The sequence below is a fragment of the Gemmata sp. genome (genome assembly GCF_051859125.1).
Classification (GTDB): Bacteria; Planctomycetota; Planctomycetia; order Gemmatales; family Gemmataceae; genus Gemmata.
Map to the genome: position 1 here is coordinate 1 of NZ_JBHYGG010000201.1, position 53896 is coordinate 53896.

At 71.2% G+C, this 53896-nt stretch carries 59 protein-coding genes and 10 tRNA genes (1 of these 69 cut by a window edge); 32 read left to right on the forward strand and 37 right to left on the reverse strand.

The features are described from left to right. Positions 1 to 430 precede the first annotated feature (430 nt). The 11 genes from ACTIGN_RS16975 (at position 431) to ACTIGN_RS17025 (ending at position 2493) form a co-directional block, all read left to right on the forward strand. Positions 431 to 504: transfer RNA gene (locus tag ACTIGN_RS16975), tRNA-Asn, on the forward strand. A 104-nt stretch (positions 505 to 608) separates the two neighbouring features. Then, positions 609 to 683 (forward strand) — tRNA-Gln (locus ACTIGN_RS16980). A 13-nt stretch (positions 684 to 696) separates the two neighbouring features. Continuing rightward, positions 697 to 772 (forward strand) — tRNA-Gln (locus ACTIGN_RS16985). A 108-nt stretch (positions 773 to 880) separates the two neighbouring features. Next, positions 881 to 953 (forward strand) — tRNA-Lys (locus ACTIGN_RS16990). A 58-nt stretch (positions 954 to 1011) separates the two neighbouring features. Next, positions 1012 to 1084 (forward strand) — tRNA-Phe (locus tag ACTIGN_RS16995). Between the two features lie 96 nt (positions 1085 to 1180). Further along, positions 1181 to 1252 (forward strand) — tRNA-Gly (locus ACTIGN_RS17000). Positions 1253 to 1381: 129 nt separating this feature from the next. Then, positions 1382 to 1455, forward strand: a tRNA-Pro gene (locus ACTIGN_RS17005). 12 nt (positions 1456 to 1467) lie between these two features. Continuing rightward, positions 1468 to 1539 (forward strand) — tRNA-Arg (locus tag ACTIGN_RS17010). Positions 1540 to 1545: 6 nt separating this feature from the next. Further along, a tRNA-Pro gene (locus ACTIGN_RS17015) sits at positions 1546 to 1617 on the forward strand. A 318-nt stretch (positions 1618 to 1935) separates the two neighbouring features. Further along, the gene (locus tag ACTIGN_RS17020; protein WP_439625934.1) at positions 1936 to 2097 is read left to right on the forward strand and encodes a hypothetical protein; all 162 of its coding nucleotides are present in this window, start codon (positions 1936 to 1938) and stop codon (positions 2095 to 2097) included. 123 nt (positions 2098 to 2220) lie between these two features. Beyond that, on the forward strand, positions 2221 to 2493 hold the full coding sequence (locus ACTIGN_RS17025) for a hypothetical protein (RefSeq protein ID WP_439625936.1): 273 nt from the start codon (positions 2221 to 2223) through the stop codon (positions 2491 to 2493). Between the two features lie 555 nt (positions 2494 to 3048). On the opposite strand, the gene ACTIGN_RS17030 is transcribed toward ACTIGN_RS17025, so the two are convergent. The 10 genes from ACTIGN_RS17030 to ACTIGN_RS17075 form a co-directional block, all read right to left on the reverse strand. Then, on the reverse strand, positions 3049 to 3513 hold the full coding sequence (locus tag ACTIGN_RS17030; RefSeq protein WP_439625938.1) for a hypothetical protein: 465 nt from the start codon (positions 3511 to 3513) through the stop codon (positions 3049 to 3051). Then, positions 3506 to 3805 (reverse strand): hypothetical protein, encoded by a 300-nt coding sequence (locus ACTIGN_RS17035; RefSeq protein ID WP_439625940.1) that lies wholly within the window; start codon positions 3803 to 3805, stop codon positions 3506 to 3508. The genes ACTIGN_RS17030 and ACTIGN_RS17035 overlap by 8 nt, the downstream gene beginning before the upstream one ends. 2 nt (positions 3806 to 3807) lie before the next feature. Next, positions 3808 to 4074, reverse strand: a complete 267-nt coding sequence (locus ACTIGN_RS17040) for a hypothetical protein (RefSeq protein ID WP_439625942.1) — start codon at positions 4072 to 4074, stop codon at positions 3808 to 3810. Further along, positions 4071 to 5192, reverse strand: a complete 1122-nt coding sequence (locus ACTIGN_RS17045) for a helix-turn-helix domain-containing protein (RefSeq protein ID WP_439625944.1) — start codon at positions 5190 to 5192, stop codon at positions 4071 to 4073. Before ACTIGN_RS17045 ends, ACTIGN_RS17040 begins: the two co-directional genes overlap by 4 nt. 3 nt (positions 5193 to 5195) lie before the next feature. Then, positions 5196 to 5939 carry a hypothetical protein gene (locus ACTIGN_RS17050; protein ID WP_439625946.1) on the reverse strand — a complete coding sequence of 248 codons (744 nt, stop codon included), beginning with the start codon at positions 5937 to 5939 and terminating at the stop codon, positions 5196 to 5198. 237 nt (positions 5940 to 6176) lie between these two features. Then, positions 6177 to 6398, reverse strand: a complete 222-nt coding sequence (locus tag ACTIGN_RS17055; RefSeq protein ID WP_439625948.1) for a helix-turn-helix domain-containing protein — start codon at positions 6396 to 6398, stop codon at positions 6177 to 6179. Beyond that, complete coding sequence (locus ACTIGN_RS17060; RefSeq protein ID WP_439625950.1) at positions 6388 to 6594, reverse strand: hypothetical protein; 207 nt, start codon at positions 6592 to 6594, stop codon at positions 6388 to 6390. Before ACTIGN_RS17060 ends, ACTIGN_RS17055 begins: the two co-directional genes overlap by 11 nt. Positions 6595 to 7135: 541 nt before the next feature. Beyond that, positions 7136 to 7681: a TIGR02996 domain-containing protein gene (locus tag ACTIGN_RS17065; protein ID WP_439626063.1), complete on the reverse strand. Its 546-nt coding sequence runs from the start codon at positions 7679 to 7681 to the stop codon at positions 7136 to 7138. Between the two features lie 89 nt (positions 7682 to 7770). Continuing rightward, a complete protein-coding gene (locus tag ACTIGN_RS17070) occupies positions 7771 to 9258 on the reverse strand; it encodes a hypothetical protein (protein ID WP_439625952.1) in 1488 nt (495 codons plus the stop codon). Between the two features lie 120 nt (positions 9259 to 9378). After that, the gene (locus ACTIGN_RS17075; protein ID WP_439625954.1) at positions 9379 to 9663 is read right to left on the reverse strand and encodes a hypothetical protein; all 285 of its coding nucleotides are present in this window, start codon (positions 9661 to 9663) and stop codon (positions 9379 to 9381) included. 169 nt (positions 9664 to 9832) lie between these two features. On the opposite strand from ACTIGN_RS17075, the gene ACTIGN_RS17080 reads away from it, so the two are divergent. From ACTIGN_RS17080 to ACTIGN_RS17095, 4 genes are all read left to right on the forward strand, one after another. Next, positions 9833 to 10177 carry an SWIM zinc finger family protein gene (locus tag ACTIGN_RS17080; RefSeq protein WP_439625956.1) on the forward strand — a complete coding sequence of 115 codons (345 nt, stop codon included), beginning with the start codon at positions 9833 to 9835 and terminating at the stop codon, positions 10175 to 10177. Positions 10178 to 10236: 59 nt separating this feature from the next. After that, positions 10237 to 10461 (forward strand): hypothetical protein, encoded by a 225-nt coding sequence (locus ACTIGN_RS17085; RefSeq protein ID WP_439625958.1) that lies wholly within the window; start codon positions 10237 to 10239, stop codon positions 10459 to 10461. Between the two features lie 78 nt (positions 10462 to 10539). Beyond that, positions 10540 to 10734, forward strand: a complete 195-nt coding sequence (locus ACTIGN_RS17090; RefSeq protein WP_439625960.1) for a hypothetical protein — start codon at positions 10540 to 10542, stop codon at positions 10732 to 10734. Then, entirely contained in the window at positions 10731 to 12263 is a 1533-nt protein-coding gene (locus ACTIGN_RS17095; RefSeq protein ID WP_439625962.1) for a sigma-70 family RNA polymerase sigma factor, read from the forward strand. Before ACTIGN_RS17090 ends, ACTIGN_RS17095 begins: the two co-directional genes overlap by 4 nt. A 132-nt stretch (positions 12264 to 12395) precedes the next feature. Here the strand turns inward: ACTIGN_RS17095 and ACTIGN_RS17100 are convergent, their stop codons facing one another. From ACTIGN_RS17100 to ACTIGN_RS17110, 3 genes are all read right to left on the reverse strand, one after another. Next, on the reverse strand, positions 12396 to 12740 hold the full coding sequence (locus ACTIGN_RS17100) for a hypothetical protein (RefSeq protein WP_439625964.1): 345 nt from the start codon (positions 12738 to 12740) through the stop codon (positions 12396 to 12398). A gap of 50 nt (positions 12741 to 12790) precedes the next feature. Further along, a complete protein-coding gene (locus ACTIGN_RS17105) occupies positions 12791 to 14671 on the reverse strand; it encodes a YncE family protein (RefSeq protein WP_439625966.1) in 1881 nt (626 codons plus the stop codon). A gap of 249 nt (positions 14672 to 14920) precedes the next feature. Further along, complete coding sequence (locus ACTIGN_RS17110) at positions 14921 to 16054, reverse strand: WD40 repeat domain-containing protein (protein WP_439625968.1); 1134 nt, start codon at positions 16052 to 16054, stop codon at positions 14921 to 14923. A 240-nt stretch (positions 16055 to 16294) separates the two neighbouring features. On the opposite strand from ACTIGN_RS17110, the gene ACTIGN_RS17115 reads away from it, so the two are divergent. Beyond that, positions 16295 to 16741, forward strand: a complete 447-nt coding sequence (locus ACTIGN_RS17115) for a TIGR03067 domain-containing protein (RefSeq protein ID WP_439625970.1) — start codon at positions 16295 to 16297, stop codon at positions 16739 to 16741. Between the two features lie 25 nt (positions 16742 to 16766). On the opposite strand, the gene ACTIGN_RS17120 is transcribed toward ACTIGN_RS17115, so the two are convergent. Further along, positions 16767 to 17267 (reverse strand): hypothetical protein, encoded by a 501-nt coding sequence (locus ACTIGN_RS17120; RefSeq protein ID WP_439625972.1) that lies wholly within the window; start codon positions 17265 to 17267, stop codon positions 16767 to 16769. A gap of 181 nt (positions 17268 to 17448) precedes the next feature. Between ACTIGN_RS17120 and ACTIGN_RS17125 the strand changes: the two genes are divergently transcribed. The 4 genes from ACTIGN_RS17125 to ACTIGN_RS17140 all read left to right on the forward strand — a co-directional run bounded on the left by ACTIGN_RS17125 (position 17449) and on the right by ACTIGN_RS17140 (position 22659). Beyond that, positions 17449 to 17802: an ArsR/SmtB family transcription factor gene (locus ACTIGN_RS17125; RefSeq protein WP_439625974.1), complete on the forward strand. Its 354-nt coding sequence runs from the start codon at positions 17449 to 17451 to the stop codon at positions 17800 to 17802. Next, entirely contained in the window at positions 17799 to 18425 is a 627-nt protein-coding gene (locus ACTIGN_RS17130) for a TIGR02996 domain-containing protein (protein WP_439625976.1), read from the forward strand. The genes ACTIGN_RS17125 and ACTIGN_RS17130 overlap by 4 nt, the downstream gene beginning before the upstream one ends. A 459-nt stretch (positions 18426 to 18884) precedes the next feature. Further along, positions 18885 to 19907 carry an AAA family ATPase gene (locus ACTIGN_RS17135; RefSeq protein WP_439625978.1) on the forward strand — a complete coding sequence of 341 codons (1023 nt, stop codon included), beginning with the start codon at positions 18885 to 18887 and terminating at the stop codon, positions 19905 to 19907. A gap of 1 nt (position 19908) precedes the next feature. Next, on the forward strand, positions 19909 to 22659 hold the full coding sequence (locus ACTIGN_RS17140; protein ID WP_439625980.1) for a S8 family peptidase: 2751 nt from the start codon (positions 19909 to 19911) through the stop codon (positions 22657 to 22659). Between the two features lie 203 nt (positions 22660 to 22862). Here the strand turns inward: ACTIGN_RS17140 and ACTIGN_RS17145 are convergent, their stop codons facing one another. Both ACTIGN_RS17145 and ACTIGN_RS17150 read right to left on the reverse strand, forming a co-directional pair. Beyond that, entirely contained in the window at positions 22863 to 23318 is a 456-nt protein-coding gene (locus ACTIGN_RS17145; RefSeq protein ID WP_439625982.1) for a hypothetical protein, read from the reverse strand. A gap of 40 nt (positions 23319 to 23358) precedes the next feature. Further along, on the reverse strand, positions 23359 to 24183 hold the full coding sequence (locus tag ACTIGN_RS17150) for a DUF1559 family PulG-like putative transporter (RefSeq protein ID WP_439625983.1): 825 nt from the start codon (positions 24181 to 24183) through the stop codon (positions 23359 to 23361). Between the two features lie 404 nt (positions 24184 to 24587). Between ACTIGN_RS17150 and ACTIGN_RS17155 the strand changes: the two genes are divergently transcribed. The 5 genes from ACTIGN_RS17155 to ACTIGN_RS17175 all read left to right on the forward strand — a co-directional run bounded on the left by ACTIGN_RS17155 (position 24588) and on the right by ACTIGN_RS17175 (position 29566). Then, on the forward strand, positions 24588 to 25145 hold the full coding sequence (locus ACTIGN_RS17155; protein ID WP_439625985.1) for a sigma-70 family RNA polymerase sigma factor: 558 nt from the start codon (positions 24588 to 24590) through the stop codon (positions 25143 to 25145). After that, a complete protein-coding gene (locus ACTIGN_RS17160; protein WP_439625987.1) occupies positions 25145 to 26803 on the forward strand; it encodes a LamG domain-containing protein in 1659 nt (552 codons plus the stop codon). Before ACTIGN_RS17155 ends, ACTIGN_RS17160 begins: the two co-directional genes overlap by 1 nt. A gap of 214 nt (positions 26804 to 27017) precedes the next feature. Beyond that, positions 27018 to 27233, forward strand: a complete 216-nt coding sequence (locus ACTIGN_RS17165; RefSeq protein WP_439625989.1) for a hypothetical protein — start codon at positions 27018 to 27020, stop codon at positions 27231 to 27233. A 171-nt stretch (positions 27234 to 27404) separates the two neighbouring features. Next, complete coding sequence (locus tag ACTIGN_RS17170) at positions 27405 to 27626, forward strand: hypothetical protein (protein ID WP_439625991.1); 222 nt, start codon at positions 27405 to 27407, stop codon at positions 27624 to 27626. A gap of 221 nt (positions 27627 to 27847) precedes the next feature. Further along, entirely contained in the window at positions 27848 to 29566 is a 1719-nt protein-coding gene (locus ACTIGN_RS17175) for a GAF domain-containing protein (protein WP_439625993.1), read from the forward strand. Positions 29567 to 29691: 125 nt separating this feature from the next. Here the strand turns inward: ACTIGN_RS17175 and ACTIGN_RS17180 are convergent. The 9 genes from ACTIGN_RS17180 to ACTIGN_RS17220 form a co-directional block, all read right to left on the reverse strand. Beyond that, positions 29692 to 29766: transfer RNA gene (locus ACTIGN_RS17180), tRNA-Met, on the reverse strand. A gap of 99 nt (positions 29767 to 29865) precedes the next feature. Further along, complete coding sequence (locus ACTIGN_RS17185; protein ID WP_439625995.1) at positions 29866 to 30069, reverse strand: hypothetical protein; 204 nt, start codon at positions 30067 to 30069, stop codon at positions 29866 to 29868. A 131-nt stretch (positions 30070 to 30200) separates the two neighbouring features. Further along, positions 30201 to 30458, reverse strand: coding sequence for a hypothetical protein (locus ACTIGN_RS17190; protein WP_439625997.1), 258 nt, complete (start codon positions 30456 to 30458; stop codon positions 30201 to 30203). 219 nt (positions 30459 to 30677) lie between these two features. Continuing rightward, positions 30678 to 31559 carry a sugar phosphate isomerase/epimerase family protein gene (locus ACTIGN_RS17195; RefSeq protein ID WP_439625999.1) on the reverse strand — a complete coding sequence of 294 codons (882 nt, stop codon included), beginning with the start codon at positions 31557 to 31559 and terminating at the stop codon, positions 30678 to 30680. Positions 31560 to 31822: 263 nt separating this feature from the next. After that, positions 31823 to 33676 carry a polysaccharide lyase family protein gene (locus ACTIGN_RS17200; RefSeq protein WP_439626001.1) on the reverse strand — a complete coding sequence of 618 codons (1854 nt, stop codon included), beginning with the start codon at positions 33674 to 33676 and terminating at the stop codon, positions 31823 to 31825. 96 nt (positions 33677 to 33772) lie between these two features. Next, entirely contained in the window at positions 33773 to 35416 is a 1644-nt protein-coding gene (locus ACTIGN_RS17205; protein WP_439626003.1) for a LamG-like jellyroll fold domain-containing protein, read from the reverse strand. Beyond that, on the reverse strand, positions 35413 to 35970 hold the full coding sequence (locus tag ACTIGN_RS17210) for a sigma-70 family RNA polymerase sigma factor (protein ID WP_439626005.1): 558 nt from the start codon (positions 35968 to 35970) through the stop codon (positions 35413 to 35415). Before ACTIGN_RS17210 ends, ACTIGN_RS17205 begins: the two co-directional genes overlap by 4 nt. A gap of 52 nt (positions 35971 to 36022) precedes the next feature. Then, the gene (locus tag ACTIGN_RS17215) at positions 36023 to 36985 is read right to left on the reverse strand and encodes an alpha/beta hydrolase (protein WP_439626007.1); all 963 of its coding nucleotides are present in this window, start codon (positions 36983 to 36985) and stop codon (positions 36023 to 36025) included. A gap of 133 nt (positions 36986 to 37118) precedes the next feature. Further along, complete coding sequence (locus ACTIGN_RS17220; protein WP_439626009.1) at positions 37119 to 38972, reverse strand: leucine-rich repeat domain-containing protein; 1854 nt, start codon at positions 38970 to 38972, stop codon at positions 37119 to 37121. A 269-nt stretch (positions 38973 to 39241) separates the two neighbouring features. On the opposite strand from ACTIGN_RS17220, the gene ACTIGN_RS17225 reads away from it, so the two are divergent. Together ACTIGN_RS17225 and ACTIGN_RS17230 are read left to right on the forward strand one after the other, a co-directional pair. Continuing rightward, complete coding sequence (locus ACTIGN_RS17225; protein ID WP_439626011.1) at positions 39242 to 39472, forward strand: hypothetical protein; 231 nt, start codon at positions 39242 to 39244, stop codon at positions 39470 to 39472. Between the two features lie 74 nt (positions 39473 to 39546). Beyond that, positions 39547 to 39900 carry a hypothetical protein gene (locus tag ACTIGN_RS17230; RefSeq protein WP_439626012.1) on the forward strand — a complete coding sequence of 118 codons (354 nt, stop codon included), beginning with the start codon at positions 39547 to 39549 and terminating at the stop codon, positions 39898 to 39900. Between the two features lie 81 nt (positions 39901 to 39981). Here ACTIGN_RS17230 and ACTIGN_RS17235 read toward each other — a convergent pair whose 3' ends face one another. From ACTIGN_RS17235 to ACTIGN_RS17270, 8 genes are read right to left on the reverse strand one after another with little or no spacing between them, the layout of a single operon-like run. Beyond that, on the reverse strand, positions 39982 to 40251 hold the full coding sequence (locus tag ACTIGN_RS17235; RefSeq protein WP_439626014.1) for a hypothetical protein: 270 nt from the start codon (positions 40249 to 40251) through the stop codon (positions 39982 to 39984). A gap of 50 nt (positions 40252 to 40301) precedes the next feature. Beyond that, the gene (locus tag ACTIGN_RS17240) at positions 40302 to 41336 is read right to left on the reverse strand and encodes a hypothetical protein (RefSeq protein WP_439626016.1); all 1035 of its coding nucleotides are present in this window, start codon (positions 41334 to 41336) and stop codon (positions 40302 to 40304) included. Position 41337: 1 nt separating this feature from the next. Then, entirely contained in the window at positions 41338 to 43002 is a 1665-nt protein-coding gene (locus tag ACTIGN_RS17245) for a hypothetical protein (protein ID WP_439626017.1), read from the reverse strand. Positions 43003 to 43006: 4 nt separating this feature from the next. Next, positions 43007 to 43237 carry a hypothetical protein gene (locus ACTIGN_RS17250; RefSeq protein ID WP_439626019.1) on the reverse strand — a complete coding sequence of 77 codons (231 nt, stop codon included), beginning with the start codon at positions 43235 to 43237 and terminating at the stop codon, positions 43007 to 43009. Beyond that, a complete protein-coding gene (locus ACTIGN_RS17255) occupies positions 43234 to 43731 on the reverse strand; it encodes a hypothetical protein (RefSeq protein ID WP_439626021.1) in 498 nt (165 codons plus the stop codon). The genes ACTIGN_RS17250 and ACTIGN_RS17255 overlap by 4 nt, the downstream gene beginning before the upstream one ends. Before the next feature lie 2 nt (positions 43732 to 43733). Further along, the gene (locus tag ACTIGN_RS17260) at positions 43734 to 44144 is read right to left on the reverse strand and encodes a hypothetical protein (protein ID WP_439626023.1); all 411 of its coding nucleotides are present in this window, start codon (positions 44142 to 44144) and stop codon (positions 43734 to 43736) included. Between the two features lie 4 nt (positions 44145 to 44148). Beyond that, positions 44149 to 44481, reverse strand: a complete 333-nt coding sequence (locus tag ACTIGN_RS17265; protein WP_439626025.1) for a hypothetical protein — start codon at positions 44479 to 44481, stop codon at positions 44149 to 44151. Positions 44482 to 44483: 2 nt separating this feature from the next. Beyond that, positions 44484 to 44936 carry a hypothetical protein gene (locus tag ACTIGN_RS17270; RefSeq protein ID WP_439626027.1) on the reverse strand — a complete coding sequence of 151 codons (453 nt, stop codon included), beginning with the start codon at positions 44934 to 44936 and terminating at the stop codon, positions 44484 to 44486. A 118-nt stretch (positions 44937 to 45054) separates the two neighbouring features. On the opposite strand from ACTIGN_RS17270, the gene ACTIGN_RS17275 reads away from it, so the two are divergent. Next, a complete protein-coding gene (locus tag ACTIGN_RS17275) occupies positions 45055 to 45186 on the forward strand; it encodes a hypothetical protein (RefSeq protein ID WP_439626029.1) in 132 nt (43 codons plus the stop codon). Between the two features lie 502 nt (positions 45187 to 45688). After that, on the forward strand, positions 45689 to 47104 hold the full coding sequence (locus ACTIGN_RS17280) for a DUF1501 domain-containing protein (RefSeq protein ID WP_439626031.1): 1416 nt from the start codon (positions 45689 to 45691) through the stop codon (positions 47102 to 47104). Positions 47105 to 47129: 25 nt separating this feature from the next. On the opposite strand, the gene ACTIGN_RS17285 is transcribed toward ACTIGN_RS17280, so the two are convergent. Together ACTIGN_RS17285 and ACTIGN_RS17290 are read right to left on the reverse strand one after the other, a co-directional pair. Further along, the gene (locus ACTIGN_RS17285; protein WP_439626033.1) at positions 47130 to 47564 is read right to left on the reverse strand and encodes a hypothetical protein; all 435 of its coding nucleotides are present in this window, start codon (positions 47562 to 47564) and stop codon (positions 47130 to 47132) included. A gap of 37 nt (positions 47565 to 47601) precedes the next feature. Next, the gene (locus ACTIGN_RS17290) at positions 47602 to 48606 is read right to left on the reverse strand and encodes a DUF1559 family PulG-like putative transporter (RefSeq protein WP_439626035.1); all 1005 of its coding nucleotides are present in this window, start codon (positions 48604 to 48606) and stop codon (positions 47602 to 47604) included. Positions 48607 to 48843: 237 nt separating this feature from the next. On the opposite strand from ACTIGN_RS17290, the gene ACTIGN_RS17295 reads away from it, so the two are divergent. Together ACTIGN_RS17295 and ACTIGN_RS17300 are read left to right on the forward strand one after the other, a co-directional pair. Beyond that, positions 48844 to 49752, forward strand: coding sequence for a TIGR02996 domain-containing protein (locus tag ACTIGN_RS17295; RefSeq protein ID WP_439626037.1), 909 nt, complete (start codon positions 48844 to 48846; stop codon positions 49750 to 49752). 424 nt (positions 49753 to 50176) lie between these two features. Continuing rightward, the gene (locus ACTIGN_RS17300) at positions 50177 to 51967 is read left to right on the forward strand and encodes a sulfatase-like hydrolase/transferase (protein WP_439626039.1); all 1791 of its coding nucleotides are present in this window, start codon (positions 50177 to 50179) and stop codon (positions 51965 to 51967) included. A gap of 91 nt (positions 51968 to 52058) precedes the next feature. Here ACTIGN_RS17300 and ACTIGN_RS17305 read toward each other — a convergent pair whose 3' ends face one another. Further along, the gene (locus ACTIGN_RS17305; RefSeq protein WP_439626041.1) at positions 52059 to 52499 is read right to left on the reverse strand and encodes a hypothetical protein; all 441 of its coding nucleotides are present in this window, start codon (positions 52497 to 52499) and stop codon (positions 52059 to 52061) included. A 13-nt stretch (positions 52500 to 52512) separates the two neighbouring features. Next, on the reverse strand, positions 52513 to 53457 hold the full coding sequence (locus ACTIGN_RS17310; RefSeq protein WP_439626043.1) for a DUF1559 domain-containing protein: 945 nt from the start codon (positions 53455 to 53457) through the stop codon (positions 52513 to 52515). Between the two features lie 346 nt (positions 53458 to 53803). Between ACTIGN_RS17310 and ACTIGN_RS17315 the strand changes: the two genes are divergently transcribed. Beyond that, a protein-coding gene (locus ACTIGN_RS17315; RefSeq protein WP_439626045.1) for a P-II family nitrogen regulator crosses the window boundary here: on the forward strand, positions 53804 to 53896 show its beginning. The gene runs 222 nt beyond the window's last position; 93 of the gene's 315 nt are visible here — the first part of the coding sequence; the start codon lies at positions 53804 to 53806; its stop codon lies beyond the right edge, outside the window.

Consider the following 53896-nt stretch of genomic DNA (forward strand, 5'->3'; position numbering starts at 1 on the left):
CGGTGGTCGCGAGCGTGCTGCCGCGGGCGGTTGCGACCGGCGTGCGGGTCGGGCCGTGCGGCGCGCCGGCGCCGGTCGCACGGCCGCGCCGCGGGCGGCGGGAAGAAATCGGGAGAGAAGGGATCAAGTTCCGGGGCGCACCCGGCTCACAAAATTCCCCGCTGCGGCGCGAACCACCGGGCGGGCCGTGCGTCTATCCCTGTGAACACACCCCTCACGCCGAGTGCAGCCATGACCCGGTTCCCCAAACAGCCGACGCGACCCACGACGCCGCGGCCGCAACAGCGGCGCGGGTTCGGGTTCCGGCCGTTCAATCAACGCACCCCCACCGGGTGACGCGCGGGCACCATCGGGACCACCTCCCGGGGCCGGGCGTTACCGCAAGGGGCGCCCGGCCCCGGTCCGTTTCAACCGTCACAGATTCACACCCAGCGGTGTGGAGCCGAATGGTAAGGCGGCGCTCTGTTAAAGCGCACAGTGCAGGTTCGATTCCTGCCACCGCTGCTGGCGGGGCTTCGCCCCGAAATTCGAAGCACGAAGTACGAAGCACGAAAGAAGCACAGCGATTTGCCATTTTGGTTCGTGCTTCGTGCTTGAAGCGAAGCGCTTGCCGGGGATTCAGTGCTGGTACTGAAGCCACCCTCTGAAGGTGGAGGCCGCTGGTTCGATTCCAGCCCCGGCAACTGGTCGACGCGCTCCGGGATATTCGGTGCTGGTACCCGTTCCCCGCCTTTGAAGCGGGAGGCCGCTGGTTCGATTCCAGCTCCCGGAACCTGGGTCGGAAGTGCGGAACGCGGAACGCGGAACGCGGAATTCGGAATGAAAGCCAACGCGGCGTTCGTGACTCCGCACTCCGCACTCCGCACTCCGAATTTCACAAGCCCCGCACGCTTCAATGGCGAAGCCGCCGGCTTTTAACCGGCAGACGCAGGGTTCGATCCCCTGGCGGGGCACTGCCTCCATTGCGGAACGCGGAATGCGGAATGCCGAATGCGGAATGAAGAACGAAAACCCGGTGAAGCTAACTCGGTAGAAGCGCCGTGCTGAAAACGCGGAGGAACTGGTTCGACTCCAGTTGCCGGGACTGTCGGAGAGTGCGGAGTGCGGAACGTGGAGTGAAGAGAAGAGTCTTTGGCTTTCGATTCCGCGTTCCGAACTCCGCATTCCGAAATCAGAAGAAGCGTTCGTGAGGTCAACGGTAGCCTGCCTGGTTTCCACCCAGGACGCGCGGGTTCGAATCCCGCCGGACGCTCTGCCCGCGCCCAACAACGGGGGCGTACACACGTAGCTCAATAGTAGAGCACTCGCTTTCGGAGCGGGAAGTTGCCGGTGCGAATCCGGTCGTACTTTCACCCGCCCCCGGGACTCGCGCGAGCACCTTCGGGAAGCGGACCAGGTGGAGTGGTCGCGTGCGTCGGAAGCACGAGAACGCAGGTTCGACTCCTGTCTTCCCGACTGTCGGTTGATCGGACCGTGGCCGAACGGAGAGGCACCGCTCTTCTAAAGCGACACATGCGGGTTCGAATCCTGCCGGTCCGACTGTTTCAGGACGTGGGCCATTGGCCGGCCGCGAGTCTTGGGAACTCGTTCAAGCAGGTTCGATTCCTGCCGTCCTGACCTGACTCGCTCTCCGTCCGCCGGACGCGGCGCTGGGTTTCCGAAGCCCGGTTGACAGGTTCGACTCCTGTACGGAGAACTGAACACATAGACAGTACCGGACCCGAGCGGACAGCAGCGGTCAAAACCGCTTGTTCTCTTGGGTCCGGCTCATTTTTGTCCCGTTCGGTCCGGTCGCGTCCGCTCCTGTCTGCGTCGCCTTTTGCGTCGCCCCGCGCGCCGGAATGTGCGCCGCCCCTCGCCGCCCGCGCGAAGTCCTCGTCCGTCACCTGGAGGTAGTGCTTCGCGGCCACCGGGACGCTGTTCCCGATCCACGCCGTGACGACGTGCAGCGGGTGCGTCCGGGCCAACTCGGTCTCCCGGCTCGCGCGCAGGTTCTGGAACGGCTTCTCCCACGGCAGGAGCCCGGCCCGCACCACGATCTTGTTAAACGTCGTCCGCCAGTTCGCGCTCGTGTCCCGGGTCCGGGTGACGACGTGAACCGCCCCCACTTCGGCCCGGTCGAACGCCTCGTCGAGGTGCGGCCGCAGCTCGGGGAACATCGGCACCCACCGCGGCCCCGTCTTCGGCGACCGCACCAGGAACCGCTCCCGCTCCCAGTCCATGCCGTCCCATGTCAGGGCGAGGGGCTCCGACGGGGTCCGCAGCCCGCCGAACCGGGCGAGCGCGACGATCAGCCGCCACTCGCCGTCGGGGCAGGCGTCGAGCAACTCGGCCGCCTGGTCGGCGGTTACGAAGTGCATCCGCTCGGGGTTCGACATGCTGCCGCCCTTCTCGTCCCGGAACGGGTTCCGGTCGACGAGCCCGTCCCGCTCGGCGGCTTTGAAGAACTGCTTCGCGTACACCACGGCCCGGTTGGCGGTCGCCGGGGCGTAGTCGGCCCGCATCTGGGCGGCGAACCGCGAGGCGTCGCCCGCGGTGACCGACGCGACTGTGCGGTCGCCCCCGAGGAACCCGGTCAGGTAGCCGGCGGCGGTGAGCAGGTTCCGCCGCGTGTTTCCGCTCACGTCCGGGCGGCCCGCGACGTAGCTCGTGCAGAACTCGTTCAGCCCGGTGGGGCGGCCCGCGACCCGGTCCGGCACCAGCCCGACGGCCGCCAGCCTCGCGGCGAACTCGTCGCTCACCCCTCCGACCCACGCCGCAGTCTCGTGGTCCAGGGGCGTCCTCGAGGCGATCGCGGCCTGGATCGCCTCGATCCGGAGCTTGACCGACTCCGCGACCTTGCGGCTCACCTTCCCGAGGCGGACCGCCTTCCGCTTCCGGTCGGGGCCGACGAAGAGGACGCGGACGTTGCCCCGGGGGTCCTTGCTGATCGAAGCCATGGGCCTGACCTTCTCTGGGCGGCCGGGGCGGGTGCGGTTGGGGTCCGCACGCCGCCGGCCAAGGGGTTTGGAGTGTACCATGCCGGGCGGGCCGCGCGAGCGGCACCCGTCAGGGGCGGTCGCCTTTTGCGGGGAGCATGAGCCGGCCGAACTCGGGGGCGGTGAGCTGGCCGAGGTGCGGGCGGGCCCCCTCGTACATCGTGGCCCCGCCCGCGGCCGGGAGTTCGAGGAACGCGAACAGCACCTGCTCGGGCGGCATGAACACGTTCGACAGTTCCAGGGCCGACTTCAGGAAGTGGAACACGGCCCGCTTCGCCTGCACGCGGAGTTCGTCCTCGGTCGCCGCGGCGGCCAGCGTTTCCAGGGCGATGCGGTAGCACCGGCCGCCGAGCACGAACCGGACCCCGTACCCGGGCCGCCCGCCCGGGGTGGTGAACGACACGGTCGCCACGTCCCGGACGCCGTACTTGGCGAGGAGCTTCTGAACGGCCCCGTCCGCGTCCCTCGCCTCGCTCCCGGCGTACGGCGTCTTGTTCCACTCGGCTCGGGTCAGTCTCTTGGTCGCGTCACTCACCGTCGTGGCCTCCGCTGGGGTAAGTTCGGAACCCCTCGCCCGGGACCAGTTCCCGGAGCCGAGCGACCTCCCGTCGGTACGCGGCGACGTCGGCCCGGACCTTTGCGAGGTCCGCTCGAACCACCTCCGCCGCGAGAGCCCGGTCACTGAGGCCGGCGATCTCGTCGATCAGTGTGCGGGTGCCGACGGCGATCCAGTCGCCCGGGGCGGCCGCCCAGGCCGCGCTCCGGGTGAGCGCACCGAGGTGGTCGGGCCGGGGGGCGTCGACGGCTGCGGACCTTCTGGTGCCCATGTTCACTCCCAGGGTGCGCGGGCCGCGGAGAGGTCGGCCCGGTATCCCGCGTACTCCAACTCCAGGGCGGCGAGCTGCGCGCGGAGGGCCTCCAGTTCGGCCCGGTCGGCTTCGCCGCGGCGCACCTTCCCCGTCAACTCGGCGTGCAGGTCCAACAACAGGCGGAGATCAGCAGCGGCCGGTTCGTTCCCCCGGGCCGGGTCGGTCGCCCAGAGGGCCAGTCGGTTCACCGCTCCGGGATCGCCTGGGAGCGTCGGGGTCGTGCTCACGTTTGGCCCCCGCTTTGCGCCGCTGGTGCCGACGCCTGGGCACGCCTCTGCCTCAACTCCTCGACCAGTCCCCGCAGCCAGTCGCACTCGACCGCTCCGGCCGGGAGCGCCGTCGTCGCCTTGTGGCGGGCCGCGTCCTCTGCCGCGCGGATCTTGAACGCGCGGTCGGCGGCGGTTTCGTAGCGGCCGGGGGGTTCCGGCCCGATGGCCGCAATCGCGGCCATCACCTCGCGGACAATGGGCCGGCCCTTTGCCCGCGGGTTCGGCCGGCCGATGAGCCACCGCCCATCGGGGTCGCACGCAAACGCTTCGAGGACCTGTTGGAACGCCACCGCCTGCGCCGCGAGTTCATCGAGCCGCGAGGCGGCCGGGGTCGGTCGGGCGTGTGCCGGTCGCGTGGCGGAGTACGCCTTGCGGTCAAGGCCGACGACCTTCGGCGGGGGGCTGACGGCCGCCGGTCGGTGGTCCGCGGTTTCGGGTTCAGGCACTGCGGGCGCACCGCCCGGAGGTTTGATTCCCGCGGCCCCAGGTGAACCGCGCGGTTCACCTGGGGCCGCGGACGCGACCAGTTCAGGTGCCTGGTTCTGTCCGCTCGGCGGGCGGTTTCCGGCCGGTTCAGGTGAACCGCGCGGTTCACCTGAACCGAGGTGGTTCAAGTCCCGCATGACGGTCGATTGGGCGACACCGGTTGCCTTTGCGATCGCCCGGGTGCTCTTACCCTCGGCCCGGAGCGCCTCGATCCTTGCGCGACGGAACTCGGGGGTGAGGTGCCGCCGGTGGACGTTCAGGCTCGCGACCTCGGCCGGGATCTTCTCCTCGGCGAGTCGCACCGTTTCGTAGGCCGGCCGGACGCTCGAGATCCGGCAGGCCAGCTCGCGGTTTCGACCGTCGACGATGCGGCCGTCGGCGAGGCGCTTGATCTTCTTCTTGAGCCCGTGGGCCGCGATGTCGGCGGCCAGGTCCGACAGTTCCTCGTCGCCCATCCACGGGTAGCGGTCGGCCTCCGGGTGGGCGACGCTCACCGTGTAACTCGTCCCGAGGTGTTCCTTGGTCCGGGTCGCGACCTTCTCGCCGCTCGCGGGAGCCCTTGCTGTACCCTTCTTGGCGGTTCGCTTCATCGGTCAACTCGGAAGGCCTTGGTACGTGAACTCGCTGGCGATGTTGAGCCATCGACTCCGGTCGGTCGGGTCGCGGATGCGCTTGCCGGTTCGCACCCGCACGATCACGCCCTGTTCCTCCAACGCGGCGACCGCACGGTGGGCCGCGCACTGCGGGATGCCGAGGAGCTTCCCGAGGGAGACCGAGCCGAGAAAGAACACCGTCTTGACCTGCCCGTCGCAGAGGGTGTGGACAAGTTTGGCGACGGTCCGGATGCGGTCCCGGTTCTTCCCACCGAGGTGCGTCAGCCCGATCGGGTCCGGCAGGCTCGCGGCCCGCCGGAACGCGATCAACAACCCCGCGGCCGCCACCCGTTCGGGCGACCCGGTTTCCTGCATACCAGTAAAGCAACTAAGAGAAATACACCCTTGGAAGGGCGGCGAAGGGTTCGCGTTGTCGGTGGGCCGCGGGCGTCGCCGGCCCCACCGACGCAGCACGGCCCGGAGCCCGGCGGTTCCGTTCGCGGGGCGGTGGATCTGCCGCGGCGTCCCCGGGAGCCAGTGCCCGGTCAGCGGCGTGAGCGTGCGTCGCGGGCCGAACCGGCCCTTCACGAACAACAGCAGGCCGGAGGCCCCGACCCGCTCCGTGTACGACGACGACCTGGCAATGAGAGTCGCGGCCCGATTGCTGCCGATCCCCGACATGAACGGGACCGGAACGATCCCGACCTCGGCACCGAGCGCGACGCCGACGGCCTCACCCGCCAACGCTGCTTCGAGGGCCGCGGGCCACGAGCGGTGACGAGTCGGCTCGGAGGTGGTAACCCACCTGTCGAGCCTGCGGAGTTCTTCGGGCACGCCCGCCGGGTTGAAAGGCGGCGCGTGGGATTGGTTGCGGGACGTACCCCGCCGTGGTATGATCTGCATAGCAACCCGCCTCGACCGACACTCGGGGCAACGAACGGCCAGGAGCTCGCAACTCCTGGCCTTCGTCATTTCAAAACGTCACCTCGTGGCGGCGACCCGCGACTCCGCCCACTCCCGCAGTTGCTTCACAACGAACAGCACTCGCCTGTTCACCTTGATGCGGCCGAGGGGCTCGCCGGCGTCGGCTAAACGGCTGAGCGTCTTGGCGCTCAGTCCGGTGAGCCGTGCCGCTTCTGCCTGGTCCACGCTGATGGCATCAACCGGGGTGCCGGTCGGCTGAACGGACAGCTCAGGAAGCATGGGCGACTCCTCTCGCCACCTCGAACTTCCGGTACGCTGCCACGATCCGCCGCACCTCGGCGTCGCTGTAGGCTTTCGCCGCCCCGATGCGTGTTCCGAGTGCCTTCAGGTCCGGGTCGGTGCGGGCGATCTTCCTGAGCAAATCGACGTCGAGGGGCGGGCTCTCTCCGCGGGCGATGACGGGCAGTGTTTTCATGTCGTACCGAGCCTCCAAAGCCGCCGCTCCCGGTGGGCCACAGTGGTCCCGGAGCGATCGGTTGATCTACCAGCACTGTAATTTGCTAGTGGACACGCATCCAAAAAGGACGGCGAACATCGTTACGCCGGAGAACCGATTTGATCTTTCACCACGACAACTCGTGGCCGGAAGTCACCGACCGCGCGAGCGTTGGGGCGGCACCCCGAAAGCGTTCCGCCGGGCGGGACAGCGGGAAGAAAAAATACTCGGCCCCTACCCGCGAACGTCCATCAACGGTGCGGATCGAAGCGATGAGTTGCCGAGCTGAAGGGAGTGACGTGAGCAGTGTCAGTCTGCGGCGCGCGAGTCGGCGGTGTTGACGGGAAACGACTTGTGATCGCGGGAGGAGCGGAACGGACCGAACGGCGCGCACCCTTCACCGCGAACCCTGAGGCAACGGGACGGGCAGAGCGGGAATTCCCGCCTTCGCTCGGACCCACGACAACGCTCGACGCCCCGGGGAGCGCTCCCCGGGGCGTCGAGCGTTGGTGCCGGCCCATCACTCCGACGGGTACCGGTGGGGGCGGCGAAACATCTTCTCCACCGCCTCCGCAATGAGCTGCCGCTCGCCCGGCATCGCGGTGAACCAGATCCCGACCCGGGACGCCTGCGGCGACCGGGCGGCCCGCCGGCTGTACGTCACCGGGCACCCGCCGCACCGCCGCTGAAGCACCCGGCAGAGGGCGAGGGCGTCCGGCTGCTGTGCGATCAGTTCCAGGGTGAGGACGGGGTAGCCCGCGACCTCCGTGCTCCCCGGGCGTACGGTGCGGGCGATCTTCGCCGTGGTGGCGAGTTGAACGACGGTCACGAGCGCTTCGGAGATTTCCTCGTTGCTCCACTTCCCGGCGGCCCACAGGCGACGGTACTGGAACCCCACAAGGAGTTCGGCCGGGACCGCACGCTGGTGCCAGTAGGCGTTGAACCCCTTCGGCACGCCGGCGGCGACGGGCGTGGCCGGGTGCATCTCGTCGAGCCAGTCGGCAAGCGCGAGCCGAGCCGTGTCGTCCTCGGGGGCGAGGCGGACCGCTTCGAGGAACGACGACATCTCGCTCACCGGACAACCTCGGCATGATCGCGGAGAGATGAGGCGAGCGCAACTCGGCACCGTTGCTGCCGCCCCACTATCGTCCAAAGTCACTCGGGAAAGATGCTGACCATCCCGTCTTCGGACTTCACCAGAGCTACCACGTCCTGCTCGCGACGGTTGTAGACGTACCGGACAGCGGAGTTGTATCTCGCGCCGCGATCCGGCGAGCACCGCAGCGAGGCGAGCCCGTCCAGGATGACCCCAATCGCGTGGCACACGCCCTCGGTGTCCACGAGGACGGAGCCGTCGATCGAGGTCACACGGGGCAGCAACTCGGTCGTCATCGGGACGGGAACGATCCGGGTGCACTGCGCCGCAAGGCGAGCAGCCTCCTCTGCCGCGGCCCGACAAATGACGAGCATGCAGCCGTGTCCCTGTGATGCCGCACCCGCGGCGAGAGCGGCAAGGTTGTCGGCGGCGGCGGGATCGAGGCTCGGGAACACGCGGCGGGTTGTTGCGCGAAACCGCTCGTGCGGGAACCCCGGCAGCTTCACGCTCGGCACGCCGTAGCGAACGTGCATCATCGCGTGGGAGCCGTGGAAGAGCCCCCAGGAGAACTGCCGCTCGAAGCGGACCGTGAAGGCGTCCTCGTCTGCCAGGGGGTAATCGTCCCTGATCCCCCCAAGGCCGTAGACCTGTCGCCCGTCACAAAGGGCTGAGATCTCGCGGGATGTCATCTGAAGCAGCTTGCGCACGGCTCCGGGTGAGGACAGTGGGACGGGTGCTACGAACGAAGCGTCCACCCGTATGTGGGGGTGCTCGGGGCGCGCGAAGACGATGGTGCCCCGGCCCTCCTCCCCCTCGTATTTGAGGGTCGAGAGGTTGTTGAGGTCGTCGTACAAGCCCTGCGACGCGAGGCTGTGCCCCGTTCCGATTGCCGCGGTGGCGGCCAGCGACCTGCCGGCCCGGGTGAACACGTAATCGTGGTCCGCAACCGCGGTGAGGGCCGAAATGGGAGCGTTGGACGAGAAGAGTTGCACCGCGTCGAGCAGGTACTGCCAAACCACCGCGTCAACGAGCGACCGCTCGCGGCGGTACTCCCGGCGGCCGAAAGCCCCGGTGTAGCTGTCCTTCGAGAGCGGGTGGTACTGCGAGTACACCTCCTGTTGAACCTGGACAACGAAGACCCCGTTATTGTCCTGATAATCAAAGGGCCAACTCGCGATCGTGGCGAACCCCGTGCTCTCCGCGGCGTTGTTCGCTGCCTCGGTGACGGCCCTCACGAGGGCACGCGACCTGATTCTTCGGACCTTGGTGTCGAGGAGTTGCTGGTGACTCGGAGTCCAACCCGCTTCTGGGTCGGGGGCCAGATAAGACGCGGATTCCGGGTCGTTGGCAATGAGATCCTTCACGCGATCTTGAACCCCGCGAAAGGACTCGGGGTGCAGGGCATCGTGCTCCGAGCAGACGCCGATGCGTTGTTCTGTCGCCCCGTCCCTCGGGACACAAATGGCGGAGACTCGCGGCACGAACCGGTCGTCGAGTCGCTTCAGAAGCACGTCGAGGTCTGCCCGCACGATGCTCAAGAAGGACATCTCGAACCTCCGTAATGATCGCCCAGGGAGCCAGGTGGGAGCCTGGACCCCATCACCGGCCCCACGGGCTTGCGACCGCCATGCGCCCGTGCTCGAACTCGCCTGCCCTCACTTGCCTCGTCACTTCTTTCCCCTCTTCGGGGCCGGCTTCTTCGGCTTCACGTTCGCGCGAGTGGGAGCGCTCGCGGCGGCATCGGGGAACGGTGCGGGGGGCGGCGGGGCCGGGGGCGGCAACGGGGCCGGCTTCGGCGGCGGCGGGTAGGCCATGTGCCGGCGGAGCGCGTCAATCACCACTTCCTTGAGCGACTCGCTCCGCGATTGGGCGAACCCTTTCGCTTCCTCCACAAGTTCGACGGGCAGTTCAAGAAGCACCTGCTTCGTTCCCTTCACGGGACTCTTCGGCATCAGGATCTCCAGTTCGGGCGGCCGATCCGCCACCAGTTGAGCACACATCACAATATCCACCTAGGGGACTCCCCTAGCAATTCCCAAATTGCATTTGACACCCCTAGGGGTTATCCCTATATTCATTGCAACCAGCCCGCCCGACACCACCTGACCGCGAGGGTCGCCCGTGCCCGCCACCTTCACCGAACTCCTGCCCCCGACCAAAAGTGCCCCGCGGTCGGGGCTCCGGTGGACGCCGACCGGCCCGGGGTGCGGGCTCCTCGTGATCGAGAGGCCGCGGGCGGTGGCGACCTACGCGGTCGCCGAGTTCCAGACGCCGTGGGAGGGCCGGGCCTTCCACCTCGTCTGCCTGGGCGGCCAGTCGGACGCGGGCGCCGAGAGCTACGACGTGTTCGCGGCCCGCAACGGCCAGGACCACCGGTGCGACTGCAAGGGGTTCAGCTACGGCCGGGGCAAGCCCTGCAAGCACGTCCTGGCGGCCCTCGCCCTGCTGGCGAACGAGTGGGTCTGACCCGCCGGCCGACCCGGGCCGGTTACCCCGACCGGCCCATCACCTTGGAGGACGATTCGATGTTCGACGTGTTCGGCTGGTTGCGGCGGAAGGCCCACGACGCGGTCATCGGCGGGATCGCCGACGCGGTGCAGGAGGTCGCCCCGGGGGACGCCGCGCCGGCGGACCTGGACGGCCTGCGGGCGCTCCTGGCGAGGGCCGACGTGAGGGCCCTCGCCGCCGCGGCGAGCGAACCGGCCGCGGCCCCGGAGCCCGAGCCGGCGGCGAAGCGGAAGGCGAAGTGACCCGCCCGTGAACGAGTTGGCCCGGGGCGTCTTGCACACGCCCCGGGCCGGTCGCCCCCACCCCTTGGAGATGAAGGCATGACCCAGTCTACGCCCCGCCGCCGCGGCCGGCCCCGGAAATCCCGCACCTGCCCCGACTGCGGCTCCCGGCTGATCGGCCGCCGCGACCCGGTGTGCCCGGCCTGCACGCGGTACGAACTCGGGCCGCTCGCCCGCCCGATCCCCTACGCCCTGGCCGACCGCCGGCCGGAACGGGAAGGGGGTGCCCGGTGACCGCCCACGAGGCCCTGCCCCGCGTCGAGCGGCTGATCCGGTGGCACGCCCGCCGCCGGGTCGGCCCCGGCCGGGACGCCGACGCCGACGACCTGGCCCAGGACGCCACCGTCCGCCTGCTGGAGAGCTTCCCGAAGTTCAACGGCAACCCCGGGCTCCTGCCCCAGTTCACGAGCTGGATGTGCTACCGGGCCAGCGAGGCCCGCACCACTCGGCACGCCCGGGACGCGCAGGTGGCCGCCCACCTCCGCGACCTCGCGGCCCGGGACGCCGCTCGCCCGGGCTGCGCCGCCGACGGCCCCGACTCGGAGGACGCGGCCGCGGAGGCCGCCCGGCTCCGGGCCGCGGTCGAGCGGCTCCCCGCCCAGCAGCGGGCCGCCGTGGTCCGCGTGTTCGGCCTCGACGGCCGCGGGCCCGCGACGCGGAAGGGCGTCGCCGCCGAGCTGGGGGTGACGCACCAGGCGGTCAGCGACCGGGTCAAGCGGGCCGTCGCCGCGCTCCGCGCTATGCTGACTGAGGGACGCCCGTCCACGTCGCCCGCGACGCCCCCGGCCACCGCCCGGCCGCGACCCCACCCGGAGTTCGACATGCCCAACCCGCTCTCCCGCCCCAAGGGCCGCCGCGAAATGGTCCCGCTCGACCGGCTCACCTTCGACCCGGCGTTCCAGGTCCGGGGCGAGCCGTTCAACGAGGCCCACGTGTGCCGGCTGGTCGAGGTGCTCGACGACGACGGCGAGTTCGACCCGCTCGACGTCGTCGAGGTGGCCCCGCCCGGGGGCAAGGGGCTGTCCCGGCTCTACGTGATCGACGGGTTCAACCGCGGCGAGGCGCACCGCCGCCGGGGGACGGGGTCGGTCGCGTGTCTGGTGCTCCCCGGCACCCGGGCCGACGCCGAATTGTGGGCGCTCGCCAGCAACAGCAAGCAGCCCCTGGCCCGGACCCCCGAGGACTGCCGCCGGGCGTTCGACCGGCTGGTCGGCAACCCGGCCCTTTTGGAGCGGGTGATCGAGGGGAGCCGCGGGACCGGCGGCACGGAGCGGGGGATCGCAAGGGCGTGCGGCCTGTCCCACGGCATCGTCGGCAAGTACCTGCACGAGAGCGGCCTCCGGTCGGACCGGCGGACCGGCCGCCTCGTCGCGGCCGCACCGGACGCGGCACCGACCGGCCGCCAGCCGTCGGCGAACCGAACGACCGCGGCACCGGCCCGGGAGGTGGAGGTCGAGGTGCGGGCCGCGGGCGACCCGGTGGAGGCAGCGGTCGAGGCCTCACTGGCCAACGCGAAGGCCCTGGTCCGGGCGCTGGGCCGCGAGGTCGAGGTGCTGTTGCGGTCGCGGGTCGGGGACCAGCTCCGGGCCGCGCTTCGGTCCCACGGCCTTCCGCTGGCGGTGGCGGAGCGGGAGGAGCTGGCCCCGATCGGCACCACCGCCCCGCCGAAGACGCGGCGGACCGAGACGTGGCCGGTCGTCGGGGACCTGGTCGCGGCCCTCGGCGAGGTGCAGGCGAGCGTCTACGCCCGGCAGGCCGGGTGAGGTGAAACGACAGCGGCCCCGCGGGGAGCGACCGAACCCGCGGGGCCGTCACCCGCACCGCGGCGGGTTGAACCAATCATATCTCAGACGCAGCGGGCACGAGGCACACGCCGCCCGCCAGTGCCGCAGAGGTCACCCCCGCACCAAGGCAATGATGGCCGCAACGGCGAGGAGCGGCACCCCCGCCACGAGGAGCTTCCGCTTGGTGCCGTCCCAGTGCCCCCGGTCGAACGCGACCCGGTACAGGGGCTCGCCATCGATCGCTACACCCGACAGGCGGACGGTCCGGCCGACCTCGTACCCGTCCCGGTACCCGCCCGTGATCTGGTACACGTGGGCCGGGCCGAGTTGGCCGGCGGTGTCGTTCGCCAACTCCCGGAGCCGGTGGAGGAGCGCGTCGGGGGACGCCCCGGCGGCCCACAACTTGAGCACCTCGGCGACGGCCTGGTCCGGAGAGATCGGCGGCACGTTCGACACGACCCCTCCAAACCGGGATTGGGCCGGAGCCCGGCCCCAATACCACGCCGCTACTTCTTCGGGTCCGCTTCCAGGACGCGGACGAGGTCGATGTACACCGACTCCTTGCCCTCGGGCAGGAAGTTGATCCCCTCCAGCACCTTCGGGGCGCCCCGGAACCCGAACGCGGTGTCGCCCGCCGCCCCGTCCACGCTCATGGCCCACGTCTGCTTCGCCACGTCGACGGTGAGCCGCACCGTGTGCCACGTGTCCGGCTTGCACGCGGCCACCTTGGTCCACGAGCCCCCGCCGCGGCCGTCACCGTTGAGAGCTCGGAACTCCCCGTTGGCCGCGCTCCACATCGGTCCCGTATTGTCCGGGTCGCTCTGCCACACGTAGCACCGCATCCCGCCGTCCTTCGGGAACCGGACCCGGGTCTCGACCACGAACGCCCCCTTCTGCCCCGCGGTCCAGGAGCGGCCGAAGTTGGCGGTGCCCGCAATGTGCAGCGCCCCGTCGCCCTCGGCGACCGGCTCCGTCACGTACGTCGCCTTGGAGTTCGCGGCCCAGGGCCCCTTCCAGCCCGGCTCGCCGGCCCCGCCCCGGACGTTCGACTGGCCGAGCGGGTAAGGGGACCCCGGGGCCGGGTCGCTGCCCGCGCCCCGGGCGTCGTTGAACGCGGCGACCGCGATCACCCCCGGCTCGAGCTTGGTGGTCATGGCCGGTGTGGTGGGGGCGGGCGTCGTGACGGCCGGCGTCTTGGGGACCGGTGCCGGAACCGCGGGCGTCGTGGGCGTGGCGGGTGTCGCCGGCGTCTTGGCCGCGGGGGCCTTCGGCGCGGCGGGCAGCGTGCCGTACACCTTCTCAAGTGCCGCGCGGTCGTCCGCACTCAACTCGATGGGTAGGAAGTGCAGCCCCTCCCGCGGGTTCGCCGGGTTGTCCCCGTTCCACAGAACCACCTTGGTGCCCTTCGCCCCGAAGGCGACCAGGAGCCCCCGGGCGTCGGCCCCAGGCGCGACGGTGAACTCCTTGCCGGTGACCAGTGACCGCGGGTTGAAGAACTGCACGGACCGGCCCTCCCGGTTCGCGACACCCAGGTTCAGCACCGGGTGGAACGCCAGGTTCGTCCCGGGCGGGCTGTCGCCGACCCGCGACTCCAGCTTCTCGGCGCTAAAGGCTGCGGACGCGCCGCCCCCGGCCCCGCCCTCGACCGGGGGCCGCCACCCGCCCCCGCTCGTCACCAGCACCTTCTTCCCGTCCGGCGTCACGGCGATGGAGTAGGCGTTTACGGCCGCGTTCCGCTGGGATGACACCAGTTTTAGCCCTTTCGCGTCGACCGCGTACTTGAGGACGAACGCCCGCGCGCCCCACCGGTCCGCGAACACCCGGACTCGCCCGTCGGGCAGGTCCTGGACGAAGATCTCGGCCCGGTCCAGCGGCGGCTGGACCCCGGTGAACAGGGCCGCCCCGTCCACCGGGTCGACCGCGAGGAAGTACCCGACCGCCTTCGTCTTCGTCGCCCTCCCCGAGCCCGGGTCGACGGCGAACACCTGGAGCGTGTCGGTGGAGGCGAACACCGGCCCCTTGGCCGGGTGGCAGGCCAGGCGGGCCACCGCGTCCCCGCCCAACTCGACCTCGCGCTGCTGCTTGCCCGTCTTGAAGTCGAGGGCGTACACGAGCGACCCGCCCTTGGCCGCGACGTACAGGGTGTCCCCCTGGAGGGCCATCGCCGCGGGCTTGAAGTCGACCGCGACCCGCTTGACCTCGCGCTCGGCGACCGTGTCGAAGTACACCAGTTCGCCCTTCTCGGGCTGGGACACGACGAGCGTCACCCCGTCGGGCGACAGGGCGAAACCGCCGGGGGCGGGCAGGGGCAGCATGGTCCCCGTGATCGGGTCCGCGGCGGCCGCGGGGACCGCGAGGAGGAGGGCCGCGACAAGGGAGCGGTACATCGGGGGACCTCGTGGCTGCGACCGGGGGCGCTCGGCCGGCCGCACGGGGGCGGGGTCGGCCGCACGGGGGCGGGGTGGGGCTCGCCGGGACCGGTTCTCAGTTGCCGATTGTCCGGGAAGCGACCCGGTGCGTCAATCGCCTTGCGGTCCGGATGAGACCGGGATGGGCGGCCGTCGAGCCGCCCCGGCGTCACGCCTGAACCGCCTGAAATTCGCGCCGGACGCGTTTCGTTTCAACAGCCAGGCGGGCTACGGCAGGTCCCAGATGTACGCCATGTGGCTATCGTCGCTCACCAGGACGACCCGCCGCCCATCGAGCGAGGCGGCGACGTAGATGCTGACGAAACTCTCGACGCCCGGCGGGATCGCCAGCTTGTGGACCGCCTCCCCGGTCCGGAGGTCGGCGACCACGACGACCATGGCCGACGCCACCTGGCCCCCGGTGACCTTGACCTCCGCTTCCGTGTACAGTACCCGCCCCCCGGCCAGGGGCGTCAGGCCCGTCCGCAGCTTCGCGCCGGCCCACTCCGCCTGCCTCTTCTCGCCCAGGTCCCAGAGTGCCTCCCGCCCCGACGGGCCGGTCACGATCATCGCCCTCCCGTCCTCCGCCACCTGGACCGGGTCGCGGGCCAACTTCGGCCGACCCAAGGGGACGGTCTCCAGGGGCTTGCCCGTCTTCGCGTCCCACACCCGGAGGACGGCCTCGCCGGCGTCGCCGTGGACGGCCGCCACCCGGGTGCCCTGGAGGTACACCCGCGACAGGCCCAGGACCGGGGCCGGGGTCTCGACCTCGAGAGGCCTCGACCCGTCGGCCGGCCACGGGAGGAACGCGAGCTTCGTCTTGGACGCCGTCACCAGAAGCCGGCCGTCGGGTGCGAACGAGAAGCGGCCCTCGGTGCTGCTGATCTGGGCGGCCTCGGTGGCCGCGCCGGTAGCGAGCTCGTGGACGACGACCTTGGAGCCGTCCGCGTACGCCGTCGCCTTCCCGCCACTCGCGATCGCGCCCGGCCCGTCCAGTTTGATCGGCACGCCGGTCCGCTTGCCCGTGGAGAGGTCGAAGAACACCGAAAGGTGCTCGAGCTCCGCGCCCCCCGCCGGCCTCGCCCTCCCGGCCAGCCCGAGCGTCCCCCCGTCGGGGGACAGGCTAATCGCCAGGACGTCTTGGACGTCGAGCGGGACGGTCCTGGTCGGCCTCAGCGGCCCGCCGGTGTTGGCCGGCTGAGGTGTCTTCGCGGGGGGCACGGGGGCGGGTCGATCGACCCGGGGTGCGGCGTTCTGGGCCGGCGGGGCCCCGGCGTCGGTCGCGGCGGGCGGGGCCTGGGAGCAGCCCGAGGCCACGACCAGGCTGGTCAGCCAGTTCGCCGTGCGTGTCGCGCGTCGCATCGAGAGTCCTCCCGTCGGTGGTGGGTTCGCGACGTTAAGCCGTCGCGAACCCCTGGCGGTGCGAGGGTATTCGCGATTCCCCTGACGTGCAACTACCTTTTGAGGCGGGGGCGCGGTCATCCGCGGCCCTCGCCCCGTCCGACAGCGGAACTCGGCACCCGCGATTGGGTTGTTGACGGGGCCGCGGTCGCGCGGGACCATTGCCGGCGTCCATTTCAGGCCCGACCCCGGAGAACTACCGTGCGAACACTCGCTCTCGCGAGCCTCATCCTCGTGACCTCTGGGTTCCTCGCCGCACAGAAGGAGCCGACCGACGCGGAACGGCTCCAGGGGGAGTGGGAGGTGATCACGCTCGAGCAGGAGGGGAACGACCTCGCCGACTTCGTGAAGAAGAAGACGCCGGCGTTCGCCTTCGAGGGCACCGCGTACACGTTCAAACTGGAGGGGCTGAGGGCGGAGGCCGGGGAGTTCAAGCTCGACCCGAAGGCCAAGGTGCCCGCGGTGGACTGCAAGATTACCGCCGGCGAGCACAAGGGGAAGACGCAGCTCGGGATCTACCGGCTCGACGGCGACGCGCTGACGATCTGCTTTGCCGAGGAGGGGGCGGAGAAGCGGCCCACCGCGTTCAAGACGGTGGATGACGGCCCCGAGTACGTTATGTTCACCCTGAAGCGAAAGAAGAAGTGATCCGCTCGCAACACCGGGTGGGAGCTCACCCTGGCTGCGGCGGGTGCGACAGGGATGGCGTCGCCGGGGCGAGCAACAACTCCAGCTTCCTCAGCAGGTCGGTGGGGACTTGGGCCAGCGAGGGCCCGGGGCCGGGGATCGGTTCGGGGAACGCCCCCTGCCCCGAGTACAGGCCCAGCAGCCGGCACCGGTCCTGCTCCACCTCGAACGCCAGGTCCACGTCGCCGTTCCTGAGGGCGAGACGGAACAGCTCCTCGCGGCGGACGAGCGACTCCCCCAGGGCCAGCCGCCCCGCCTCGGTCCCCCGCTGCCGCTCGGCCTCCTCCGCCCAGATCCGCCGCACCTCGGCCAGGTCGTGCCACGCCGAGCTGAGCGCGATCCCGTACCGGGCCGCGGCCGCCCGCGCGACTTCAGTGGGCCCGTGCCCGTCGGCCAGTGCCCGGGCCATCTCCCCGAGGCACCGCCGCCGGGTGTCCTTGGTGCGGGTTCGCCTCCGCCGCGTGCGGGGCGTGCGTGCAGCGGCCATCGAAATCGCTCCGGTCCAGAGTTCAGGGCGGACAGGGAGGTCTGCCACTCAAGTCTACACCTCAGTAACCGCCGATTAGGATGGCAGTTTGGCAACACCGGTCCGTTCCTGTCGCGTCTGCCGCAACGACGACGAATGAACCGCTGCGGAACCTGGAACCGAAGTTCGAAAAGAGGAAGAAGTGAGTTCCGACACCGAGCGGATGGGTCAACTCCGGGCGATCGCCGGGTGGCTGGCGGCCTTCGGCGAGCCGACGCGGTTAGCAATGGTCCTCGAGCTGGCGGGCGGCGAGCGATCCGTCGGCGAACTGGCCGCTGTGGGCGGGACCAGCATCGCGAACACCTCCCACCACCTGGCCCGGCTCCGGCGGGCCGGCGTGGTGGCCGTCACCCCCGCAGGCCGGCTCCGCCGCTACCGGCTACTCGGGGCCACCGTCACCCCGGGGGCGGTCGAACTGGCCCACGCGTCCGGAGCCCGCGTCACGCTCGACCGCGCCGCACTGTTCGCCACCACAGCGAGGGGGAAGAGGAAGTGAACCCATCAGCGGACGAAGCCGGGTTCCTGGCGGCGATCTGCGCCGCACCCGACGACGACACGCCCCGCCTCGTCTATGCCGACTGGCTCCAGGAGCGCGGCGACGAGGCCCGCGCCGAGTTCATCCGCGTGCAGTGCGAGCTGGCGCGGGCGGGCGGGTGCCACTGGCCGGGGGAACCGACGGTCGGGTCGGCCCCGTGGAACCCGGCGCGGGAGGGACTCCGGCGGCGCGAGTACACGCTGCTCGACCGCCGGCGGGAGTTGCGCGGGCCGGCGTGGGGCGAGCTCGCCACGGAGTGGCCCCGGCGCGCCAGGGCCGACGGCCCGGAGTCCGCCGAGCGGCGGCCCCGGGCGACGCTCCGCCGCGGGTTCATCGACGAGGTGTGGGTCGAGGCCCCGGACTGGGTCCGCTACGCCGGGCCGGTGGCCGCGGCGCACCCGGTCCGGGTCGTACAGCTCGTCGGGGTGCAGGCGTTCGGGCTCGAAGACGGCATGGGGTGTTACTGGCAGCGAGAGGACGCGGAGGAGAGCCCGTACGGGTTTGATACCAGCATCCTCCCCGCCCCGCTGTTCGACCTGCTCGAGGGGTGGCGACCCGGCGAGCACTCCGCCTACATCCGCTAGTTCGACACCTTGGAGTCGGCCCGCGACGCGCTCGGGCGGTCGGCCCTCGAGTACGCTCGCCGCGAGGCCGCCAGGGTCCGCGCTGCCACCTGACCGTTTCACCGGCCGTACGGCCTGACCAAACGCACGGGGTTGAGCGATGGCGGAGGCGAGCGATGAACCGCAACCGATGGCGTGCTACCGGGTGGCTCACGTGTCCAGGCACGCCGGGTATAACGTAAGATGCCCATCTGACCTGCGCGCGATTGGGGCATCGTGCGACAATGCCCGAGGCCCTAAGCCCGGACGAACGGTAGGACTGTACCGATTCGCCGATGCTCTTCTCATCCGGCCGTTGCTCCCACCCCGTAAACCGTGTGCATCGGGTCGTTCGCCCTGTTATCTTCACGAGTGAGAGGACGCCACGCCGCACCGATCCGGCATTACGGTCGGTCGTCGCGAGCGCGATCCTACCCAACCATGGCCCGCTCAGACCTCATCAAGCGATTGTTCCGCAGTTTCCGGCTGGGTGATCAGCCCGGCTTCGTCGCCGCCGCGCACGAGATGATCGATGAGGAACGGAAGAAGCACCACACGGTGCTTGCGGACGAACTGGCACACATCCTTGACGCCCGCAACGAGCGGAACGGGACGTCCCACCACCGGTTCGACGCCCTCCCCAAGGACAAGGAGCGGGGCACCGACCTCGTCGAGGTCTTCTCCCCACGGCATCGGCTCGACGACCTGGTCCTCGCCCCCCCGCAGGTCGAGGCCCTGCGCACGGTTTGCCGGGAGGTTCAAGGGTGGGATGTTTTGGAGGCCAACGGGCTCCGGCCGGCCAGCCGATTACTCTTCTGCGGCCCGCCGGGCTGCGGAAAGTCCGTCACCGCCGAGGCCGTCGCCGCCGCACTCGCCCGCCCTCTGCTCTACGTCCGCTTCGATTCTGTTGTCTCCAGTTTGCTCGGCGAGACCGCGGCCAACCTGCGCAAGGTGTTCGACTTCGCGTCGCGGGGGACGTGGGTCGTGCTGTTCGATGAGTTCGATGCGATCGGTCGCTCCCGGGACGACGCGACCGAGCACGGCGAACTGAAGCGGGTGGTAAACGCCTTCCTCCAAATGCTCGACCGCTTCGAGGGGCGATCCGTCATCATCGCGGCCACGAACTTCGAGGAGTCGCTCGACCCGGCGTTGTGGCGGCGGTTCGACGAGGTCATGCGATTCCAGCGGCCGACGGCCGACCAAGTCGAGTCGCTCGTCCGCCGGCGGTGTGCCGCGTGGCTCGGCCCGAAGGCGGGCGTCGCGGGGATCGTCCGCGAGTTGGTGGGCAGCAGTCACGCCGAGGTCGAGCGGGTGTGCTACGACGCCGCCAAGCGGGCCGCGCTCGCCGGCCGGCCGGTGCTGGCGGCCGAGGATTGGTCGTACGCCCTCGGCCGCCACGGGGTGCGGCGGCAAACTATGGACGCCCGGCCGGCCGACCGCCCGCCGGAAGTGGACCGCGAATAACATGGCCCGCGACAACCTCGACCACATCCGCCTCGCCCGACTCGAGGTCGCCCCCCAGTTCAAACCCGGCCAGCCCGGACGATCGGGGCTGCGCCTCCGCCCGGATCCGTTGGGGCACACTAATCGACTTCTCGATGAGGCGGCGGCCACCGTCAATGTGACCACCCTCAACCGCCCACCTGGCGTGTCTCCGGACCGGCTCTTCGTCCTCAGGATGCGGTTCCTTGAGGACGCGCAGCGAGACTTGTTAACCCGGTTCGGCGTTGTCGTGAACGAGCGAGAGGATCGCCGACCCATCGATCCGGCTTACTACGAGTTGCTTGTCGAGTTCGAAGAGGACTGGCATCGAGTCGCCTTCACTAACCAGTGGTGCCAGGGGAAGTGGGGTGTCCACGCAATCGACCTTGCGCGGGCTTCGGACGGAAACCCAGACGAGCGGCGTTACCTCCTGCGGTTCCTAGACCTCCCCTCCGCCAAGGCGTTTGAGGCCAAGGGGAGCGCGGGGTGCCACGTGCCGCACAAGATCATCGTGAAACACAAGAAGGTGTCGTACGCCGTCACGAGTGTCGTCAGCGTACAGTTCCTTGACACGGCCGCCCTCGACAGGTTCTTGGGTGAACTCCGCGACCGTCGAAATGGTTCCCACGATCAGGGAACTCTGACCGCGATCCAACGGGCCACATTGTTCGACGCCCTTGACCGCATCGAACGCCCCGGACCGGAGGAGCGGCAAGGGGAGCGCCTTCGAACCACCGGGGCACCGAGTGCGGCCGTGTTCCCCGTCGACGTGGACCTCTGGCACCCCGGGTCGAGTCAACTCGTTAGGGAGGCTATCGAACAGTTCCGGAACCTCGTCGCGGTTGCCGGAGGAACAATCGTTGGCCCCGTCCGCCCCGTGATGCAGACGCTCCTCATCGCTCGCGTTGTGGGTGGGGCACGTACCCTCGATGCCCTCCTCAATTACGACCGTGTGGCGCGCGTCGATCTCCCGCCCGTGTTGGCCCCGTTCCGATTCGCGTCGGCTGACACGCGGCCGGCGCGTGTCGATCCGCACGCGATCCCGACCGATGGGCCGCTCGCGTGTGTCGTCGATTCGGGGGTCGTAGCCGGCCACCCACTCCTTCGAGACCTGGTTGTAGACGAGGAGGACTTTCGATCCGGGGAGGAGGGTCCAGCGGACCAGGTCGGCCACGGGACGCACGTCGCGGGCATCGTCGTTTACGGCGACATCGCGTCCCTCCTGCAGAGCGACCGCCCGTGGGAGCCGAAGGTGCGCGTGGTGAGCGCAAAGGTCCTCCGGCGCGTCGCGGGCGGCTTCGACGGGGAAGACGTCCGGCCCGGGTTTTCTGCTGGGGAGCGCGCCGAGAGCCAGATCGAAGACGCCGTCCGGCGGTTCGCCCTGGACCCCGACCGCAAGTGCCGGGTGTTCAACCTCTCGATCGGCAATGCCGCCCTCTGCCTCGGGAGGGGGCACCAGCTCCCCTGGGCACTGCTCCTCGACGAACTCGCAAGAGAGTTGGACATCGTGGTCGTTGTCTCGGCCGGCAACGTGGGGTGCCCGAACGTCCCCACTGTGCCGGGCCGGGACGAATTCCGGGCGGCCGTCCGGGAGCAGCTCTTCTCCGACGAGCACGCCCTGATCGACCCGGCGAGTGCGATGACGGCGCTCACAGTTGGGGCGGTCAGTCGCCGTGGCTCGTTCACTACCCCGGACACCGAATGGGGCGACATGGTCGCCTCGCCGGCCGACTGCCCGGCACCCATTACGCGGACCGGCACACTGGCCCCTAACGGGGCCGGCCCCGCCCGCGCGGTGAAACCGGAGCTCGTCTGGTTCGGTGGCAACCTGTCGCTGATGTCGAACGGCGCGTGGCACGACAAGCACCCCGAGCTCGGGGAGCCGTCGCTGAACCACGATTTCACGTCCCGCTGGTTGACCACAGCGAACGGCACGAGCGTGGCCGCCCCGTTTGTCACGCACGTCTGCTCGCTGGTCGAGGAACGGATGCGACGCCTCCTCAATGCTTCTCCCTCGGCCAACCTGATCCGGGCACTCGCGGTCAACTCGGCCCGGGTGCCCAAGGCGGCCGAGGAGTGGCTCGGGGGTGATCTCACGGAGGCGCAGGCTAACCGGCGTCGGCTCAGGGCGGTGGGGTACGGCATGCCGGACCCGTACCGGGCCTGTTACTCCGACAACCACCGCGCGGTCATGTTCGCCGAGGACCGCGTCGCGGAGCGACACTTCCACCTCTACCACTTCACCATTCCGCCCGCCTTCGTGAGCGGGCGGGGGGTCCGGCTGATCCGGGCAACGGTGGCACACGACCCGCCGGTTCGTGGGACGCGTTTGGAATACCTGAGTAGGTCGCTGACGATCCAGCTGTACCGTGGTGTGAGCACCGAGCAGATCCGGCGAGCGCTGTCGGAGGCCGGCGGGGACGCGAGCGCGGTCAAGTTGCCGGAGCGGGCGTCGCGGTTCGAGTCGCAGCTGTACGAGTGGTCAACGGTCCAGTCCGTGGAGTGTTGCAGCAATGCGCGGACGAGTTTCGAGTGCTTCGACGATCACGAGGCCGCCCGCGGCACCTGGCACGTCCTCGTCGGCTGCAAACCGCGCTTCGGAACGGAATACAGCACGAGTCCGCAGCGGTACGCACTCGTGCTCTCGATCGAGCACTCCGACGAGAAGGTGGAGGTCTACCTGCCGCTCCGATTGCAGGTCGAGGAGCGGGCGCGCGTCCGCCCGCGAACGTGAGACCAATCTGGTGGGCGAGATCGTGTGCCGGCGCGTGCAGTGTCGATTCGTCGGTCGCGACCAGTCATTTGACGACGCGGTGTGCGGAGGATCCGAATCACACCCATGACCGACGCACTCGCACTCTGGGTCGCGTGCCTCGCCGACCCGGTCGACGACACGGACCGGCGGCGCCCCGCGGTGCGGGCCAGCGGGGTGCCGGCTCACTGCGACGCCACCGACGGGCTCTTGCCGAGGTCGATTGTGAGCGGGGCGGGCGCGTCGGTGACCGTTATTTCGAGCGAGGTGGCGTCCGTCCCGAGTTCGTCCGGGAGGAGCGACTTTCCCCCCGCGGTGACGTGCTTCACCCGAATCTTGTACTTCCCCGGCGGGATGCCGCTGCCGGTCGGCCCGGTCACCTCGAACGCCCCCGTCGCCGGGTCCGGGGCCTCCGCCAGGTACACCGCCCCCGGCTTGCCGCCGGGCTGGACGGCCACGAACGACAGGCCGAACTCCCCGCCCAGCTCCTTCGCCCGGTAGGGCTCCCCGTCCTTGAGTACCACGCCCCTGAGGACCGGGCCGGAGGTGCCCCGGTTGCCGCACCCCGCGACGAACGGGACCAGGAGGAGGCCGGACACGGCGGACAGGACGAGGAGGCGGCGCGGCAGGGACACGGGCATGGGATCGGCTCCGATCGGGGGAGGGGCGGCCGGGTTCGGGTCAGTCGATGGTGACGGTGCCCCCGTCGGCCGGCGCGATCATGCTGGCGGTCGTGGCGTTCGAGTACGACACCGACCGCACCGACCCGTCGGCGAACCCGATCAGCGCCCCGCCGGGGAAGGGCGAGCCGAACGTGCTCAGGTCCGGGTACCCGGTGCCGTCCTTGTCCTGGACCAGCCCCGCGTTGCGGCCCCGGGCGGTGCTCCCGTACCCGCCCATGAGGATGCTCCCGTCGTACCCGGTGTACCCGGTCGTGGCCTCGTAGTCGCCCCGCCGGAGTGCCTTCTGGCCGACCAGGATCGTGTTCGAGGTGCCGTCGGCGATCCGCTCCAGCCGTACCTTGGCGTCGGCGAGCAGGTGGCCGATGCCCGACGGGTCGTTGATGGCGACGTTCAGGGCGTAGTCGGTCCGCGGGCCGACGCTCGCGGTGCCGGCCCCGGTCGTTCCGGACCGCGAACGGGCCGGGCAGATGAACACTTGAATCGGCTGCACGAGCGGGGTGGCCTGCGTGGTCGCGGTGTAGAACGCGGTCTGCTCCAGTTGGGGCAGGACGGAGTACGCCCAGCACCCCGCGTTGTTGGTCGCGTCGGCGTAGGTCCGCAGGCCGTTGTACGGCAGCCGCCCGACCGAGTCGTGGTACGAGTGGCACCCGAGGGCGAGCTGCTTGAGGTTGTTCGTCCCCTTCATCCGGGCGGCCGCCTCCCGCACCTTCTGCACGGCCGGCAGGAGCAGGCCGATGAGGATGGCGATGATCGCGATGACGACGAGCAACTCGATCAGCGTGAACGCGGCGGCTCGGCGCGGCCGGGGGAGAGGCTGGCCCATCGTGGTCACTCCTGGGTTACCGGGCGCGAGGAGCAGGAATCGGACCGGTTCGAGCTGAGGGTGGGTTGCGTCCCGCTCCGCCGACCTGTTGTCCGGTGCCCGTCGGTTCTCACACAACTTTCTCGGCCGGCCCGCGAGATTTCGCCAACCGGGCGGTGGCCCCGGTTGCGTCTCAGCCGGGAGCCGGGTAGAACGGCGTTCTCACCGTGGAGCTGTGTGGGGCCGCTTGTGGCACCACCCGCCGGGTGCGGCCCGCCGCACTGTTTCGGGCCGCGACCGACCACACGGTGGTCCGCCCGGGTTGTGACCGCGGCGCCCCGTGGCGGCGAATCCGCCGGACCGGCTGTGAGATTCCCCCTCGGCCGGTCAATAGGTCAGTACGCCGGGGGCTGGAGCGGTTCTCGATGTTGGACCCCGTGGTACTCGCGACCGTGCTGGACGAGGTCGCGGGCGGCAACCGGGACGCCTTCTGGCACGTCGTCCGGGCGTACAGCCTTCCGGTGCGGAGCTACCTCGCCAGCCAGACCCACAACATGCACGACGTGGACGACCTGGCCCAGGAGGTGTTCCTCGGTGCCTTCCGCGGCCTCCCGACGTTCCGCCGCGGGGACGACTTTGGGGCCTGGCTCCGCGGGATCGCGCGGAACACGCTGTCGGTCCACTGGCGGCGGACGGCCCGCCGGAACCGGGCGCTGTCCGCGTTCCAGGAGGAGGTCGCCCGGGTCGTCGGGGAGGACCTCGACCGCTCCGCGGCGGCCGACCGGGCGGACGCAATCGAGTCCCTGCTGCGGTGCATCAACCGCCTGCCGGACAAGTTGAAGCAGGTGGTGCGCGCCGGCCTCGGCGGGGACAAGCCGGCGGCCCTCGCCGAGTCGCTCGCGACCACCGTGGGCGCGGTCTACAACCTCCACTACCGGGCGAACCAGCTCCTCCGGGCGTGCATGCAGAAGGAGACGGGGTGATGGACCCGGACCTGCAAGACCTCCTGCTCGCCTGGGCGGGCGAGGGGATCGACGAGGCCCGGCGGGGGGCACTCCTGGCCCGGCTCGGGGCCGACGCGGAGTTCCGGCGGGCGTTCATCGAGGAGGTCCGCCTGCTCGGGATGATCGGTGCCGTGCAGGCCGCGGAACCCCGGTGGCTTGCCCTGGCGGACGAGCTCGGCTGGGGGGCGGCCGGGCCGGCGGACCCGGTCCCGCTGGAGGACCGGGTGCTCGACCGGCTCCGTGCGGAGCCGGTGCCGCGCACGAGGGCGGCCGGCCGGTGGCGGTGGGCGGCCCTGGCGGCGGGCGTGCTGGCGGCCGCGGCGCCGGTGTGGCTGTTCCTCCGCGACGGCCCGCGGCCCGCCCCAGCCGGCAGGGCCGCCCCGGCCAACGTCGCCGTCGTCGTGAAGGTCGAGGGGGTCGAGCTGGAGGCGGGCGCCGGCCCGGTCCCGGCAGAGGGGAGGCCGCTACCGGCCGGCCCGTTCCGGCTCCGCTCCGGGCACGTCACGATGACCCTCTACAGCGGGGTGATGCTCTCGGTCGAGGGGCCGGCGAGCCTCGACCTCTCGTTGTCGGACGGCATCACCTGCCAGCGGGGGAGGGTCCGGGCCCGGGTGCCGGCGGCGGCCGCCAGCTTCGTCGTCCGGACCCCCTGCGCTATGGTCTCGGAGGCGGGCACCGAGTACGGCGTGAACGTCGGGGCCGACGGCCGGTCCGAGGTTATGGTGTTCGACGGCAGGGCCGAGGTGTCGGTCCTCGGCGCGGACGGCCGCACCCTTCGGAGCGAACTGGTGGAGGGGCAGCGGGCGGTGGTGGTGGAGCCGGGCGCCGCCCGCATCGGCAACCTCGCCGCCGCCCCCGGGGCGTACCTCCCGGCCCCGGTGCTGACCGCCCCGACGCTCCTCCTCGACCGGGGCTACGCGGACGAGGTGCTCGGGCTGAAGCCGTGGGGGTACTGGCGGTTCGAGGACATGGCGGACCGGGCCGTCCGCAACGAGGTCGCCGGCCGGCCCCCGCTCCGGGCGACCGGGGCCGTGCGGCTGGCGGGGGTGGCCGGGGTGAACCGGTCCGCCGCGTTCGCGCCGGCGCGGGCCGAGCAGTACCTCGTCGCGGACGGGTCGTGGGCCCCGCCCCGGGGGACCGGGTACGCGGTCGAGGCGTGGGTGCTGCCGGAGGAGGTGAGCATGCAAACGGTGGTCGCCCTCAGCTCGCGGGCGGACGAACCGGTCCAGAAGCACGTCTTCCTGCTGGAGCTGTCGGGGCGGGGCCACCACCTGGCCCACGACGCGTGCGTCGCCCGGTACCTGGACCGCTGGCCGCCGGCCCACGGCGGCGGGGTGAACGTGTTCTCGCGGGAGAGGTACGTCCCCTTCCGCTGGAACCACCTGGTCGCGTGTCGGCTGCCGGACCGGCTCGAGCTGTACGTGAACGGGGAACTCGCCGGGACCTCCTCCGCCGACCCGGGGGACGAAACGACCCCGTGCCGGCTGATGGTCGGGCGGCTCAAGCGCGGGGCCCAGCCGGGGATCGACCAGGAGCGGGCGTTCGTGGGGCGGATCGACGAGTTGGCCGTCTACGACCGCCCGCTCACCGCGGGGGACGTCCGCCGGCACTACGAGCTGGGCGCGGGCGGCAAGTGACCGGCAACGACCGGGGCCGGGAAGTGCCCCGCCGTGAGGGTCCGGTGCGGCCGCCACCTCGACATCGGTCTCAAGAATCACGGCCGAAACCGGAATTCCGACACCGGCCCAGCGGCCGCTGATTATGTGGTAAACCACGCATCCGGGCCTTGGCACGCCGCCCGCTCGGGAGTAGCGTGAAGGGCATCCCCTCTCGCCCTTCCGCCGGTGCCCCGTGACGACAGCCGCCCAGTGCCCGCAGTGCGGGCACGAGTTCACGTTCCGAACGTCCGTGGCCACGTTCGCTGCGACGGTCCGCTGCGGCCCGGACGGGCGGCCGCTGGTCCGGGCCTGCTACGAGATGACGTGCCCCGCGTGCCGCACCGACGTCCGCGTCCCGTCCCCACCGGCACCGAACCCGATCGGGGCGAAGCGCCTCGGCAACCCTTGAGGTCCGGCGCGGGTGCCCCGCGGCACCCGTGTTGGCCGTGGTGGAACTGGCTTCGCGCCGCCCCGGGCCGGGGCGTGCGCCGAGCGGGGCGTGACCCGGGTCGCGCAGTTCCCCACGCGCGGAGCGGTGCGCCCCGTTCTGCGGGCGATGCTGTCCGCGAGGAGACGGGTGGTGCCGGACGTCTACGTGGAACCGGTGCCGAAGGGCCGCCCCGAGGGGGCGGCCGTCCTGTACTACGTGCTCGAGTACGCGGGCGGGGACCGGGTCACCTTCGGGAACTACGCGACCCTGGCCGAGGCCGTCACCGCGGCCCGGGCGCTCGGGCACCGGCCGCTCGTGGCCCGGGTCCGGAACACGAGTAAGCGGAACCCAATGCACTGGCGGGAGGCGTGATGCGTCGGCCCCCGGCCGACGGCCTGCCCCCGCCACCAACCCGGCCCACACCAGTAGCACCATGCGGTGCCCGACGGGTGGCGTCGACCTGGACCCGGCCCGCCCCTCGCGGCGCTGGCCCTGGGGGCGGCCCGCCCCGGTACGCCCCAACTCGGTGGCGGGGCCGGGGTCGGTTCGGCACGCGGAGCGGTCGTTTCCGGCCGCTCGGAAGGATGTGACCCGTGAGCGAAGCCACACCTCTTTCACCGGCCCCCACAACCTGTGAGGACGAGCCGGTTCACGCCCCGGGGGCCGTCCAACCGTTCGGCGTCCTCCTGGCAATGGACCCGACGTCCCTGGTGGTGCGGCACGCGAGCGCCAACAGCAACGAGGCGCTCGGCCCCGACGCCCCGAGCCCGATCGGGGCGACCGCCGCCGACCTGCTCGGGCCGGCCGCGGAGGAGGCCCTCAGGGCCGCCCTCGCTGGCGACGGACTCGTGACCCCGCGTCCGATTCCCGTGTCGCCCCGTGCCGCCGGCCCGCGCCCGTGGCACGGGGTCGCCCACGCCCTCGGCGCGCTGGTGTTCGTCGAGTTGGAGCCGGCCGACGAGCACCCCGCGTCCCCGGTCGCCTGGCTGTCGGCCGTCCGCGCGGCGGTCGAGCACCTGGCCGCCGCCGCGACCACCGCGGAGTTCTGCGCCGCCGCCGCGCGCCACGTCCGGGCGCTGACCGGCTACGACCGGGTGATGGTGTACCGGTTCGACGCCGACTGGAACGGCGAGGTCGTCGGCGAGGAGCGGCACGCGGATCTGGAGCCGTTCCTCGGCCTCCACTACCCGGCGTCCGACATCCCCGCCCGGACCCGGGCCCTGTTCCTGGCCAACCGGGTCCGGGTCATCCCGGACGCGGCCGCCGAGCCGGTCCCGGTGGCCCCCGACCGGGACGGCCGCACGGGGCTGCCCCTGGACCTCGGTCGGTGCCTGTTGCGGGCCGTGGCCCCGGTGCACCGGGAGTACATGCGCAACATGGGGGTGCGGGCGTCGCTCACCGCGTCCCTGGTCGTCGGCGGGCGGCTCTGGGGCCTGATCGCCTGCCACCACGCGACCCCGCGGCGCCCCGGGCCGGCGGAGCGCGAGGCGTGCGACCTGCTGGCCCGGGTGGCGTCCGGCAGCCTGGCCCACCTCGCCGACGCCGAGGACCGGGCCCACCTGGCGGCCCTCGCGGCCGCGCTGAAGCGCGTCGAGGCGAGGGCACGGGTCACGGCGCCGCCCATCGCCGCCCTCGCGAACGACGCGACCGACCTGCTCGCCCTCGTCGGGGCCGCCGGGGCCGTGGTGTGGCGGGCGGGGCGGGAGGTGCTGATCGGCCGGACCCCGCCCGCGGGCGCGATCCCCGGGCTGGTCGGGTGGGTGCGGGCCGCGGCCGCCCCGCTCGTCGCGACGGACCGGCTGGGCGGGGTCCACGCCCCCGCGAGGGAGTTCGCCGGCGTGGCCAGCGGGCTCCTGGCGCTGGAGGTGTCGCGGGAGGCCGACGAGTACGTCCTGTGGTTCCGGCCCGAGTTGCTCCGGGCAGTGACCTGGGGCGGGGACCCGCACGCCAGGCCCGACGCGGGCGGCCGCGCGTCCCCGCGGCGGTCGTTCGCGGCCTGGCAGGAGACCGTCCGCGGGTGCTCCGCGCCGTGGCGGCCGGCGGAGGTGGAGAACGCGGGGCGGGTCAGGGAGGTGCTGCTGGCGGCGGGGGCGGGGTCGGTGGCCCGCCTCGAGGCCCTGCTGCCCATCTGCGCGTGGTGCAAGAAGGTGCGCGACGAGCCGGGGTACTGGCGGGGGGTGGAGGAGTTCGTCCGCGACCTCGTGGACGTGCGGTTCACCCACGGGGTGTGCCCGGAGTGCTTCGACCGGCAGGTGGAGGAGCTGGCCGACGAGGCCGCCGGCGGTGGTCCGAACCGCCGCGTGCATCACTGACGTCCGCGCGAGCCGGCTGGCGGGGTATGGGGTGGACGAATCCGCGGGCGGTGGACCGAAATTAGTCCACCCAACGAAACAGCCGCGGGGCTCAACCCCGCGGCTGCTGTCGTTGTCGGAACGAGTCGGGGCGGCAAGATTCGAACTTGCGACCTCCAGGTTATGAGCCTGGCGAGCTAACCGGGCTGCTCCACACCCCAGAACAGGAGCCCTGATCCCGTCCCGTCCGTCGCTCGTACGGCCGGACCGGGCCAGGGGCTCCGGTTGAATCCTACCCCCGCGGCGGCCCGTGTCAACGGTCAGCCCAGGCCGAACGGGAACCCCATCAGGGCGATGAGCACGTCGAGCGCGACCCCGACGCCCGCCATCAAAAGGAGCGTCAGGATCGCCGCGAGGATCTTCAACGCCACGTCGACCACCTTGGACTTCCAGTCCACCGCCCCCGAGTCGATCTTCCCGACCTCGCCCTTCAACTCCAGGTGGGCGGCCGTCTGCCGGTCCATCCTCGCAAGGATGGGGTCCCGACGTGGAGCGTCTCCGGCACCGCCGGGTTGTCGCACCGCACTCGCGGCACTTGCGGCACTCGCACTTCACGGGGTTCGGCCGCGCCCCGTCGCCCCATCCGCACGGGCCGTCACCCCCGCCGCTCCCACGCGACCAACTCGGCCAGCGGGACGACGACCACGCCGTGCGCCACGAACTCGACCGCCCCGAACCGGTCGGACACGGGCAGCCCGATCTCGGCGGTGTAGTTCGCGTCCTCGACCCTTCTGCACACGAGCCCGCCGGCGGACCCGCGGGCGAACAGGCCCCCGCACGGCCCCGGGGGCGTGACGAACTCGGCGCCAACGGGGACCGTGCGCCACCACTCGGCCAGTGACTCCACGAGCACGGGCGGGCCCCGGACGCGGAAGAAGTTGGGACACGAGGGAGTGAGTGTATCCGCCGGCGGGCCAACGCGCAACGAGCCGGCGCGAGAGTCTGTTTCGCAACTCACAGATGCCACAGACTGCTTCTCGGAGGCGGGCCTTCAAAGCGGTTGCTTCGGCGTCCTCCGGATGCGACTTTTCCCGGGGCTCGCAGTCACCGTCGTGGGCGCGGGACACGTTCGCTAGCCGCTGATCAGTTTGGCCCACAACTCCTTGTACTTCTTGAGGTACTCGGTGCCCTCGGCGACGGGGTACGTCTTGCCCACCTCGCACATGGTGTACCGGTCGTACCCGATGCCCTTGAGGAGCCCGAACAGCTCGTGGTACGGGTACGTGCCCTTGGCGTCGTTCTCCAGGTCGTTGATGTGGCACGCGACGATCCGGTCCTTGAGCAGCTCGAACGCGGCCTTCACTGACTTGTTCTCGACGTCCGTCGGGTTCGAGTTCCAGTTCACCCCGACCGCCTTCGACGGGCAGGCGTCCATGATCGCCCTCATGTTCTTGGGCACCTGGGTGACGGGCCCGTGGACCTCGACCCAGATCTCGACGCCCGCGTCGGCCGCGGCCCTCCCGCACTCGTCCAGCGCGGTGCCGATCTGCTCGAACGTCTTCTGCGGGTCGGCACCCTTGGGGACGCCGTTCGGGCGGACCTTGATGCCCTTCCCGCCCAGGTCCCTCACCAGCCCGATGAACTGCTTGCAGTCCTCGATGTTCTTCTTCACGACGGCGGGATCGGCCGCGTGGAACTCGCACACGGTGCCGCAGCTCCAGAACACCACGCCGGAGTCCGCGAACTGCTTCTTCACCGCGGTCCGCTGCTCGGCGGTGAGCGAGGGCTCGACCCCGTGCTTGTGCGTGGTGCGGCACTCGACGGCGGCGATCCCGACCTCCTGGCACACCTTGAGGATCGTCGGGAGGTCCCACGTTGCCGGGACGTTGTACGTCACCAGGCCGAGTTTAAACTTGGCGGGTTCACCCGCCCCGAAGGTGAGGCCCGGGGCGGACACCGTCGCGACGGCGGCACCAGACACAGCGAAGAACTCACGGCGGGACAAAACAGGCATCAGCGCACTCCAAGGGAACAGAAAGGTACGCGTCACGCGGAACGACATCCGACCGGCGGCGGGCCATCGATCCAGAGCCCTTGGCCCGGCCCGGGGGTGTCCAAGGGGTGCAGTGAAAGGGCTGGCAGCGCAGCCCGACTGCGAGGGGCGACTAAGACGGGGCTGGGAGCCTCCGCGCGCTCGGCCGAGCTGCTTCCGGACGGTGAGGCGCACCGGCCGGAAGTCCTCGGTGCGTTCGCGCGGCGGGCGGCCCCCGCCGCGCTCTACTTGGCCGCGGCGCGGTCGACCTCCAACCGCAGGCAGTCCCACAGCAGGGCGGCCGCCGGGGCCCCGAGCCGCTTCTCCGCGGCGCGGGCGGGCGGCGGCATCTCGAACGTGAGGACGTTGCGGCCGGCCTTCAACTTGGCGGCGTCGAACGCGACCCGGCGCTCCTGGTACCCGGCGTGGACCCCGCTCCGGTGCGCCGCACCGCTGACCACCAGGTCGTCGACGGCGCCCACCGCCGCACCGTTGAGCGAAACTCGGAGCTGCGGCCCCGCCTTTCCCTCGTACGCGGCGACCCCGAGGGTCAGTACGGCCGTCCCCGTGCGGGCGGCCGGGACGTCGAACTCGACCCGCCACGCCGGGGCGTGCCACGACAGGTCCCGGTTCTGCGAGACGGCCATTTGGAACGGCCAGTCCCGGTCGCGGCTCTTCCCGGCGACGAAGGTCGCCCCGTTCGGGTGGGCGGCGGCGATCGCGTCCCAGAGCCCCCAGCGGCGGAAGTCCTCGGCGAACCCGAACTCGGCCGCCGAGCGGTCCGGCGTCCCGATCTGCCAGAGCAGATCGCGCCCGCGGGGCCGGTCCCAGGTCAGCTCGCCGAGGGCGGCCGTCCCCTCGGGGGTGATGCGGACGTCCCGCTTGACGAACTGGCCGAACTCCCCCGGCGTCCAGGCGTACAGGTCGTACCGGCCGGGCCGCACCTTGGGGAGCGCGAACCGCCCGTCCCGGTCGGCCCACCCGCAGAAGCGGTAGCCCCGCCACTGCTGCTGCCACGCGAGGGGCGGTTCGGCGTCCTCGTGGTCGGCGAGGACGAGCCGCGCCCCGGCGGCCGGGGCGCCGCCGTCGAACGCGAGCCGGCCGGTCACCGTGCCCCGTTTCAGTTGGAACCGGGCGTCGTCGAGCCACGGGTTCGGCCACCGCGCCACCTCGGCCGCGGCCCGGGCCTTAGCGTCCGCCCACAGCGCCGCCTGGTCCCGCCCCTCGTTCACGTAGGTGAACGTCGGCACCGACGCCTTGCTCCAGGACCCCGCCTTGGAGTCGCTCGTGAGGACCCCCGCGCCGTAGTGGGCGGCGGTGGCGTGGGCCAGCAGCACCTGCGAAGCCCCGCCCTGGTGCACCGTGAGCTCCTGGTGCTCCGGCCCTCCGTTGAGGTGCTCGTGCCCGGGCATGACGACCCACACCCCGAGCTTCTCGCTCATCGCGCCGTGGACGGTGTGCCTCTCGTCCATCTCCGCCGAGAAGAAGTACTTGGAGTAGTGGGTGCCGTCGGGCAGCCGGTAGGTGGCGTCCATCACCGTGCGGTCGGGGGTCAGGTCGGCTGCCTTGGGGAACGGCGTGATGCGGCGGTCGTCCACCGCGGCCGTGGTGAACAGGGCCGGGTCGACCCGGAGGCACCAGTTGTACTGGGCCAACTTGAACACGCCGGGGCTCCGGGCCGCGTCGTGCCCGAACGTCAGGTAGGTGTGGAACCCGGGCTCGTTCGCTCGCACCACGTGGTGGACCGCGAAGTCGAACGGGCACCGCGGGTCGGCGTTCTCGAAGGCGACCTCGACCAGATCGGGACCCTTCCGGACCAGTCGGAACTTCCACGCGACCAGCGACGGGTCGCGGCGGCTCGTGTACGCGATCTGCGCGTACCCGCCGCCCGGTCCGAGCAGTTCCCGCTCGCGGTAGACGAGGGACCGGAGCACCCCCTTGGCCTTGTCGAACGTCAACCGCACCCGGCCGTTGTCCACGGTGGCGGTCGCCGGCGTCTCGTCGAAGACGGGCGGCGTGGTGGCGCCGCCCGCGCCCTCCGGCGCGGGGCCGAACCGCGGGACGGCCAGGAGGAGGGCGAGGGTCGCGAACCAGCACATGGTCCAGTTCCAGTGAGGCCTGGGGTCGCGTGCGGCGGCGCCTCCGACGAGCGGGCGCCCACCGCCGCGGGAAATCGAGGCGCAGCGGCGGCCCGGTCACGGGGCCCGCGGCGGGGCCTCCACGGGCTCGACCGGCCGGCCCGCCGCCGCGAGTTCGGCGACGCGGCCCGGGGGCAGGGCGGCCCGCCACACGGCCAGTTCGTCGATCCGGCCGCGGAACCCGCGGTCCTCGGGCGGGTGGGGGGCGGCGACCCACCGCCCCAGGTGGCACGCCCCGGGACGGATGAGGGTCGTGCCCGGCGCGACCCGCGTCTCGCACGCCAGAACGCCGTCGACGTAGTGGAGCAACCGCCCGCTCCGGCGGTCCATGGTGACGGCCCAGTGGGCCCACCGCCCGACCGGCAGGGTGTACCCGGACCACACCACGCTCCGCCGCGGCGCCGAGAACAGCGCCGTGGGGGCCAGGGTGCGCCGGCGGTCGAACTGCCAGTGGACCGCCCCCGGGTGCCAGCCGTCCGAGTCGAGCACCGCGCTGACGACGGCATCGCTCCGGTCGATCTTGAGCCAGGCGGCCAGGGTGAGCTGGTCGTACTCGCCGGGGACGGTCAGCGCCACCCCGTCGCCGGGGTTCTCGAACTGGAGGGCCCGCTTCCCGGGCCACCGACCGGCGACCCACGCGGCCCGCTCCACCCGCCCGGTGATGCCCGCGCCCCCCGCTGCGGCGTCAACGAGCCTCGCCGGGTCGGCGGGGTCGGGGACGAACGGGTAGTAGAGCACCAGGTCGGGGTCGCGGCGGAACTCCTCCCGCCACGCCTCCCACCGGCCGAACGAGACGCCCGCGGCGGTCGGGAACGCGTCCGGGCGGGCCGGGCCGATCGGGCGGGTGGTGCCGGCGGTGATGCGCACCGCCTCGCCCGCCGCCACCGTCGCGGCGGGGGCAGGCGCGTCGTCCGGAAGCACCTCGACCGGCCCCTCGAACACGTGCAATTCACAGGCGCCGCCGGCGTCGACCGCGGCCCCGAACTCGGCCCCCGTGTCGCGGAAGCGGACCCCGGGCGCGGCGACGACGAAGCCCCGGGCGGCCTCCGGGACGACCGCCCGCAGCGCCCCGCCCTCCAGTCGGAGGCGCGGCCCGTCCTCGACGACGAACGCCGCGGGGGCGGCGACCACCACGTCCGCCCCGCCCCGGAACCGGAGGTGGGCGGTGCCCTCGACCAGGTCGTACCGCCCGGGCCCGAAGCCCGACCCGGTCGGGCCGCGCCGGTCGGCGAACCGCACGCCGGCGCCGTTCACCAGGGCCGCCAGCGGCCCGTCCGCCGGCGGGCGGGCCTCGGGCTCGGCCCCCGGCGGCGCGGGGCGGGGCCCCGGCGCCGTGGGCCACCACCCCAGGACCGCGACGAGGCACGCCGCCAGGGCGACCGCCCACGGCACCCACCGCGCCGGCCGCGGGCGCGTCGGGCCGGGCGTCGCGAGGGCCGCCCCCACGCGGCGGACGAACGCGTCGCCGGTCCCCTCGGCCCGGACGCGGGCCTCGAACGCCTCGACGAACGCCTCGCGGCGGGGTTCGGCCTCCTGGCGGAGCAGGTCGTCGAGCGCGAGGAGCCCCGACAGCTCGCGGGCCGGGTCGGGCGCGCCCTCCAGAGCGCGGGCGATCGCGTCCGCGTCGCCGGGCTCGGGTTCGCCGTCCAGGTACCGCGCGAGTGCGGCTTCGAGGGCGGTCAGGGGGGGCGGGACAGTCATGGCGGGCTCACGCGGTTCCCCCCCGCCAGGCGCCCCTCGACGCACTTGAGCAGGGCCTGGCGGATGCGGAACAGGGCCTGGCGGACGTCGTTCGAGCTCCGGTTGAGGCGGCCCGCGATCGCCCCGGGCGGGTTCTCGTCGAAGTACCGCATCCGCACGATCCGCCGACTCGCCTCGGGCAGCCGCTCCAGGCACTCGCCGAGGAGGTCGAGGCGGTCGGCGTCGCCGGCCTCGACGACCGGGTGGCGGCGCTCCGGGTCGGCCCGGAGCAGCAACTCGCTGACGCGGCTCGCCAGGAACTGCTGACGGCGGCCCTCCTTCCGCAGTGCGTTGGCCACCAGCTTTCGGGCGATCCCGCGGAGCCACGCCCCGAAGTCGGCTCCGGCCGCCGGGTCGAACGTGGCCCGCTTCTCGAACGCGACCAGCAGGGCGTCCTGGGCCAGGTCGTCGACCGCGTCGGCGCGGACGCCCATGGCCCGCACGCAGGCGCGGAGGCGGGATTGCTCGCGCCGCACCTGCTCCAGGAACCACTGCACGTCGGGCTCCGGACTCATCGGCCACTCCCTCCGCCCGGCGGGCGTCCTGCTGGCCGCGTCGCGGCCGGCCCTACTTCGGTGCCGCCGTGGCCGTCAGCACCGCCTTCAGGAAGTCCCGTGCGGACGCGTGCCCGGTGCCCGGCCCGCCCGGGTACCGGACCTCGCACGGCACCTTAACCGCGTCGAGTTTCTCCTTCAACTTCACCCCGAACACCGGCGAGTGCGTGGGGTCCCGCTGGGCCTCGCCCGCGGGCCGGATCCGGGTGGCGTACGCGCAGAACACCGGCGGGTCGCCCGCGCCCGCCCACTCTAGCGGCGAGTACCGCTTGATGGCCGGGAGGAGTTCGTCGCGGGCCTTGAGGAACCCCTCGAACGCGCCCTTCGGGTCGCCCCCGAACCGGCCGAACGCGTGCGGGCCGTAGGTCGCGTTGGGGATCCACGCTCGGGTCAGTTGGGGGTCAAGCGTCGTCTGGGCGTCGAACACCGCGGCGCACGCCACCCGGGTCGACTCGCGGGCGACCGGGTCGGCGGAGGCCGGGTCGGCCAGGTCGTCGCGGAGGGCGACCCACAGGGCCGAGCACGCCCCGGCGGACACGCCCGACACCCCCACGCGCGAGCGGTCGAGGCCCCAGTCCTTGGCCCGGCTGCGGACGAACTGGACGGACCGGGCGGCGTCCTCCAGCGGCCACTGGACCGGCGGCTCGACGTCCGCTCGACGGGCGTCGGAGATCAGCCGGTACTCGACGGAGACCACCGACACGCCGTCGTCGAGCAGCGCGAGGAGCCCGCGGCGGTCGACCTCCATGCGGTCCCCCTTCATCCACGACCCGCCGTGGAAGAAGACCACGACCGGGGTCGGGGCGTCCGCCTTGGCCTTCCAGAAGTGGAGCACCTGCCGGGGGTGCGGGCCGTACTTGACGTCCGCGTGCGTCGGGGCCGGGGGCTTGTCGGCGGCCCGCGCCGCGCCCCCTGTGGCAGCGATGTACGCCACGGCCAGTGCGGTCAGGCCCGTGGGGAGGGTGCGCCCGGCCATGTACGGTCTCCTGGGTCTGCGGGGTCACGGGGTTCGCGCACCCGATCAGTCCGAAGGTCTGTTGTCGCGGGCGGGCGTCGCGTTACGGGCCGCCGGGCAGTTTTTTTCTCGCCGCCTGGGGCCGTGGGGGGTGTCACCGCTCTCCCACCGGCCCGCCGACGTTCACCGTCTTCGGGACCGCGGCCTCGAGCATCCGCACCCCGTGGGCCGTGACCCGGGTGTTCGTAAGCACCACGGTGTGGAGGCTCGGCATCCGGGCCAGGTCGATCACCGCGCGGTCGGTCACCCGCGTCTCCCCGAGGTGCAGGTCACCGAGGTGCGGGAGCCGGGCCAACTCCCGCACGCCCCGGTCCGTCACCCGCGTGTTGAACAGGTCGAGGGCGGTCAGGTTGGTGAGGCCCCCGATGGCCCTCGCCCCCGCGTCCCCCACGAACGTGTTCCGGAGGTTCAGCCGCGTGAGGGTCGTGAGCCGCCCGAGGCCCTTCGCTCCGTCGTCCGTCACCTGGTTCCCGGACAGGTCCAGCGCGGTGAGGTTCGCCAGGCGGCCGAGGGCCGCCGCGCCCGTGTCCCGGACCCTGGTGTCCCGCAGGCTGAGGGACCGGAGGGCCGCGAGCTTGACGAGGTCCGCAGCTCCGTCGTCCGTCACACTGGTCCCGCCGAGGTCGAGGGTTGTCAGGGCCGCGAGCCGTGCGAGGTCCTTCACCCCCGCGTCCGTCACCCGGGTCTCGGCGAGGCCGAGCGCCCCGAGGTTTCTCAGCCGCGCCAGTTCCCCGAGGCCGTCGTCCGACACCTCCGTCCGGGAGAGGGACAACGCGGTGAGGCCGCCGAGTTTCGCGAGCTCCTTCGCCCCGGCGTCGGAGACCTTCGTGAAGCCGAGGTCCAGGTCCGACAGCTTCGTGAGTTTCGCGAGTTCCTTCGCGCCGGCGTCGCCCACCTGCGTGCCGGCGAGGTTCAGCGTGGTGAGGTTGGTCAGGTTCGCGAGCCCCCGGACCCCCGCGACCGACACCCGGGTGGCGGACAGGTCGAGCACCCGGAGCGACTTGGCGCTCGCCAGGTCGCCCAGCCCGGCGTCCGTCACCTGCGTTTCGGAGAGTGACAGCTCGGTGAGGTTCGGGAGGCCGGCCAACGCCTTCGCCCCGGCGTCCCCGACCGGCGTGCGGCTCAAGTTCAGTGTCGTCAACTTCGCCAGCTTGGCGAGGTCCCCCGCGCCGGCGTCCGACACGTGGGTGCCGCGGGCGTCCAGTGCGGTCAACGAGGCCAGCTTGGCGAGCTCCTTGGCCCCCGTGTCGCCGAACGGGGTGCCCCACAGGTTCAGCGACCTCAGCGACTTGAACTTCGCGACCTCCCTCACCCCCGCTTCCGTCACCCGTGTGTCGCCCAGTTCGAGTTCCACGAGGCCGGGCAGGGCCGCCAGTTCCCTCACCCCGGCGTCCCCGACCTCGGTGTTGAGAAGGTGGAGGGCCGTGAGCGAGCGGATCCGCGCCACCTCTTTGACCCCGGCGTCCGTTACGGCGGTGTCGTTGAGGACGAGCGTGCGGAGGTTCTTGAGACCGGTCAGACTCTTCAAGCCCGCGTCGGTCACGTGGGTGTTGCTGAGGTCGAGTGTTTCGAGCGCGGCGAGGCCGGCCAGTTCCGCGACACCGGCGTCCGTGAGCCGGAGTGCGGAGGACAGTGAGAGCGACTTGAGGTTGGTGAGGCGGGCCAGGTCCTTCGCCCCCGCGTCCGTAACCCGCGTGCCGTCGAGCGTGAGCGAGACGAGCCTCCTGAGCTGGACCAGTCGTTCCACGTCCGCGTCCGTAACGCCCTTGCACGTCAGGTCCACCGCCGTCGCGTCGCCGCGGATCTGGAGGCCCAGCCCCGGGAGCGTAACCGACTCCGGGGGCGGGACCGGGGCGGCCGACGCGGTGGTGACGCAGAGCACCGCCACGAGCCCCGGGACTCCCATTCTGATACGGATCTTCGTCGGGCGGGCGGGCTCGCTGCGCATCGGGGTACTCGGATGGGACCGTGAGGGGGTGAGAATATGCCACCCCCTATTCGATTGTCAGAAGCCCCCGCTGCGTTACGCCGCTTGGTTCGAATTCGCAGCGCGGGCGACCCCTCGGGTGCGGCTGATCGGTTGCTACCTCTCGACCGAGGCTCCACGAGTCCGCAATAGCGCGACGGCCCACGAGAGGCGACGGCGGCTTCGTGGGCCGTTCGCGACCTGTGACGTGACATCCCCCGGTGGTCCCGTTCACCACCGGAGCGCTTGTGATGAAATTCATCGTGACCCCGACACTGGCCATCAACCCCGCCCACATCGGGTCCGCCGAGCGGTACCCGAAGGGCGACGTGAACCTCCACCTGGCCCTGCCGCTGGCGGCGATCGCCCCCGGCATGTACCGCGGCGGCGCGTCCCCGGCCGGTGCGAGTGACCACGTCCAGGTACACATCCCGGCCGGGCCGGACGCCGACGCCGTGTGGCGGGCCGTATCATCTCTGTGACGCGGCCGGGCCGGCTCGACGCGGGGCGGTGTTCGCCCCGCAGCTCCTCCCGCCGCGCCGCAGGGAGGTCGGGCATGCGAACACTCGTGGCGGCGGGTCTGTTCCTCACCGGAGCAATCGCGATGACGACGGCCGTGGCAGACGCTCAGGAGAAGAAGGCGGAGAAGGAGTCGATCAGCATCCGGCGCTGGATTCCGTCCGAGAAGAAGTTCCTCAACCCCAATGAAACGAAGGGTGCCCGCGAGGACCGGAAGTCGGGGACGATCTGGAAGATCCGCAACGACGAAAAAGGATTCCTCACGCCCGAACCCGGCAGCGAGATCACCGACGAGTCAGGAACCGTTTGGGTCGTAAAGGGCGTATCCGGCGGGGTCGATGCCTTCACCCGGATTCAAGTCGAGAAGAAAGATCCACCGAAGAAGGAGTGACGGGCGTTCGGCCTGTGAAGCACAGCGGCCGCCGGGAGCAATCCCGGCGGCCGCGTCAGTTCGGCTCGACACCCCTGTGTGCTACGCGACCTTGTTCGGGGGCCCGGCGAGCTGCCGCCGGACCTCATCATCACTCGGCTGGTGGCTGATGGTGATGGTCACCACCGACACCGGCCCCGGTGCCCAGTCGACGAACTTCCGCCCGGGAGCGGCTTCGGTGTACCCGGACCGGACAACGGGCCGGGTCTCGTCGACGGCGAACAGGTCCGCCGCGAGCAGGTCGCCGCGGAGCTTGGCCAGCAGGGCGTCGACACGCTCGACATTCGGGTCAACCGTCTTCGTCTCGCTCATGGCATCCTCGTCGTGTGAGGGCCGGCACCGGGGTCGGTGCCGGCCCGGCCTCAACTCACCTTGAACAGCCCGTCGCCGTGGTCGCGGAGGTGGAACAGGCTGTCGTCGTCGCCCAGGTCTTCGATCGCGGTGTACGGGGCCGCCGGCTTCGCGATCTCGTAGTACCCGTTCTCGATCGCGCCGGACGTGGCCCAGTACCGCAGCTTGTAGTGGGTCTGGGGCTTGTAGAACCAGACCCACTTCAGGTCCCACGAGTACCCGAACCCGGTCGGGTCGGGCAGCAGTTTCGGCTCGCACCCGATCAGCAGGCACGTCCCGATGCCCCGGCCGAAGATCGGCGTCTGGTTCGTCGAGCCGATCCACGGGCGGGTTCCGGTGTCTGGGTCGCCGTACACGCGCTTGTACAGGGGCGAGTTAGGCTGGAACTGGTCCTCCGGGACGCGCCGCCAGATGGCGGCAAACTTACCCTCACAGTCCGTGTACCCGATGGGGTACGGGACCGGGACGTTGTGCGGGGGCGACCCGTCCGTGGTCTTGTACTTCATGATGCCGCCGGGCATCGTTGTATACTGTGCGTCCGCCGTCACCTCGGCCTGGACGTGCCCCGGGTTCGTCACGTACCGCTCGCGTTCGCCGTTTTCAGAGGCGTAGGTGTACGCATCGTCCTGCCACCGGAACGGGACCATCTCGTACTGGGCGGTGATCTCGGCGGCGTCCCACCGGGGGGAGCGGTTCCCCTCGCCGGCGGTGACGTCGTCCTCGATGAACTTGTGCCCGGTGATCCGGGCCTTCACGCACCACCAGTTGGTGAACGTCGGGTGCGTCTGCGGTCGGGTGCGGGAGAGCCGCTTGACCGGGTCGCCGCCGCCGGTGTCCTCCCACACCAGCACCTCGCCGACCAGGTGCTTGATGACGTCGAACCGGTCGTTCCAGTCGCACAGCCAGAGCCGCGTGCAGCCGCTCCCGTCCGGGGAGTAGAACTCCTCCGGGTTGTTCCCGTCGTCGATCCCGCGGGTGCCCAGGTGCCACCCCGCGATCTCCTCCGGGTTGTACGGCCGCAGCGTCCCGTCCGGGTTCGTCGGCATGCTACTTCCTCTCGCTGTAAACGGGTGTGCCGGGGGCCGGGCCGCCCCGCGGCAACCGGTCGCTCAGGGTCTTCTCGATCCGCTCCAGGGCACTCAGCTGGAGCTGTTCGAGGGTGCGGTCGAGGGGGTCGCTGTTGAGGGCGGCGAGCTGGGCGTTGCGGCCGACCGACTCCAGCCCGCTCATGGTGGCCTTCGGGCCGATCGACAGACGCAGCGACTTGACCACGTCCCCGAGCGCGTCCCGGCCGAACGCGGCCCCGCCCGCCTTCGGTGCCGCACCGCCGGCACCGGCACCGGCCCCCATTCCCCCGCCCGCGTTGGCGACGGCCGCCGCGAAGATGCCCCACCCACCGGGCGGGGCCTTGGCCCGCTCCGATGCCGCGTCGAACCGGTCGTTGAGCCGCTGCTTCTCGGTCGCCGTGGCGGTGCCCCCGATGCCGGTCAGGCCCTTCGCCTTCAGCTCCTCGGAGTAGGCGGCCCGGGTGAGCCCGCCCTTGATGCGGTCGGCCAGGGCCGCGACCTCGGGGTCGCCGTCGAACGCGCTCTTCTTGGCCGCCTGGTAGTCCTGGGCCCGCACCCCCATGAGCCGCTCGGGCACCCCGGCGCTGCGCTCGCGGTCGAGGTACGCGGCCTCGGTGAGCCCCTTCTTGATCTCGTCCTTGAGGCCCGCGACCCGCTCCCCGCGGCGCTCCACGTCGGCCTGGTCGGACCCGTTGCGGAACCGGGCGACGTGCCAGTCGACGAACTTCTCCCGCTCCTCGTCCGTCTTCAGGAAGGGGTTCGTCGCGGCCTTATCGGTCATGCGGGCGCGGACCGTGTCCTCGGTGACCCCGCGCTTCGCCTCCTCCCGGTACTGCTTCTCGAACAGCTTCATCCTCTCGACTTCCGGGTTGGTGATCTTGTCGAGCCCGGCCTTCTCGATGACCACGTCGGCGGCCTTGTCGGTCTTCTCTTTGGCGTACCCGACCACGCCCTTGACCCACTTCACGATGTCGATGAGGGCGTCCATGAACTGCCGCATGGCCGGAAGCGCGTCGTTCAGGATGTACCGGGTCCACTGGTCGAACGCGGGCTTCAGCTCGCCGTCGAGTTTGTCCGCGAACTCGATCAGGGCTGCCGCGAGCGCGATGGCGACGGGGAGGATGAGCGGGGCGAACACGGCCGCGAGGATGGACACGCTCTTCTGCAGCACCCCCATGCCGCTCGACGTGCTCTGGAGGGTCTGCGCGAAGATGGCGAGCGGCCCGAGGGCCGCCGAGAACCGGGCGGCCATCATCGAGGCGACCGCGCCCCCGGCCCCGGCGGCCCCGCCCCGGCCCCGGAGCTGGGCGTCCTCGGCCCGGGTGCGGCGCTGCTCCTGCAACTCCCGGAGCTTCGCCTGGCGATCCTCTTGGTCCCGGGGCACGCCGTCGCCGACCAGGCCGCGGGTGAGCAGGCGGGGGAGGCCGGTGAGGGTGACGGCGAGGATCGAGCGGGCAATCGACGTGATGCGCGACTCGGGGTCGCTCGGGGCCGCGGGAGCGCTCGGGGCCGCGGCCGCGCGGGCGGGCCGGTCGGACCTGGCGGCGAGCTTGTCGACGATCCGCGCCATGATGAGCAGGGCGTCGGCGATCGCCTTGTCGTCGCGCCCCGGGGCGGTCGGGGCCGGGTCGGTCGCCTCGGGCACGGGGTCACCTCTTTCGCCGCTTCTTCTTCTGAGCCGCCCGCCGCTCGGCGAGCCGCTGCTGCTCGGCCCTCCAGTCCCGCTCGACGTCCTCGGGCTCGGTCACCCCGAGCAGGTAGCACTTCCGCCGGTGCAGCTCGCGGAAGTTCGGCGAGGCCGGGGGGGCGTTCTGGAGCACCGGGTCGTTGTTCTCGTCCCGCTTGTGGTCGTACCACGCGAGGATCTGCTCGTCGCTCATCCGCCCGAGCTGCTCGGGGTCGGCTCCGACGCTGGGACCGGCGAGGCGGACGAGGAATTGGCACCAGCCAACCCGAGCAGCCTCTCGGCCGCCTCGACGAGTTTTGGGTCGGTCGTCTCCTGCTTGAACAGGGTCAGCACGATCCGCTTCAGTTCCAACTGCGCCATCCGCCGGGCCGTCTCGAGGTCCACGCCCTGGTCCCGGAGCTGGATGGCGAGGAACTTGGCCAGGCCCTCCTCGCCGGTGACCGTCTCGCAGCACACCTCCGAGCCCCAGGCGTACACGCCCTTGGTCTTGTCGTGCTGGTACACCCGGAGCATCCGGTCCTGGACCGCCTCGGGGACGCCGGTCTCGGCGAGGATGCCGTCCAGGGCCCGCTTCTCGAGCCACCGCTGGTACTCGGCGCGCTCGACCTGCGACAGTTGCCGCAGGCGGTACGTCTTGCCCTCGAACTCCAGGTCGGTCGGGGCGTTGAACAGCTCGGCCAGGTCCAAGGTCAGTCCCCCTCGGGGTCGGCCACGGAGAACGTGCCCTTGTTCTTGAGCGACACCTTGAGCAGGAACTGGCCGTCCACCTCGGCCCCCAGGCTGGCCTTCAGGACGAGCGCCTCGTCGAAGGTGTAGGCCGGGGCCGCGTCGTCCTTCCGGTAGTACAGCTTCAGGTACTCGAGGACGTTGTCGGGCTGGCAGTCGGTGACGATCGTGGCGACGTCGGAGATGTCCACGTAGAAGCTGATCTGGATGGCGGCCCGGCGGACCCCGCCGTCCACGTTGCCGAACCCGTTGTCGGCCCCGACGGTCCGCTCCAGCTCCTTCACGTCGTCGTCCACCGACCACGCGAAGTTGTCGGGCATGGCGATCGGGCTCATGTTCCCGAGCCGCACGGTCAGGTACTTTCCGCTCGTCACGGGATCACTCCTTCAGTTTGGTGCAGGTGCAGGGGTAGAACCCGTCGGTGGCGGCCCCGACCGCGGCGACCGCCCACCAGGTGCCGTGGACGTCCCGGAGCCGGTCCCCAACGGCCGGCGGCGCGTCGAGCGCGACGTTCCAGGTGACCGAGTCGGCCCCGGGGTCGTCGCCGGCCTTGAGCCGGGCCGCGACCCCGACCCGCCGCGAGCGGACCGATCCGTCGGCGCTGAGGCGGACGAACGTGCCGGGGGTCTTCGGGCCGCTCTCGGCCTTCGGCGCGGCGGTCGCCTTCGCCGCGTCGGCCTTGGGCTCGGGCTTGGTCTTCGCGTCGCTCATGGTCAGTCGCTCCGGGGCTCGTCGACCTCGACGGTGAAGACGAGGACGCTCATGTTCAGGTCGTGGGCGAGGGCGGCCGGGTCGTACGGGTTCTTGCCCTCGGGGGTGACCCGGTTGAACCCGGGGACCGACGCGAACGCGGCCCGGGTGTTGACCAGTTTCCGCACCTGCTCCCGCCGGAGTCGGAGTGGCTCGTCCTCGCCGGTGAGCTTCCCGCCGGCCGTGAAGATGGCGACGGTCGCCGGGTACTTCACCCGGTCCTTCGACCCGGTCAGGGGGCGGACCGCGCCCTCCTCGCCGACGCTCACCACGACCTCGACCGGGTTCTTGCCCGACGGGAGCGACGGCTTCTTCCGCTTCACCACGGGCACGGCGGCGGGCGGTGCCCCCGCGGTCCAGCCCAGTCCGGTCACGGCGGCCACGACTGCATCGGCGATGGTGCCCGCGACGCTCATCCTGCCGCCTCGTGTTCGCTTCTCTCTCGGGGATGTCACTGGCTGCCGTGGTCGCTCGTGGGCCGGCCGGGTGACATCCCGAGGCCGAGTACCGCGAACCCGCGTGAGGAGGCCGCACATGGACCCCGCAACGAAGAAGAGCATCCGCCGCCAGGACCGCAAGCAGTCGAAGACCGCTGCGTACCGGTCGAGGGCCACGGCCCGCCAGTTCGCGTCGACACCAACCGCGGCCCGGTCCAGCGGCACCTGAGATTCGCCCGCGCGGGCGAAATCGCGGCGCAACTCAGGCCCGGCCTCAAAGGTAGGCCGGGCCTTATTGTTCCCGGTCGGTATCGGATGTGGTGACGAGAGCGAGGATCGCCCTGCGGACGTGGTCCGGGAGCGTGGCCCACGCTTCGATCAGTTGCGTCAGACCAGGGTCAGGCGTGGCGTGCGCCGGAATCTGCGTCGCCCCTTGCGAAATGTGCGATTTCCTCGAACCTTTTGCGGGTGGTTCGACTCCTGTACGGAGAACTGCTCGCCCCGACCGACGGATGCGGCGCTGGGCCTACGAAGCCCGGCCGGAAGGTTCGACTCCTTCTTGGGGTACTGGACAAGAGGGCATCCACTACCTCACGGGTGCGGACCAATCGGACGTGGTATGATGCTCTCGGTGGCACCGGGGGCGCGCTCGCGGGGGTAAACGGCACCTGCCGCGCGACAGTCTCCTTGTGCCTCCTTGCGGCCACCGGTCTTCTGTCGGAGCCTTTGCCATGTTCCGTCGCGACTTCCTCGGCTTCTCCGGCCTCGCCCTCGCCGCGATGCTCCACAAGGACGGGTACGGCTCCGACGCGGCCGCGTGGTCGCCGCCCGACGGCAAGCCGCACTTCCCCCCGAAGGCCAAGAGCGTCATCTGGCTGTTCATGAACGGCGGCGTCTCGCACATGGAGACGTTCGACCCCAAGCCGATGCTCACCAAGTACGCCGGGAAGTCGATCAACGAGACGCCGTTCAAGGACGTGCAGAACCCCGAGAAGCTCAAGCTCGCCCGCGTCACCGTCGTCAACGACGCGAACGGCCAGCAGCGCAACAAGCTGTACCCGCTCCAGGTCGGGTTCAAGAAGTACGGGGCGTGCGGCACCGAGGTGAGCGACTGGCTCCCGCACACCGGCGGGTGCGTCGACGACCTCGCCGTGATCCGCTCCATGTGGACGACCGACGACAACCACGGCGCGCAGACGCAGTTCCACACCGGCCGGCACATGCTCGACGGCGAGTTCCCGACGCTCGGCGCGTGGGTCCACTACGGCCTCGGCACGCTCAACGAGAACCTCCCGCAGTTCGTCAGCATGGGGAACCGCGAGTACTGGAACCTCAAGGACGGCCACTACCTCGGCCCGGCGCACGACGCGGTGCCGGTGCGCGTCGACCCGGCGAACCCGCTCGACTTCGGCAAGCCCGAGCTGCCGGTCACGCCGGCCGAGCAGCGGGCCGGGTTCGAGCTGGCCGGCAAGCTCAACAAGCTCCGCGCCGCCGACTACCCCAACGACCCGGCGCTCGACGCTCGCATCAAGTCCTACGAACTCGCGTTCCGCATGCAGAAGTCGCTGCCCGAGGTGCTCGACTTCTCGCAGGAGACCCAGGAGACGCAAAAGCTGTACGGCCTCGACCGCCCCGAGACGAAGCCGTTCGGCCAGCAGATGCTCGCGGCGCGGCGGCTGGTCGAGCGCGGCGTGCGGTTCGTGCAGGTGCAGCACGGGGCCGGCGGCGCGGGCGTGTGGGACGCGCACGGCGGGCTGAAGGCGAACCACGCGAAGAACTGCCTCGCGGTCGACCAGCCGATCGCGGGGCTCCTCAAAGACTTGAAGCGCACGGGGCTGCTGAAGGAGACGATCGTGGTGTTCTGCACCGAGTTCGGCCGCACGCCGGGCACGCAGGGCAGCGACGGCCGCGACCACCACATCTTCGGCTTCAGCGTGTGGATGGCCGGCGGCGGGCTGAAGGGCGGCGTGGTCCACGGCGCGACCGACGAGATCGGGTTCCACGCGGTCGAGGACCGGCACTACGTCACCGACGTCCACGCGACGATCCTGCACCAACTCGGCCTCGACTCGCGCAAGCTCGAAGTCCCCGGCCGCAAGCGCCTCGACATCGACCACGGTGCCCCCATCAAGGGGGTCATCGCGTGACGCCGCGGCGCGCGGCCGGGGTCGGTCACTTCAGCTCGATGTCGAGGGCGTTCGCCCCCGCCTTGACGGTGAGCACCAGCCCCGAGGTGTGCGGGGCCGCGTACTTGTCCGGGATCGGGAACCACCCCCGGACCGCGGGGGGCGGGGGCGGCGGGGCCGGCCGGCCCTCGGCCGCCCGCGGCTGGAAGTCGGAACTGGCGGGGTTGATGCTGCCGACGGCGACCTTCGCCCCGCCGGCCGCCAGCCCCTCGACGGTGTACGTCCCGTCGGGGGCGATGTTGGCCTGCTTGAGCATCCCCTCGGCGTCCTCGAACTGAACGGTCCCCCACACCACGGGCTTCCCCTGGTAGGTGACCTTCCCGGCGGCGTCGCCGCGGCCGCCGCACCCGGCGAGGGCCAGCGCCGCGGCGGCGAGCAGGCCGCGGCCGACCCGCGACCGGACGAAACGTGACGCACTCATCGGCTCTCCCTCGGGTGGTGGGCGGGCGTGGGACCGGTCACAGGTCGCCCGGGGGCACCTCGCCCCCGGCCTTGGTCGCGATGCCCGCCTGGACCTGGGTGCCGATCCCGTAGGTCAGGAACCGCACCGACCCGTCGCAGAACAGCCAGTTGCCGCCGCCGGTGTGCTTGCTCCAGTAGTGGTGCGCGTCGCACCCGTTCTGGTCGCTGCCCGGCTGGAACCACTGGTTGCCGCCGGGGCACGACCCGCCGGTCGGCGTCTGACTCGCGCACCACAGCTTCGAGTTCGGCAGCCCGAGGGCGCTGTCCATCTCGTTGTACACCCACGCCCCGCACTGCCACCCGCCCGGCGCCCCGAGGGCGGCCAGGTCCGGGTACGCCGGCCGCTCGCCCACCATCACCGTGTTCGCCGTGCCGTCCGGGATCGCCGTGAGCGTCGTCCCCGGCTCGATCACCACCGACCCGGGCGGGGACGAGCCGTGCATCGAGTAGGAGAACACCCCGGCGACGTTCCGGTTCCCGGCGTCGCGCTGGTCCGTGTTCGGGGCGTTCACGGCGAGGTAGTTGCCCATCGCCAGCCGCTCGCCGCCCACGTTCCGCAGCTTCGGCCCGTCCGACGGGCACGTCAGCGCCGCCGCCATGTAGTCGTCGCCGACGGCCCTGTTGCGGACCAGGGCCCCGGCGTGCGTGGTGCCGCCCGGCCCGACGGTCACGCCCGAGTACGTCACCGCCGGCCGCTGCTCCGCCGTGTACGGCTGCTCGATGAACGGGAACAGGTGCGCCAGCCAGTTGCACCGCTGGCTGTTGTTGACGTGGAAGTTCGCGTACGGGAACCGCTGGTGGACGTTGTGGTAGTTGTGCAGCGCGACGCCGATCTGCTTCATGTTGTTCGAGCACTTCATGCGGGCGGCCGCCTCGCGGACCTTCTGCACGGCGGGCAGGAGCAGGCCCACCAGGACCGCGATGATGGCGATGACGACCAACAGCTCGATGAGCGTGAACGCGGCCGCTCGGGACCGGCGGCCGGTGCGTAACGGGTCCATAACCCCTCCGAATGACGGGTCGGGCAAATGAGGACGCTGGTAAAAAACAGGAGAGCGCCGGGAGAGACGTGCAACCGTGATGAGAAGGTACCCCGGCCCCCGCGCGTCCGCAACCCGAGTGGCGGTTACGCAGCCGCTCTGTCAATGTGTCTTTCTAACGGCCCGGGACGACCGTGGCGGGCCACGCGGGCCGTGTGTACACTTGTGGCGGAACCCCCCGAGTCCGAAGGCCACCCGATGACAGACGAACGTGCCCTTCTCGCGGCGATCGAGTCCGCACCGGACGACGACACGCTCCGCCTCGCGTACGCGGACTGGCTCGACGAACACGACCGCGCCGGCGGGGCGTACCTGCGCGCCGAACTCGAGTTGGCGAAACTCGACCCGCGGTCCCACGAGGAGGCCGCCCCGCTCCGGGCGCAACTCCTCGACCAGCGCCGCGGTACCGACCCGATGTGGCTCGCGCGGTTCGAGCAACCGCACCTGCTCCGGGTCAACCCGACGCCGTTCCCGGCGGAGTGGATCGGGACCGACATCCCGGGCGCCCGCGAGGTGGACGGCACCTACGGCGGGAGCCAGTACCGGTCGCTCCCGCCGCTGCCGGTCGAGTCGCTCCGCGGCGACTGGAAGTGGCTCCTGCCGGCCGGTCACACGCCGAGCCCCGCCGAGCACGGCACGCGGTTGGCCAAACTCGCCACGGCCCGCGGCCTGACGCTGCCGCCCGGGTTTGTCGAGTTCGCCAACGACGCCGCGGCGCAGGAGTTGATCCGCTCGAACACGGACTGCTTCTTTGACTGGGCCGAAGCGGTTGCCGACAGCCCCGCGGGCGAGGGCGGGTCGCTGATCCGCTTCTACGCCGACTCACAGGGGTGCGTGTACTGGTACCTGTACGCCACGCCGACCGGGTACTCGTGCGTGGTCGCCTCGCCGATGCGGTACGGGGGCGACGACGACGAGGACGACGAGGAAGAGGAGGAGTCGGGAGACACCTTCTTCTGCGCCCCGTCGTTCGAGGCGTTCGTTTTCCGCACCTGGGTCGAGAACGAGATCTGGCACCGCCTGGTTGATCCGACCTTCGACTTCCACGACCCGCGGCCGATGACGCCGGAGATGCAGGCGTACCTCGACCACTACCGCCGCACGTAGCCGCCCGCGGTATTCATCTGGATCCAGACGTGCTCTGGGGCGAAGCGGGCGCGAGCGAGGGGGCTGGGGCCGGCGCCCGCGGCGGTTGTGTGCCACGTTCGACTGGAGTCGCGCAGACGGGAGATCTTGGGGTGACCGAAACCGTTGCGGTACTTCTGGCAGCGGGGTTGGTGGCGACATGCGCCCCGCAGATAATCGTCGGGTCCCGCCGAGCACTGTACCGCAGTAAACCAGGTTGGAGAACGAATGTACCGGATGCGACTGCGGCCGGATGTCTCCGAATCATCGGCGTGACGATGTTGATTGGCGCGTGCTTGATCTGGAGCGCGAACAGGAACCCGTCGGCGACACTTGACCCGCCCGCGCCAACCAAGAACCCGAACCGAAGCTGAGTCGCGTTCCGTTACCCTTTCCCGGAGTTACCTTGCTTCGCTTCACTCTCGCCCTCGCGCTGCTCGCCTTCGGCCCGCTGCTGCACGCCGCGGACAGGCCCAACGTGGTGCTCATCGTCATCGATGACATGGGCCAGCGCGACCTCGGGTGCTACGGCAGCACGTTCTACAAGACCCCGAACATTGACCGGATGGCCAAGGACGGGTTGCGGTTCACCGACTTCTACGCGGCGTGCCCGGTGTGCTCGCCCACCCGCGTCAGCATCCTCACCGGGAAGTACCCGCAGCGCAGCGGCATCACCGACTGGATTCCGGGGCGCGCGGACCGCCCCGACCAGCGCCTCAAGCGGCCGGCCGTCCCGAACGAACTCGCGCTCGACGAGGTCACGCTCGCGGAGGCGCTCAAGGAGCGCGGCTACGCCACGGCGCACATCGGCAAGTGGCACCTCGGCGGGGCCGGGTTCGAGCCCACCAAGCAGGGCTTCGACGTGAACATCGCCGGCGACCAGACCGGCACGCCGCGGAGCTACTTCGCGCCGTTCGCGAACAAGGGCGGTCAGATGCCGGGTCTCGAAAAGGCCGAGGCCGGCGAGTACCTCACCGACCGCCTCGCGGCCGAGGCCGAGAAGTTCCTCGACGCGCACAAGGACAGGCCGTTCTTCCTCTACATGCCGCACTACGGCGTCCACACGCCGCTCCAGGCCAAGAAGGACGTGGTCGCGAAGTACAACGTGAAGCCGGCCCACGGCCGGCAGAGCAACCCGGTCTACGCCGCGATGGTCGAGAGCGTGGACGACGCCGTCGGCCGCGTGCTCAAGAAGCTCGACGACCTGAAGCTCAGCGACAACACGCTCGTCATCTTCACCAGCGACAACGGCGGCCTCGCGACCCTCGAAGGGATGGAGTTCGCCCCGACGATCAACTCCCCGCTCCGCGAGGGCAAGGGGTTCCTCTACGAGGGCGGCGTGCGCGTGCCGCTCATCGTGAAGTGGCCCGGCAGGGTGAAGCCCGGAGTCACGGATCAGATCGCGTGCAGCACCGACTTCTTCGCGACGGCGCTGGAGGCGAGCGGGGAGCGCAAGCCGACCGACCCGAAGACCGACGGCGTCTCGCTGCTGCCCGTCTTCGACGGGAAGAAGCTCGAAGCGCGCGCGCTGTTCTGGCACTACCCGCACTACGCGAACCAGGGCTCGCGGCCCGGCGGTGCGGTGCGCAGCGGCGACTACAAGCTCATCGAGTTCTACGAGACCGGCCGCCGCGAGCTGTTCGACGTGAAGAAGGACGTCTCCGAGAGCCGCAACCTCGCGGCGGAGAAGCCCGAGGTGGTGAAGGATCTCGCGGCGAAGCTCGGCGCGTGGCGCACGGAGGTCGGCGCGAAGATGCCGACGCCGAACCCCGACTACACGCCGAACCCGCAGGCCAAGGACGGGACCATCACCCTGCCCGCCCGCACCGCACTCGTCACCGGCGTGATGCTCCGGTTCGAGCCGCTCCCGCACAAGAACACGCTCGGGTTCTGGGTGAACAAGGACGACACCGCGGCGTTCGACTTCACCGTCGAGACGCCCGGCACGTTCACGGTCGAGGTGCTGCAGGGGTGCGGGAACAAGAGCGGCGGGGCCGAGGTCGAGTTGGCCGTGGGCGACGAGAAGGTCACGTTCACGGTGAAGGAGACGGGCGGGTTCCAGGCGTTCGAGGCCCGCGACGTGGGCTCGCTGAAGATCGACAAGGCCGGGCGGTACACGCTGACGGTGCGGGCCAAGACGAAGCCCGGCGCCGCGGTGATGGACCTGCGGCAGGTCGTGCTGAAGCCGGCGAAGTGAAACTTGCATCTCGGCGGGGGCGTGAGCCCCCGAGTGAAGCGCGAGCAGAGGACAGAAGCACTCGGGGGCTCACGCCCCCGCTCGCCGGGCCTCACTTCCCCGCGGGCTTGGCCGACTTGTCGGCCTTCGGCTGCTGCTTCTCGGTCCTGGGCTTCTCCGCCTTCGGCACGGCGAGCGCGAGTTCGATCTTCCCCGGGGCGGCGGCGAAGTCCCGCTTCTCCTCGAAGTCGGTGAACAGCGGCTTGCCGAGCGGCAGCTCGTTGCCCGGCTTGCCGTCGAACCCCTCGACGCGGACCAGGTACGCGCCGGGCTTCACGCCGCGGCCGCGGTCCGCGGTGTCGAACTTCCCGTCCTTGACGTAGGCGAACCCCTGCGGGGGCTGGGCCGGGTGGTTCGGGTCCGGGTCGAACCACACGACGCCCGCGGGCAGCGGCGCGCCGCCGTGGGTGACGGTCCCGGCCACGTCGTACAACTTGTCCTCGGCGCAACCGGTCAGGCAGACCAGCACGGCCGCGAGCGTCGCGCGTCGCATGCGAGCCTCGTGGTCAGTTATCGGAGATCACTTCGCCGCCGGTGATGCTCGCCAGCGCCTTGTACGTGGCGAGCGGGATCTGGTCGCGGAGGAACCGGACGCTCCCGTCGCCCATGCAGAAGTTCGCCCCGCCCGTGTGCGTGCTCCCCATGGCGATGTCGTTGAACGCCGCGACCGACGGGGTGTTCATCGCGTTCACAATGTTCCGGCCGCCCGCACAGACCTCGTTCGAGTCGCACCCGCGGACCCACGACCGGTACCGGGTCCCGGTGGTCGCGTTGTCCCACGACATCTCCCCGATCAGGATCGAGTTCGAGGTGCCGTCGGTGGCGTCCGTGAGCTTCCGGCCGGCGTCCTCGTCGACCGCCGTCGTGGTGTCGTTCCGGAAGAACCCGCAGGTCGAGAACCCGCCGTGCCCGCCGGTGGCGTCCACCGGGTACGCCGCCCCGGTCGCCGGGTTGGTCCCCTTCGGCCCGTAGATCGCGTAGTAGTGCATCGTGTAGGGCGCCTCGCCGGTGTTCGTCGGGACGAGGTCCGGGGCGTTCACGTGGTGCGGGGCCGCGGTCGCCATCTTCTCGCGGGTCGAGGACGGGCAGAGGTAGGTGCTGACCCGGGTCAGCCCGTACGGGTTGTTCTTGTTCGTCCCGGTGTACGATCCGGCGGCCTTGCTGAACTTCGCGAACAGCGGCCCCTGTTCGATGTACGGCAGGACGTACACCGACCAGCTCAGTTCGGTCTTCAACTCGCCGGCCCGCGGGAGCGACCCGCGGACGTCGTGCCACGAGTGCATCGCGAGGCCGATCTGCTTGAGGTTGTTGGAGCACTTCATCCGGGCGGCGGCCTCGCGGACCTTCTGCACCGCGGGCAGCAACAGGCCGATCAGAATGGCGATGATGGCGATGACGACCAGCAGCTCGATGAGCGTGAACGCGCGGTACCGACAGGGGGACCTGGACATTGGCTCTTCCTTCGGGAGATAAGGAAAACCGACTGCGACGCTGGACAGAAATGATGGAGACCTAACGGGAACAGAGCGGCCCCGTCGGCGGTTGGACACGAAAACTTCACCCGCGGCACCCCGGCCGGCGCAACAGAAAGGCCCGGCGGAACTTGCGCCCCGCCGGGCCTGAACGCTTTTTGCTTTTGGCCACGGGGCTTGCCCCCGTGGTGCCGGCCCGCCTGAAGGCCACGGGGGCAAGCCCCGTGGCTCGACGGAGGCGGCGAGCTGGGAGCGTCAGCGACCGGAGGTGCGCCCATCCGGTGGTTGTCGCACACCGGCACCTCGGGCGCACTAAAATCGCGGTATGAAGCAGCTCACCATCGTCGTGAAGCCGTTCCGGGCCGAGGCGGTGCTGCGGGTGATCGCCGACCTCGGCGTGACCGCGTGCGCCGTCCGC

Excerpts from the sequence above, each read along its gene's own strand:
- ACTIGN_RS17105 (WP_439625966.1), bottom strand. The coding sequence starts at position 14,671 with ATGTACCGCTCCCTTGTCGCGGCCCTCCTCCTCGCGGTCCCCGCGGCC.
- ACTIGN_RS17140 (WP_439625980.1), top strand. The coding sequence starts at position 19,909 with ATGGCCCGCGACAACCTCGACCACATCCGCCTCGCCCGACTCGAGGTC.
- ACTIGN_RS17200 (WP_439626001.1), bottom strand. The coding sequence starts at position 33,676 with ATGTGCTGGTTCGCGACCCTCGCCCTCCTCCTGGCCGTCCCGCGGTTC.
- ACTIGN_RS17135 (WP_439625978.1), top strand. The coding sequence starts at position 18,885 with ATGGCCCGCTCAGACCTCATCAAGCGATTGTTCCGCAGTTTCCGGCTG.
- ACTIGN_RS17085 (WP_439625958.1), top strand. The coding sequence starts at position 10,237 with ATGTTCGACGTGTTCGGCTGGTTGCGGCGGAAGGCCCACGACGCGGTC.
- ACTIGN_RS17155 (WP_439625985.1), top strand. The coding sequence starts at position 24,588 with ATGTTGGACCCCGTGGTACTCGCGACCGTGCTGGACGAGGTCGCGGGC.
- ACTIGN_RS17285 (WP_439626033.1), bottom strand. The coding sequence starts at position 47,564 with ATGAGTGCGTCACGTTTCGTCCGGTCGCGGGTCGGCCGCGGCCTGCTC.
- ACTIGN_RS17230 (WP_439626012.1), top strand. The coding sequence starts at position 39,547 with ATGCGAACACTCGTGGCGGCGGGTCTGTTCCTCACCGGAGCAATCGCG.
- ACTIGN_RS17235 (WP_439626014.1), bottom strand. The coding sequence starts at position 40,251 with ATGAGCGAGACGAAGACGGTTGACCCGAATGTCGAGCGTGTCGACGCC.
- ACTIGN_RS17220 (WP_439626009.1), bottom strand. The coding sequence starts at position 38,972 with ATGCGCAGCGAGCCCGCCCGCCCGACGAAGATCCGTATCAGAATGGGA.
- ACTIGN_RS17270 (WP_439626027.1), bottom strand. The coding sequence starts at position 44,936 with ATGAGCGTCGCGGGCACCATCGCCGATGCAGTCGTGGCCGCCGTGACC.
- ACTIGN_RS17060 (WP_439625950.1), bottom strand. The coding sequence starts at position 6,594 with ATGAAAACACTGCCCGTCATCGCCCGCGGAGAGAGCCCGCCCCTCGAC.
- ACTIGN_RS17205 (WP_439626003.1), bottom strand. The coding sequence starts at position 35,416 with ATGACTGTCCCGCCCCCCCTGACCGCCCTCGAAGCCGCACTCGCGCGG.
- ACTIGN_RS17055 (WP_439625948.1), bottom strand. The coding sequence starts at position 6,398 with ATGCTTCCTGAGCTGTCCGTTCAGCCGACCGGCACCCCGGTTGATGCC.
- ACTIGN_RS17305 (WP_439626041.1), bottom strand. The coding sequence starts at position 52,499 with ATGCGACGCGCGACGCTCGCGGCCGTGCTGGTCTGCCTGACCGGTTGC.
- ACTIGN_RS17090 (WP_439625960.1), top strand. The coding sequence starts at position 10,540 with ATGACCCAGTCTACGCCCCGCCGCCGCGGCCGGCCCCGGAAATCCCGC.
- ACTIGN_RS17240 (WP_439626016.1), bottom strand. The coding sequence starts at position 41,336 with ATGCCGACGAACCCGGACGGGACGCTGCGGCCGTACAACCCGGAGGAG.
- ACTIGN_RS17045 (WP_439625944.1), bottom strand. The coding sequence starts at position 5,192 with ATGAAGCGAACCGCCAAGAAGGGTACAGCAAGGGCTCCCGCGAGCGGC.
- ACTIGN_RS17195 (WP_439625999.1), bottom strand. The coding sequence starts at position 31,559 with ATGCCTGTTTTGTCCCGCCGTGAGTTCTTCGCTGTGTCTGGTGCCGCC.
- ACTIGN_RS17035 (WP_439625940.1), bottom strand. The coding sequence starts at position 3,805 with ATGGGCACCAGAAGGTCCGCAGCCGTCGACGCCCCCCGGCCCGACCAC.
- ACTIGN_RS17110 (WP_439625968.1), bottom strand. The coding sequence starts at position 16,054 with ATGCGACGCGCGACACGCACGGCGAACTGGCTGACCAGCCTGGTCGTG.
- ACTIGN_RS17120 (WP_439625972.1), bottom strand. The coding sequence starts at position 17,267 with ATGGCCGCTGCACGCACGCCCCGCACGCGGCGGAGGCGAACCCGCACC.
- ACTIGN_RS17215 (WP_439626007.1), bottom strand. The coding sequence starts at position 36,985 with ATGGCCGGGCGCACCCTCCCCACGGGCCTGACCGCACTGGCCGTGGCG.
- ACTIGN_RS17025 (WP_439625936.1), top strand. The coding sequence starts at position 2,221 with ATGCCGTCCCATGTCAGGGCGAGGGGCTCCGACGGGGTCCGCAGCCCG.
- ACTIGN_RS17150 (WP_439625983.1), bottom strand. The coding sequence starts at position 24,183 with ATGGGCCAGCCTCTCCCCCGGCCGCGCCGAGCCGCCGCGTTCACGCTG.
- ACTIGN_RS17290 (WP_439626035.1), bottom strand. The coding sequence starts at position 48,606 with ATGGACCCGTTACGCACCGGCCGCCGGTCCCGAGCGGCCGCGTTCACG.
- ACTIGN_RS17075 (WP_439625954.1), bottom strand. The coding sequence starts at position 9,663 with ATGCCGAAGAGTCCCGTGAAGGGAACGAAGCAGGTGCTTCTTGAACTG.
- ACTIGN_RS17265 (WP_439626025.1), bottom strand. The coding sequence starts at position 44,481 with ATGAGCGACGCGAAGACCAAGCCCGAGCCCAAGGCCGACGCGGCGAAG.
- ACTIGN_RS17310 (WP_439626043.1), bottom strand. The coding sequence starts at position 53,457 with ATGTCCAGGTCCCCCTGTCGGTACCGCGCGTTCACGCTCATCGAGCTG.
- ACTIGN_RS17145 (WP_439625982.1), bottom strand. The coding sequence starts at position 23,318 with ATGCCCGTGTCCCTGCCGCGCCGCCTCCTCGTCCTGTCCGCCGTGTCC.
- ACTIGN_RS17210 (WP_439626005.1), bottom strand. The coding sequence starts at position 35,970 with ATGAGTCCGGAGCCCGACGTGCAGTGGTTCCTGGAGCAGGTGCGGCGC.
- ACTIGN_RS17295 (WP_439626037.1), top strand. The coding sequence starts at position 48,844 with ATGACAGACGAACGTGCCCTTCTCGCGGCGATCGAGTCCGCACCGGAC.
- ACTIGN_RS17225 (WP_439626011.1), top strand. The coding sequence starts at position 39,242 with ATGAAATTCATCGTGACCCCGACACTGGCCATCAACCCCGCCCACATC.
- ACTIGN_RS17185 (WP_439625995.1), bottom strand. The coding sequence starts at position 30,069 with ATGGACCGGCAGACGGCCGCCCACCTGGAGTTGAAGGGCGAGGTCGGG.
- ACTIGN_RS17250 (WP_439626019.1), bottom strand. The coding sequence starts at position 43,237 with ATGAGCGACGAGCAGATCCTCGCGTGGTACGACCACAAGCGGGACGAG.
- ACTIGN_RS17070 (WP_439625952.1), bottom strand. The coding sequence starts at position 9,258 with ATGTCCTTCTTGAGCATCGTGCGGGCAGACCTCGACGTGCTTCTGAAG.
- ACTIGN_RS17280 (WP_439626031.1), top strand. The coding sequence starts at position 45,689 with ATGTTCCGTCGCGACTTCCTCGGCTTCTCCGGCCTCGCCCTCGCCGCG.
- ACTIGN_RS17275 (WP_439626029.1), top strand. The coding sequence starts at position 45,055 with ATGGACCCCGCAACGAAGAAGAGCATCCGCCGCCAGGACCGCAAGCAG.
- ACTIGN_RS17065 (WP_439626063.1), bottom strand. The coding sequence starts at position 7,681 with ATGTCGTCGTTCCTCGAAGCGGTCCGCCTCGCCCCCGAGGACGACACG.
- ACTIGN_RS17160 (WP_439625987.1), top strand. The coding sequence starts at position 25,145 with ATGGACCCGGACCTGCAAGACCTCCTGCTCGCCTGGGCGGGCGAGGGG.